This is a genomic window from Larkinella harenae (genome assembly GCF_054780515.1).
The window spans coordinates 115344-172025 of sequence record NZ_BAAGWE010000009.1 but is presented as its reverse complement, the minus strand read 5'-3'; the positions used below and the strand labels follow the sequence as shown (position 1 = coordinate 172025).

49 protein-coding genes are annotated in these 56682 nt (G+C 49.6%); 22 read left to right on the top strand and 27 right to left on the bottom strand.

Going from position 1 to position 56682, the window contains the following annotated elements; all coding sequences use genetic code 11:
• Nucleotides 1–119 precede the first annotated feature (119 nt).
• Complete coding sequence (locus ACYVH9_RS27550) at nt 120–494, top strand: hypothetical protein (RefSeq protein ID WP_460639654.1); 375 nt, start codon at nt 120–122, stop codon at nt 492–494.
• Nucleotides 495–984: 490 nt separating this feature from the next.
• On the opposite strand, the gene ACYVH9_RS27545 is transcribed toward ACYVH9_RS27550, so the two are convergent.
• From ACYVH9_RS27545 to ACYVH9_RS27530, 4 genes are all read right to left on the bottom strand, one after another.
• Complete coding sequence (locus ACYVH9_RS27545) at nt 985–2784, bottom strand: arylsulfatase (RefSeq protein WP_460639653.1); 1800 nt, start codon at nt 2782–2784, stop codon at nt 985–987.
• A 252-nt stretch (nt 2785–3036) separates the two neighbouring features.
• Nucleotides 3037–3570, bottom strand: a complete 534-nt coding sequence (locus tag ACYVH9_RS27540) for a hypothetical protein (protein WP_460639652.1) — start codon at nt 3568–3570, stop codon at nt 3037–3039.
• Nucleotides 3571–4369: 799 nt separating this feature from the next.
• On the bottom strand, nt 4370–4594 hold the full coding sequence (locus ACYVH9_RS27535; protein WP_460639651.1) for a (4Fe-4S)-binding protein: 225 nt from the start codon (nt 4592–4594) through the stop codon (nt 4370–4372).
• Nucleotides 4595–4768: 174 nt separating this feature from the next.
• Complete coding sequence (locus ACYVH9_RS27530) at nt 4769–5353, bottom strand: Crp/Fnr family transcriptional regulator (RefSeq protein WP_460639650.1); 585 nt, start codon at nt 5351–5353, stop codon at nt 4769–4771.
• A 220-nt stretch (nt 5354–5573) separates the two neighbouring features.
• Here ACYVH9_RS27530 and ACYVH9_RS27525 point away from each other — a divergent pair, with 220 nt between their 5' ends.
• From ACYVH9_RS27525 to ACYVH9_RS27515, 3 genes are all read left to right on the top strand, one after another.
• Nucleotides 5574–6611: an LLM class flavin-dependent oxidoreductase gene (locus tag ACYVH9_RS27525; RefSeq protein WP_460639649.1), complete on the top strand. Its 1038-nt coding sequence runs from the start codon at nt 5574–5576 to the stop codon at nt 6609–6611.
• Nucleotides 6612–6661: 50 nt separating this feature from the next.
• Nucleotides 6662–7528 (top strand): pirin family protein, encoded by an 867-nt coding sequence (locus ACYVH9_RS27520; RefSeq protein ID WP_460639648.1) that lies wholly within the window; start codon nt 6662–6664, stop codon nt 7526–7528.
• A gap of 632 nt (nt 7529–8160) precedes the next feature.
• Nucleotides 8161–9249, top strand: a complete 1089-nt coding sequence (locus ACYVH9_RS27515; RefSeq protein ID WP_460639647.1) for an SGNH/GDSL hydrolase family protein — start codon at nt 8161–8163, stop codon at nt 9247–9249.
• 226 nt (nt 9250–9475) lie between these two features.
• Here the strand turns inward: ACYVH9_RS27515 and ACYVH9_RS27510 are convergent, their stop codons facing one another.
• On the bottom strand, nt 9476–9880 hold the full coding sequence (locus ACYVH9_RS27510) for a VOC family protein (RefSeq protein WP_460639646.1): 405 nt from the start codon (nt 9878–9880) through the stop codon (nt 9476–9478).
• Between the two features lie 161 nt (nt 9881–10041).
• Here ACYVH9_RS27510 and ACYVH9_RS27505 point away from each other — a divergent pair, with 161 nt between their 5' ends.
• A complete protein-coding gene (locus tag ACYVH9_RS27505) occupies nt 10042–10167 on the top strand; it encodes a hypothetical protein (RefSeq protein WP_460639645.1) in 126 nt (41 codons plus the stop codon).
• Between the two features lie 113 nt (nt 10168–10280).
• Here ACYVH9_RS27505 and ACYVH9_RS27500 read toward each other — a convergent pair whose 3' ends face one another.
• Both ACYVH9_RS27500 and ACYVH9_RS27495 read right to left on the bottom strand, forming a co-directional pair.
• A complete protein-coding gene (locus ACYVH9_RS27500) occupies nt 10281–11213 on the bottom strand; it encodes an alpha/beta hydrolase (protein ID WP_460639644.1) in 933 nt (310 codons plus the stop codon).
• A complete protein-coding gene (locus ACYVH9_RS27495; RefSeq protein WP_460639643.1) occupies nt 11210–11791 on the bottom strand; it encodes a hypothetical protein in 582 nt (193 codons plus the stop codon). The genes ACYVH9_RS27500 and ACYVH9_RS27495 overlap by 4 nt, the downstream gene beginning before the upstream one ends.
• 510 nt (nt 11792–12301) lie before the next feature.
• Here ACYVH9_RS27495 and ACYVH9_RS27490 point away from each other — a divergent pair.
• Entirely contained in the window at nt 12302–12811 is a 510-nt protein-coding gene (locus tag ACYVH9_RS27490; protein WP_460639642.1) for a hypothetical protein, read from the top strand.
• A 198-nt stretch (nt 12812–13009) separates the two neighbouring features.
• Here ACYVH9_RS27490 and ACYVH9_RS27485 read toward each other — a convergent pair whose 3' ends face one another.
• Both ACYVH9_RS27485 and ACYVH9_RS27480 read right to left on the bottom strand, forming a co-directional pair.
• Nucleotides 13010–13654 (bottom strand): hypothetical protein, encoded by a 645-nt coding sequence (locus ACYVH9_RS27485; protein WP_460639641.1) that lies wholly within the window; start codon nt 13652–13654, stop codon nt 13010–13012.
• A 5-nt stretch (nt 13655–13659) separates the two neighbouring features.
• Nucleotides 13660–14169 (bottom strand): RNA polymerase sigma factor, encoded by a 510-nt coding sequence (locus ACYVH9_RS27480; protein ID WP_460639640.1) that lies wholly within the window; start codon nt 14167–14169, stop codon nt 13660–13662.
• Nucleotides 14170–14654: 485 nt separating this feature from the next.
• Between ACYVH9_RS27480 and ACYVH9_RS27475 the strand changes: the two genes are divergently transcribed.
• A complete protein-coding gene (locus ACYVH9_RS27475) occupies nt 14655–15077 on the top strand; it encodes a PLAT/LH2 domain-containing protein (protein WP_460639639.1) in 423 nt (140 codons plus the stop codon).
• Nucleotides 15078–15220: 143 nt separating this feature from the next.
• Here ACYVH9_RS27475 and ACYVH9_RS27470 read toward each other — a convergent pair whose 3' ends face one another.
• The 5 genes from ACYVH9_RS27470 to ACYVH9_RS27450 all read right to left on the bottom strand — a co-directional run bounded on the left by ACYVH9_RS27470 (nt 15221) and on the right by ACYVH9_RS27450 (nt 24847).
• Nucleotides 15221–16972, bottom strand: coding sequence for a SusD/RagB family nutrient-binding outer membrane lipoprotein (locus ACYVH9_RS27470; protein ID WP_460639638.1), 1752 nt, complete (start codon nt 16970–16972; stop codon nt 15221–15223).
• A gap of 12 nt (nt 16973–16984) precedes the next feature.
• On the bottom strand, nt 16985–20566 hold the full coding sequence (locus ACYVH9_RS27465; RefSeq protein WP_460639637.1) for a SusC/RagA family TonB-linked outer membrane protein: 3582 nt from the start codon (nt 20564–20566) through the stop codon (nt 16985–16987).
• A gap of 85 nt (nt 20567–20651) precedes the next feature.
• Entirely contained in the window at nt 20652–21695 is a 1044-nt protein-coding gene (locus ACYVH9_RS27460) for a FecR family protein (RefSeq protein ID WP_460639636.1), read from the bottom strand.
• Between the two features lie 347 nt (nt 21696–22042).
• Nucleotides 22043–22633: an RNA polymerase sigma-70 factor gene (locus ACYVH9_RS27455; protein ID WP_460639635.1), complete on the bottom strand. Its 591-nt coding sequence runs from the start codon at nt 22631–22633 to the stop codon at nt 22043–22045.
• Nucleotides 22634–22954: 321 nt separating this feature from the next.
• The gene (locus ACYVH9_RS27450; RefSeq protein WP_460639634.1) at nt 22955–24847 is read right to left on the bottom strand and encodes a glycoside hydrolase family 2 protein; all 1893 of its coding nucleotides are present in this window, start codon (nt 24845–24847) and stop codon (nt 22955–22957) included.
• Between the two features lie 519 nt (nt 24848–25366).
• Between ACYVH9_RS27450 and ACYVH9_RS27445 the strand changes: the two genes are divergently transcribed.
• Complete coding sequence (locus ACYVH9_RS27445) at nt 25367–25858, top strand: hypothetical protein (protein ID WP_460639633.1); 492 nt, start codon at nt 25367–25369, stop codon at nt 25856–25858.
• Between the two features lie 955 nt (nt 25859–26813).
• Here ACYVH9_RS27445 and ACYVH9_RS27440 read toward each other — a convergent pair.
• Entirely contained in the window at nt 26814–26981 is a 168-nt protein-coding gene (locus tag ACYVH9_RS27440) for a hypothetical protein (RefSeq protein ID WP_460639632.1), read from the bottom strand.
• A gap of 27 nt (nt 26982–27008) precedes the next feature.
• On the opposite strand from ACYVH9_RS27440, the gene ACYVH9_RS27435 reads away from it, so the two are divergent.
• From ACYVH9_RS27435 to ACYVH9_RS27410, 6 genes are all read left to right on the top strand, one after another.
• Nucleotides 27009–28298: a sensor histidine kinase gene (locus ACYVH9_RS27435; protein ID WP_460639631.1), complete on the top strand. Its 1290-nt coding sequence runs from the start codon at nt 27009–27011 to the stop codon at nt 28296–28298.
• Between the two features lie 466 nt (nt 28299–28764).
• Nucleotides 28765–30000, top strand: a complete 1236-nt coding sequence (locus tag ACYVH9_RS27430; RefSeq protein ID WP_460639630.1) for a glycosyltransferase family 1 protein — start codon at nt 28765–28767, stop codon at nt 29998–30000.
• Entirely contained in the window at nt 29997–31316 is a 1320-nt protein-coding gene (locus ACYVH9_RS27425; protein WP_460639629.1) for a family 1 glycosylhydrolase, read from the top strand. Before ACYVH9_RS27430 ends, ACYVH9_RS27425 begins: the two co-directional genes overlap by 4 nt.
• 77 nt (nt 31317–31393) lie before the next feature.
• Entirely contained in the window at nt 31394–32500 is a 1107-nt protein-coding gene (gene glf / locus ACYVH9_RS27420) for a UDP-galactopyranose mutase (RefSeq protein WP_460639628.1), read from the top strand.
• 184 nt (nt 32501–32684) lie between these two features.
• Entirely contained in the window at nt 32685–34535 is a 1851-nt protein-coding gene (gene treZ, locus ACYVH9_RS27415; protein WP_460639657.1) for a malto-oligosyltrehalose trehalohydrolase, read from the top strand.
• A 36-nt stretch (nt 34536–34571) separates the two neighbouring features.
• On the top strand, nt 34572–35255 hold the full coding sequence (locus tag ACYVH9_RS27410) for an NUDIX hydrolase (protein WP_460639627.1): 684 nt from the start codon (nt 34572–34574) through the stop codon (nt 35253–35255).
• Nucleotides 35256–35325: 70 nt separating this feature from the next.
• On the opposite strand, the gene ACYVH9_RS27405 is transcribed toward ACYVH9_RS27410, so the two are convergent.
• Nucleotides 35326–35715, bottom strand: a complete 390-nt coding sequence (locus tag ACYVH9_RS27405; RefSeq protein ID WP_460639626.1) for a hypothetical protein — start codon at nt 35713–35715, stop codon at nt 35326–35328.
• A 452-nt stretch (nt 35716–36167) separates the two neighbouring features.
• Here ACYVH9_RS27405 and ACYVH9_RS27400 point away from each other — a divergent pair, with 452 nt between their 5' ends.
• Entirely contained in the window at nt 36168–36659 is a 492-nt protein-coding gene (locus ACYVH9_RS27400) for a hypothetical protein (RefSeq protein WP_460639625.1), read from the top strand.
• Nucleotides 36660–36770: 111 nt separating this feature from the next.
• On the opposite strand, the gene ACYVH9_RS27395 is transcribed toward ACYVH9_RS27400, so the two are convergent.
• The 4 genes from ACYVH9_RS27395 to ACYVH9_RS27380 all read right to left on the bottom strand — a co-directional run bounded on the left by ACYVH9_RS27395 (nt 36771) and on the right by ACYVH9_RS27380 (nt 40863).
• Nucleotides 36771–39449, bottom strand: a complete 2679-nt coding sequence (locus ACYVH9_RS27395; protein ID WP_460639624.1) for an ABC transporter permease — start codon at nt 39447–39449, stop codon at nt 36771–36773.
• Nucleotides 39446–39772 carry a PadR family transcriptional regulator gene (locus tag ACYVH9_RS27390; protein ID WP_460639623.1) on the bottom strand — a complete coding sequence of 109 codons (327 nt, stop codon included), beginning with the start codon at nt 39770–39772 and terminating at the stop codon, nt 39446–39448. The genes ACYVH9_RS27395 and ACYVH9_RS27390 overlap by 4 nt, the downstream gene beginning before the upstream one ends.
• 264 nt (nt 39773–40036) lie before the next feature.
• Nucleotides 40037–40216, bottom strand: coding sequence for a hypothetical protein (locus tag ACYVH9_RS27385; RefSeq protein WP_460639622.1), 180 nt, complete (start codon nt 40214–40216; stop codon nt 40037–40039).
• Nucleotides 40217–40416: 200 nt separating this feature from the next.
• Nucleotides 40417–40863, bottom strand: a complete 447-nt coding sequence (locus ACYVH9_RS27380) for a hypothetical protein (protein ID WP_460639621.1) — start codon at nt 40861–40863, stop codon at nt 40417–40419.
• Nucleotides 40864–41309: 446 nt separating this feature from the next.
• On the opposite strand from ACYVH9_RS27380, the gene ACYVH9_RS27375 reads away from it, so the two are divergent.
• A complete protein-coding gene (locus tag ACYVH9_RS27375; RefSeq protein ID WP_460639620.1) occupies nt 41310–41657 on the top strand; it encodes an NmrA family NAD(P)-binding protein in 348 nt (115 codons plus the stop codon).
• On the opposite strand, the gene ACYVH9_RS27370 is transcribed toward ACYVH9_RS27375, so the two are convergent.
• On the bottom strand, nt 41574–41945 hold the full coding sequence (locus tag ACYVH9_RS27370) for a hypothetical protein (protein ID WP_460639658.1): 372 nt from the start codon (nt 41943–41945) through the stop codon (nt 41574–41576). The two genes, ACYVH9_RS27375 and ACYVH9_RS27370, sit on opposite strands and share 84 nt — an antisense overlap.
• A gap of 53 nt (nt 41946–41998) precedes the next feature.
• Nucleotides 41999–42433, bottom strand: a complete 435-nt coding sequence (locus tag ACYVH9_RS27365; RefSeq protein ID WP_460639619.1) for a response regulator — start codon at nt 42431–42433, stop codon at nt 41999–42001.
• A gap of 448 nt (nt 42434–42881) precedes the next feature.
• Here ACYVH9_RS27365 and ACYVH9_RS27360 point away from each other — a divergent pair, with 448 nt between their 5' ends.
• Nucleotides 42882–43142, top strand: coding sequence for a hypothetical protein (locus tag ACYVH9_RS27360; RefSeq protein ID WP_460639618.1), 261 nt, complete (start codon nt 42882–42884; stop codon nt 43140–43142).
• A gap of 214 nt (nt 43143–43356) precedes the next feature.
• On the opposite strand, the gene erm is transcribed toward ACYVH9_RS27360, so the two are convergent.
• Entirely contained in the window at nt 43357–44178 is an 822-nt protein-coding gene (gene erm, locus ACYVH9_RS27355) for a 23S ribosomal RNA methyltransferase Erm (protein ID WP_460639617.1), read from the bottom strand.
• An 841-nt stretch (nt 44179–45019) separates the two neighbouring features.
• Here erm and ACYVH9_RS27350 point away from each other — a divergent pair.
• Nucleotides 45020–47611: a sialate O-acetylesterase gene (locus tag ACYVH9_RS27350; protein WP_460639616.1), complete on the top strand. Its 2592-nt coding sequence runs from the start codon at nt 45020–45022 to the stop codon at nt 47609–47611.
• Nucleotides 47612–47752: 141 nt separating this feature from the next.
• Here ACYVH9_RS27350 and ACYVH9_RS27345 read toward each other — a convergent pair whose 3' ends face one another.
• A complete protein-coding gene (locus ACYVH9_RS27345) occupies nt 47753–47956 on the bottom strand; it encodes a hypothetical protein (RefSeq protein WP_460639615.1) in 204 nt (67 codons plus the stop codon).
• A gap of 160 nt (nt 47957–48116) precedes the next feature.
• Here ACYVH9_RS27345 and ACYVH9_RS27340 point away from each other — a divergent pair, with 160 nt between their 5' ends.
• The 3 genes from ACYVH9_RS27340 (at nt 48117) to ACYVH9_RS27330 (ending at nt 51096) form a co-directional block, all read left to right on the top strand.
• Entirely contained in the window at nt 48117–48422 is a 306-nt protein-coding gene (locus ACYVH9_RS27340) for a hypothetical protein (protein WP_460639614.1), read from the top strand.
• 243 nt (nt 48423–48665) lie between these two features.
• A complete protein-coding gene (locus tag ACYVH9_RS27335) occupies nt 48666–50192 on the top strand; it encodes an FAD/NAD(P)-binding protein (protein ID WP_460639613.1) in 1527 nt (508 codons plus the stop codon).
• On the top strand, nt 50176–51096 hold the full coding sequence (locus ACYVH9_RS27330; protein ID WP_460639612.1) for an AEC family transporter: 921 nt from the start codon (nt 50176–50178) through the stop codon (nt 51094–51096). Before ACYVH9_RS27335 ends, ACYVH9_RS27330 begins: the two co-directional genes overlap by 17 nt.
• Nucleotides 51097–51569: 473 nt before the next feature.
• Here the strand turns inward: ACYVH9_RS27330 and ACYVH9_RS27325 are convergent, their stop codons facing one another.
• Entirely contained in the window at nt 51570–53084 is a 1515-nt protein-coding gene (locus tag ACYVH9_RS27325) for a hypothetical protein (RefSeq protein WP_460639611.1), read from the bottom strand.
• Between the two features lie 324 nt (nt 53085–53408).
• Between ACYVH9_RS27325 and ACYVH9_RS27320 the strand changes: the two genes are divergently transcribed.
• Complete coding sequence (locus tag ACYVH9_RS27320) at nt 53409–53909, top strand: hypothetical protein (RefSeq protein WP_460639610.1); 501 nt, start codon at nt 53409–53411, stop codon at nt 53907–53909.
• A gap of 486 nt (nt 53910–54395) precedes the next feature.
• Here the strand turns inward: ACYVH9_RS27320 and ACYVH9_RS27315 are convergent, their stop codons facing one another.
• Both ACYVH9_RS27315 and ACYVH9_RS27310 read right to left on the bottom strand, forming a co-directional pair.
• On the bottom strand, nt 54396–54800 hold the full coding sequence (locus ACYVH9_RS27315; protein WP_460639609.1) for a VOC family protein: 405 nt from the start codon (nt 54798–54800) through the stop codon (nt 54396–54398).
• Nucleotides 54801–54918: 118 nt separating this feature from the next.
• Nucleotides 54919–56550 carry an FAD-dependent monooxygenase gene (locus ACYVH9_RS27310; RefSeq protein WP_460639608.1) on the bottom strand — a complete coding sequence of 544 codons (1632 nt, stop codon included), beginning with the start codon at nt 56548–56550 and terminating at the stop codon, nt 54919–54921.
• Nucleotides 56551–56682: the final 132 nt, after the last annotated feature.

Below are 56682 nucleotides of genomic sequence, written 5' to 3'. Positions count from 1 at the left end.
AATGGCAGGAGGGCATGAAATTACGATCAGAGCAACCACAGAATCAGCCGGATTGGGCTGCTACTGAAGCCGCCTGATGGACTAAACTATTTTAACAAAACTCTCCAACTTTATAGGGGTTGATACATCAGGATTGCAAAGGCCTCAAAAAGAAAACCCATAAAGATCGTGGCGCTACGGTATATTTAGCTATACCCAATTGGCGTCTGTTTAGATCTGATGACCCTAATGAGCTTGATGGTTTAATGGCTCGGAAGTTAGTCTCAAGTACGGATACCGTATATGATATTATCATTTATAGGGGACTCGATATAAAACCAAAGAAAGCAGAACTAAAAGGAGTCAGCTTAATCTTTGAGGATGGAAGCCAGATTGAGAGGCCTGACCAAGCTATTGAAACCACAAAATTAAGTAGAAACCTTACCTTAAAAGCTCAGTATCAGTTGAAGCCGGAGGAAGTTGTCCAGCTCTCCCAAAAACACTTGTCAAGGTAAAGCTGATCAAAAAGGAACTTAGCGTTTACCCTAAAATGGCCCAATCATTTCAGCAAAAGGCGGGGTGTTTACTACAATCATTTTAAGATGGTTCATGATACGATGTCGGGAGCAGCAGGTAGTCGTTCCACCGAGGATTGTTTTTTGTCGCTAATTGGCTCATCGTGCCGATGCTTGGGAAAGATGATTCACTTGTAAGGCCCCGTACCCCGAATCAATTTAGATTAATTTGCAGCGTGTGAATCGTTGGGATCAACTTCCTCGCGACACCGTTGGTGTTCTGGCGATAGACTTTAAAAGTGGGCTTCCAAGTAAAGGCTAAATAGCGGTAAAACTAGCTAGCTAAAAAAGATATCTGAACGGTTCATCTTCTAACATGAATTCTGGAATTATCAGAGGAGCAATCTGTCTGTTTATAAGTGCGTTAATGTCTCTGCAATCACATTGTCTTCCACTGAAATATAGACTGTACGTTCATAAACCAGGGAGTTTATTTGGGTTGTCCCCGCTTTGCGCGAGTTGACGGCCCCTGAGCTGTCAACTGCAGCGCCTTCAACTCGGCCCCATGTCCGTGGGGCACCGAGGGCGCCCGTACTACAATTCGCTGAATCCCCCTAGGCAACTCGAGCAGGCCAAGTGGCAGCCAGGCCCAGTCTTTCTCATACACTTCCTTACGGGGAATCCGGTCGGGACTGGGTTTGAGGGGTGGGTCAAAGCCGTTCGGTAGAACTTGTTGAAGTGTCTGATTGCCGGCTTTGACCGTCAGAATGGTGCCACGAGCTGCCTGAGGGGCGGTGTACTGCAAGCTCAATCGATAGACTCCCGCTCGCTCCACGACCACATCCCACCAAATCGAATCGGCGGGTGATTGCCAGTTTACCAGCCAGTCATTGGCCCAGCCGCTGCCCTGCTTGTAACGGACCGCTCCCGAAAAGCGGGCTTCCGGAGCCTGCAATAAGACCCGTCGACCCGCTATGGGTGCGGGTCGAAATAGGGAGATTGTCCGGGAAACGTCACTCAACCAGTTATTGTAAGCGGTTTGTAGCCTCTGCACTTCTTGGGGCTGTTCAACGGCTATGTCCTTCGTTTGCGCCGGATCGCCGAGCATATCGTACAGCTGGGTTTGCCCTTTTTGCTGCACCAGGCGGTAATGAGCCGTACGAACACCCCCAGGCTCGGCAGCAAGGCCGTTGCTGGTCATCCCCGCTGAGTGCGTAAAGAGCATTCGCTCGGGCAGCGAATCGGACTGTCCCCGCAACAGGCCTGCCAAGCTGCGACCATCCAGTAGATGGGGCCACTTGACCGATAGACCGCACAAGTCAGCCAAGGTGGGTAGCACATCGATGTGAGCCGCCTGGGTGTGGATCTGGGTGTGTGGGCGGATCTTTCCCGGCCAGCGCACGAACATGGGCACGCGTACGCCCCCTTCGTCCACCGACCCTTTTATGCCCTTCATGCCGCCATTGAATCGGTGGCCGTTGGGACCGTTATCAGTGGCAAATACCACAATCGTATTTGCCGCTAATCCCAGTTGATCTAGTCGGGTCAGCAGCCGCCCCACGTTATCGTCCACGTTTTCAACCATCCCGTAGATGCTGGATTGTTCATCGTTGAGTCCTTTAGCTTTGTACTTGTCAAAGTAGCGGTCCGGCACCTGGTGGGGGCTGTGAGGGGCGTTGAAGGGCACATAGCAGAAGAAAGGCCGGGATCGATGGTGCTCTATAAACTTCAAGGCTGCATCGGTCAATACATCGGTGATGAAGCCTTTGGTGGGCACCATCCGATCGTTGTGCTGAAGATCGGTGTTGAAATAATTGTTCCAGTGGCCGGCACAAAAGCCCAGAAACTCATCGAACCCCTGCCCGTTGGGATCCTCGGGAGCGTGTTCCCCATTGTGCCATTTGCCGAAACAGCCAGTAGCATAGCCGTTCTGGCCGAAGACTTCGGCCAGCGTCAGCTCTTCGCTCCGCATGCGTTCCCAGCCTTGAGTGACCGAAACGGTTCCCGTCCGCAAGTGGTAGCGGCCCGTCAGCAGGCTGGCTCGGGTGGGTGCGCAAAGCGGGCTGACGAAAAAACGCTCGAACTGGGCTCCACTGAGGGCCAGGCGGTCAAGGTAAGGCGTTTCCAGGAAGCGGTTGCCGTGCAGACTCAAATCGCCCCAGCCCTGGTCGTCGGTCAAAATCAGGACCACATTGGGGGGCGCTGCGACCCTCAGACTCGGCGTCTTTTGCCGGTTCACCCAGCCGCTGATGACCATCACAACTATTCCAATCCAGAAAGTAAAGTTCATGTTACAAAAGTGATTCATCCGACCCGGTGTACAAGGGTCTGCCTTCGTCCGGAAGATAGTAGTTATAAATCGTTCCTTGTCGGTCAGAGGGTTAAAGTCGTTCTACAACAGGCCAATAGGTCCGGTAGTAATGACCTTGACCTCAATTCCGGACAGTCGTTATTTTGCGGACCTGACGTTCTTTATATTAGCTAATGACCAAGTCTTACCAAACTGTAATTACGCCTATTGTTCTGACTTTTCGTTTACCTGCTACTTTCGATCCATTGTGTTGCCTATACGTAGAGACAGCAAAATCCCATAGCTTGTTTCAGTTGGGAGTTTTAATCGAGAAAATACTTCGTAACTTGCTTTCTGAGTTTGGTAGAGTTCCACGGTTTCTTTTGGACAATCGTAAGTATATCCAAACAGAAAAAAAGGGTAAATAAACCAGCAATGATCCGCTGGTTTTGTGTTGGATGGCAACTGCCATTTTCCTTCCGTGCTTTTGATGTTCTGGATGATTTGATTACTGTATGCTTCTCGAAGATTGCCTTCAACTCGAATGCTATCTACTTTTCCCTGACTATTGACTCGAAAATGAAACATGGCTGATTCGGCTCGACAATCATCCATTTTATCCCGTACGTTTTGACCTAGAAAATTCGATAAGTTACCAAACCCAGCGGTGAGTTTTTTCACATCCAATAAAATAAACTGGGGCTGCCAGGTTGCTTTTTGAGCAAGTACCTTTTGGTGGAAACAAAAAAAAGTGGCTATTGTGAGTATTCGGAGAGTGAATAGCATAAGGATCGGTAAGTAAGTGTGGTACTCAACTTATTATAAAATCTCAGGCACAATTCTGAGGCCAGAAATTAAATGGTATACTGGCTAACTATTAGTAAAAGTATATGAGGAATTACGGTTCTCATACTCCAGTTTTAGACGTGGGGCACTATCTTATATTAAAAGTAAAAAATCGGGGTTTGTAGCCCCGATTCTTCGTTTACACAGTTTTTGAGATAGCGTCTTGAGTAACGGTAAGCCACTCAACTAGTTGAGTGGCTTTTTTATAGATATAATACCAAAGGAAGTTAACAAACAATAAATTGTAGTCTCACAGATCCTTTCCCAATGGGAAACGAACCGGCTTCTGCAATTGGCTGCGATTCGCCACTACGGTAAAAAATCAGCTTGAAAGTCGTATGTCCTGGCTAATCGCACCGACACATCGGCTGACCGTTCGTGCCTTATTAGCAGATATACCCTATCTGAAATCATAGAACGACCAAGTTTCTTAAACGGACATTTTCTTTGCTAAATACCGTTGAGAAATGAATAAAAAAATGGCATTCCATCTACAGGAGTTTTAGAACTCAGATCATGGTAATAATTTAATATCAAATATTAAATTCAATGATGGGCTTGATATAAGAAAATTATATTCTCTTCATTGTTCTTACTGGTGTCTTATGTAAATCTCCTATAAAAATTATGTCCGACCGATACCACCGTTTCCCCGCTTTTGTATCGCCAGAAAATAAGCGTATCTCGCCAAAACCATTTTCCTTTACGATTACTTCCGTATTTTCCATTTCTTTGATTTTCAGTTATCTAATACCTTTTCCTGTATGCTCAACGCGCCCGATGGGCACCTTGCGACCTGTTCGATCAGCTCCTTCGTAGTCGCGTTCTGGGGCTTGATCCAGGGGCGCTCTCCGGGATTGTATACCGCAGGCAGCGTTTTTACACATACCCCGGAATGGATGCATAACTGGGGCTGCCAGAGAATCGTAATCTCTCCGTTAGAATAATTATGGGTTTCTGCCATGATTTTCTTTCCCGTGTGATCTTCGGATTAGCGCGGTACGCGGACTTCCCGTTGCATCATCACTTTTTTAAAGTTGAACATGCAAAGTTCTCCGAGCTGGTAGAGGTGAACGATGATCTATGTCTAGAAATGAAATAGACATTTGTCTACTTCTTAAGCAGGCCTGAACCTATCTTATTTTCGCAAAAGCTGGCGTTTGACGCGGCTGAGCGTATCTTTCGTGATTCCCAGGTAGGAAGCGATAATGTGCTGCGGAAAACGCGCCATTAGATCGGGATAGCATTCGACAAAATCGGCATACCGTTTTTCAGCCGGGAAACTGATAGAAGAGGTAATTCGTCGCTGATTGGCAATGTTATTCCGGTTGTCCATCTCCCGGGTCATCTCGCAGTAGGCGGGCACTTTCCGGATCAGTTCATCGGTCCCCGCCTTGTTGATGAGCAGCATTTCCGTATTTTCCCAGGCATCGATGTGATAGGGACTGGGCGTATTCATCAAAAAACTTTCGCGGTCGCCCATCCACCAGTTCTCGATACCCAGCCGGGCGACATGCTCCGTCCCATTATCATCAACCAGATATTGTCTCATGGCCCCTTTGGTGATAAAGGCGAAATTTTTGCAAATATCTCCCGCCTGTAATAAATACTGTCTCTTTCTTAATTTGAAAGGCGTGAAAGTCTGACGAATCAAGCTTTTTTCATCGTCGGAAAGCGGCTCAGAACTGTATTTCTTGAGATAGTCAAAAAAAGCGTCGTACATACAAAGTAGAGTAAGTCCAGCCACTGTCCGTTTAGAAATACAGTTTTCCTGGGCGCTCTGACTGGTTTGTGCCAAATATACGGTTTATTGCTGCTTGCGACTTCAGGTAGGCCAGCATAGACATTTGTCTACTCTTTTTTTCGACTTATGTCATCTTTTCGCGCTCGATTGATAACGCAATTTTGCTTCTGTTAATATTGAAAAACAAGTAGAGGATAAAATGGAAATAGGCGTAGATAGTTTTGCCTCGGCCATGTACGGGAGTACGGAGCTAAGGAGTCAGGATGCCATGGAGCAATTGCTGGACCGGATTGTCGCGGCAGATCGGGCAGGACTGGCTGTTTTTGGGATCGGCGAACACCACAAAAAGGAATTTCTGGACTCGGCTCCATCGGTCATATTGGCCGCGGCTGCGGCACTCACCAAAAACATCCGGCTGACGAGTGCCGTGACGGTACTCAGTACCTCCGATCCGGTTCGGGTATTCCAAAGTTTTGCCACGCTGGATATTATTTCAAAGGGGCGCGCCGAGATTGTCGCTGGCCGGGGGTCTGCCATTGAAGCGTATCCGTTATTTGGGTACAATCTGAATGACTACGATGCTTTATTCAAAGAGAAATTACAACTGCTGCTAAAAATCCGGGACCAGGAATTTGTCACGTGGTCGGGCAAATTCAGACCAGAACTGAACAACCAGCCGGTATACCCTCGTCCCGTTCAGGAGAAATTACCGGTCTGGATTGGTGTCGGCGGAACACCGGAATCCTTTGTGCGGGCGGGTACGCTGGGGCTTCCGTTGATGGTTGCGATCATTGGTGGGGAGACGGAGCGCTTTCGGCCGCTGATTGATTTGTACAGGAGATCAGGATTGGAAGCCGGTTTCAGCCCGGAGCAGCTCAAGGTCGGACTACATTCACCGGGTTATGTGGGCATCGACGATCAGGCAGCGATTACTGACTATTTCCCGGGCTATCAGGAGCAATGGACCAAAATAGGCCGCGAACGCGGCTGGCCGCCGGTTACAAAAAGTCAGTTCGATTATATGATCTCGGAAAGAGGGGCCCTCCTCGTCGGCGGTCCCCAAACGGTTGCGAAAAAGCTCATTCGCCATAGCGAAGTCCTTGGGGGAATCGACCGTTTTACGTTTCAGATGGATGTTGCCGGCTTGACGCACCAGCAGTTGATGCAGTCCATTGAGCTGATCGGCCATCAAGTAATTCCTCTGGTAAAGCAACATAAAGCAGGGCCGACAAACTGATCCTGTTTAGACATTGATCGTCATTAACTAGTCAACCGGCAACACACAACATGAAGAAGAAAAGCAGTTTTTCTAGCCAGGGCCAACGGGCGGATATAGGTGATCTGATCATTTATCGTCTATTGCCCAATCGATACGCTGATGCAGTCGGTCCGTTTGTTTTTTTGGATCACATCGCCCCAGCCGAACCAACAAAAATTGACAAAGAAGGCACAGGCGCGCATCCGCACCGGGGTATCGCTACGTTGACGTACCTAGTAAATGGTGAGGGCCAACATTTTGATAGCGCGGGAAACTATGCCTTGGTGCATTCGGGAGGGGTTCAATGGATGAACGCAGGAAACGGGATTATTCACGATGAAACGCTGAATGCGGATTCCAAAACAGACTCCAACTTAGTCCACGCCTTTCAGTTCTGGATCAATCTGCCCTCAGCAATTAAAGCCGGAGAACGCGCCTATCTAGCCATTGAAGGCCATGATGTCCCTTACAAGAAATTGCCGGATGAACGGGGATGGATTAAGGTCATTGTGGGTTCATTTGAGGAGCTTTCATCGGCGATACCGAACTATTCAGAACAGTTCTTATACCACATCCATTTGGAGCCCGGTGCCCGTTTCACAATCGATTTTGCCGATAAGATAGAAGTGGCCGCTTTCCTGCCTACTCTCCCGGCTTCCATCAATGATGAACTCTTTAATGCCGGGGATTTTATAGAATTTGGCCGGGAGGCAGGAAGTCTGGAATTGCAGAATGAAAACGAGGAGGCTTGCGACTTCTTGCTCTTTGGGGGTGAGCCCTATACGGAGCCAATCGCTGCCGAAGGGCCATTCGTGATGAACTCCAAGCTGGAAATTGCGGATGCTTACCGCGATTTCTATAATGGCAAATACGGTAATCTCAATGAGAATCGCTAGAATTTCCGATTCGGTGAACCTCCGGGACACCTGAGCGTTTTGTTTTCATTTCGCTTTTCAACCGGATTTGGCATCAACACAATCCGCTTATCCCACTACTAAACGTGATTATCGCCAAGCCGGGCGAAGGTATGCTGACCAACAACCAGATTTTACCTTACTTGATGAAAATAACGATGCCCACCAAGCGTACGATGTCCAGGGAGATACGCTTTTCGTCATCAGGCCAGATGGCTACATTGGCCTGATGACTCAACGACTACTTTACCACTCAACTTTTCTGGATAGCATAAAGTAAGGATTTAATACCCCCTTGCTGGTTACTTGCCTACCTTCCTCTACGTTGGGTGCTGGCGTCTGCCCCTCAATATTGTTGGGGTCAATAAGGGCTCCTTTTTTGACCATAATAAAGAGTTGGACTTGGCTTATCCTAGCTCTTATTTCCCGATACATGCCTATAAAAGCATTTTCGTCTTCCGTTAAGGTGGCATTAGTGAGAGTCCGGAATTTACTCTAATTTCCCCCGAATTTCTCAGATTGATTATCATAACGTTTGATTCTACAATTGAAAAATTACTGTATTCAAACCCTTCCTGGTTGGTCAGTTTCAACTCGGTTCAGTCACCAAAGCTATGATTTCGTTTATTCTTCGCCTGTTCCTCACCTGTTTCGTTCTTGGTCTTGTAGGTGAAATATGGGCTCAGCAGCCGCCTGTTACCTTCACTGATGCCCGTAGGCTTACCTTGATTGGCAAGGCCGGCAACAGCGAACCGTTCTTCCACCGGCTGGATACGGCTGCCTTTCCGACCCTTCCAGCCAATGTCAAGCGCTTAGCGACGCATTCGGCCGGATTGGCCATCAGTTTTCAGACCAATAGCACCACCCTTACAGCCAAGTGGTGTACCAGCTCCCGTACGCCAAGTGCCAACATGACCGCCATCGCCTATCGAGGAATGGATTTGTACATCAAACGCGATAATCGCTGGCAGTACGCCGGCGTGGCGGTGCCCAAAGCCCAGCCTTGTTCGCAAGCTAGTATCGTGGAACATATGGCACCGGGCAATAAAACCTGTCTACTCTTTTTACCCACCTATGATGAGACTCTTTCCCTTGAAATCGGCACTGATTCGGGCGCAACCATAACGCCTGGAGGCAACCCTTTTCGAAAGAATATCCTGATTTATGGGTCCAGTATCACCCAGGGAGCGTCGGCTAGCCGACCGGGGCTGGCCTATCCGGCCCGGCTTTCCCGGGAAACGGGCTATCATTTTATCAATCTGGGTTTCAGCGGTAGCGGTAAAATGGAACCGGCGGTTGCCGACCTGATCGCCCCTTTACCCATGGATGCGTATATTTTAGATTGCCTTCCCAATCCCTCTCCGGAGGAAATTTTAGCCCGCACGAGCCATTTGGTTCATACCATTCGCAAGTTCCACCCAGCGGTACCGATCATTATCATCCAAACGGTGGCGCGTGAAAAAGGTAATTTTGACCAGCAAGTGGCGGCTATCGTCGCGCTAAAAGATCGGTACATCAACCAAGAAGTTGAGAAATTGCAACAGCAGGACAAACACTTATATCTAATCAGTGCGGATGGTCTTTTGGGGGCTGACCAGGAAGGTACTACCGATGGCATCCACCCCAACGACTTGGGGTTCGACCGAATGCTCCAAACGATTCGGCCAGCAATCTTGAAAATTCTGAGTCGCTATGGAATCTAATGATACCTAAAAGCCACCAGGAGACGAACGCTCTACAAGTTATTTTAGCCTGTTGCCAATGCAGTTAAATACAACCCCAGTACGTGCACCAAAGGCTTACCACAGCTGATCGCATAGGACCTGTACCCCAAGCTTACATGATAATGTTCCTCAGCGAAACGGAAGAATGTTCACCTAGCACCTGCCTAAAAGGTAGTTAGCATACAACTAAATTAGAAACTAGCCCCTAGCTATCAAACTTTTTAAGTGCCTCTGGGGTCACCGGCGTAAAGAAATTTACCAGATTACCATCCGGATCTCGGAACAGCAATGATCGGTTTCCCCAAGGCATGGTAGTCGGTTTCTGAACAATCATCTCCCCAAGAAATTCCGCTAATCGTTGGTACGCACTGTCAACATCATCCACCCGGAATTCAATAATGGCGGAGTGATTACTGGCGGCCTTAGCTACATCATCTCCACCAAATAGTTGCAAAGTACGTGTGCTCCCAATGGCTAACGTGGCCGAAGAGGTATGTAATTCGGCAAAATCATCCGTATACTGGGTCAATGGCTTACCAATTACCTGCTCGTAGAAGCGAACCAGGGGCTGAATGTCGGTGGTAATAATGCGAACGGAGACAAAATTCATAACCTATGTAAGTTTGTGTTGAATCATACAAAGTAAACTACGCCCATTGACAGCCGTATGTCAGTAGTGATTCACCTTTATTTTCAGTGTAACTGAGAAGGGAATGAAAGCCGCTGCAACGACGGAACGCACTAAGAATAGAAACCGAGTAGCCGGACCCATTGAAGATTCTTATTCTGGATCGCCTGACGGACGAAGCGGTAGATATTGATTGGCTGGCGGTGAAACTGGGCATGAGTCGTACCCAGCTTCACCGGAACTTTCGAAGGAAGGCTTTTTCAGTGTAATGCAGCAGGTATATACCGTGTGATTGAATGAGGGTTATGGCTCATTAACGAATTGCAAAACCTGTTTCATTCTTTGATTGTTGGAGCCGAAAGAAGCCCGCAAGCTGCAATCTTTACCGGAGAGCTTGGTTGGCCAGGTCCATAAAGGTAGTGGTTTGATTGGTTCGATCTTTGGCTGTAAGCCCTTCCCGCAGATTCAGACGTGTATAGACGTGCAAGTCCGAATCAATTATCTCAACGGCAATAGGACTACCATCAGCTTGTTTTGTGCCTCGAAAGATCAGCACCGCACTCACCGGATCAGCCGTCGGATCTTTCTTCGATTTGTAAACTTTTAACTGGCAGTTCGTCGGTAAGGTGATGCCCTGCTCTAGGTCTTTTCGAACTACAGTCAAGACTTTTTGCAATTGCTGCAAGGTTTCCTGAGGACGGAAGTGGTAGTAAACCTTATCCTCCGCTGCGGGTTGATCCGCTTCAATATAGCCCAGCATTGGCCCTACCACACCAACCAGTGACAAGGTCTTATCCGACGGAATCACAATTGGATCCACTAGCAACAGGTTACGCGGAGTAGGGCGCTTTGCAAAATATCCGGAAGCGACCATTTCCAGCAGCAGGGCCCCGCTCGTAGACGATCCTACCAGGCTAATGTTCTGGTAGCCAGCTTCGACTAGGGAGTCATACTCGGCCATAATGGCCAATTGCCAATCCTGCCAGCTGGCTTTTTTGAAGTCTTCATAGCTGCGGCCATGCCCGCCCAAAAGCACCTGCGAGAGATACACATCCGTTCGGTTACCCAGAAATGCCCGAAACTCATCCCATTCGAAGGTCGTGGCTGAATAGCCGTGGCAAGCGATAATGACCGGTTTTCGGGCCTGCTCGGGTGTGGGATTGGGAATGGCTTTTGAGATGAGGTACTTTTCCGGATTATAGATCGATGGATCGAACAGGGTGCCGCTATCCAGCATCGCAGGGGTAATAGCAGGCTCTTTGCCGCAGGCCAGCACCAACAAGCTCAGTAGTAAAAAGCAAAGCCACGTTTTCATGGTCGGGTTGTCGATTGATTCAAGAGGTTCCAAAAAATACTCATTTGCACAAAAACGGGATACAGGGTTCCGGGACCCGTTACGCCATTGCCTGTGATGAGGTTATAGCCAAGCGAGGCACCGATCTTTAGGGGAAAAGCCGGGCTGTAACAGAGTCCAGCTTCAGGTGAGACCAGGGGCGAGCTTTGGGGTAAATCCTTGAATATATCCTCCTCGTAGTGGGCTTTAAAGTAACCCGCATTCATTTTGACAAAGGGCTGAACTGTACGGGTTGGCCGAAAATGGTAGCTTGTGGAAAGAAGCAGGTTATCCTGTTTGATGGCATTCGAAAACAAAGCGGTTCCCAGCCGAGAGGTCACATAACTAGCCCCCAAGTAGAGACGGCTATGAACTAATTTCGGATGCGTGTACTGGAGGGTTAATCCGTTTTCGGTGTACAAATTGACGCTTTTTTGCAGCCGGATTCCTATATCTAATACCGAGCCGCTCCGGGCCGGTTGCAGGCGCTGTCCGAAAGCCGAGTGAACGATCAGCCAGCCACCATAAAGTGCAAGGTAAAAGAGTTGCCTGCGGGTCATACCTGAGGATTGAAAAGTGAAGGGAGGCAGCGATAGCCTATGGTGATACAACTACTGGTACTCGACAGAAATCTGGGTATGCCTCTTCATCCCGAGGGGTAAGGGGAGCCCCACATAGTTTGGTGACAATGCTATGAAATTTTCGCTACTTATGCTAACACGTTGGCTACCGACAGGGCGTGATTTACCGACTGCTGCTCACGTATTTTATCGGTTGTCTTATGCATAGAGGATCAGACTGAGCGAAATAATCACAAAAGAACCATTCTCCATGAGAAGAAGAGAACGAACTATAACGACGTAGCCTGCCATCAGATTCTACAAGTAATTTGTTGATTTGGCTACTTCGTTTTCTATACGCTAGTGATGGAAAGTGCTCCAAGCGTATTTTTTACGCAAAAAGGTACGCTTGGAGCGTTACTTACCACATCCTTATTCGTCTAAGTTTAAAGAGCATTACCTGTTTTCCTACTATATCCACCCATGATTTTTTTACGCGGAACATTTTTAATGATACTCGGATGGCTGCTGATTTCCAATCCTCTTCAAGCGCAGGACAACAGCTGGGCGGTTGGTTTTCGATTGGGCGAGCCAACCGGTGTAAACATCCGCAAATACTTCAGTAACGGTAACGGATTTGATTTCAACATTGGTACGTATGGTGGCCTCTACGGCAAGGTAAGAAAGTACCGCCAAGGCCGCTTTAACAATGTTGGACTGGCTTTTCAGGGGCACTACATTCGGCACGGGGAAGTCGGTCGATCCCAAACATTGCATTATTATTACGGCCTGGGGGCTCAAGTTTCGTCCAGACGGTATTTCCCAAATGATAAAATCAATCAGCCTACAAACTTCGAGAAAAACATTGGTTTAGGCGGTTCCGGAATTGTTGGGCTGGAATACTTTTTACCCCAAAAACCGTCCTCGATCTTTGTTGAAACGGGGTTATATGCGGAAGTTGTACCGGGGTTTCTTTTTTTTAATTTACAATCCGCCATTGGTGTGCGGTACAATTTCTAGTCTTTCGTGAAATGAAGCCAGGGGAGGCTTCATCGTTGCCACAACTGGGGAGCCACTATTGCTCCTTTACTACAGGTCGCTTCTTCGAAGAAACGGAACATGGAGTAAAAACCTATTGACACCGCAAACGCTTGACCGCTGTTTTCCCCAAGCCAAACAACTACCTGAAAAGTAGCTAACAGAACCCGTAGTGAGGGGCTACTTGGCAGTGCTGTATCCTTCAATTTCCTTGAGCATTTCCATCGATTTAATAACAGGATCCCATTCTTTCCCGTTAAAAATAAACCGAAACCAACGCTTCTGACGGTTTTCGTACGTAATATTGAAGAAGAGCCATAAGGCTATTCCTGAAAAAACGAGTGTTACGGCCCCTTGGGAAATTAACCAAGTGGGATGTTCAACCATGTTTTCCTGAATGCTAAACGTTGTCCAGACCGGAGCGTGCAAAAACATCAACCGGGAAATCAGTAGCGTCGAACTCTTTAACGAAGCCAGTCGGTGTTGCGTTTTAACCAAAGCTTCACTTAGATCGGTCTGAAAAATCAGCACGACCTGATACACATAAATTCCGATCACGATCGTAAGCAACACGACATGGATGGCGATCGAAAACCAGAAAAACGGACTTGCGTAAGCATACGTACGATAAAGGACAACGCTCAGAAACGTAAGCCAAATTATCCCAGCGATAATAGTGAAAATTTTCAGGGGTGCCATGGCACCCACCAGCGACTTGATTTTGATGAGCGTGATGGCTGCGGCATTTTGCCGGTTCAAAACAAGGTTTTCCTCCAGCTTTTGGTCATAGGACCGCCACAATGCGATTAAGTCTGATTCTTGCATGGTTGTTACGAATTTAATGTTGCAAATTTTTGCCTTAGTTGCTCTTTGATCCTGGCCACCTTCGTCGAAACATTAGAAGGCGTAATGCCAAGAATGTCCGCAATTTCGTGCTGACTCCGCTCTTCCAGGTAGAGCAGAATGAGTGCCCGATCCAACTCTTTCAATTCGCGAATGAAGCCGTGAAGCATTGCCAGATCGGAATCAATGTCCAATCGTTCCTCGTCGGTAATCAGACGGAGGATTTCAGTCGTTAGCGGTTGATTGAACTTGTCTCGGCTCGTCTGTTTGCGGTAAAAGGAAATGGAAACGTTCAAGGCGATACGATATAACCAGGTCGTCACCATGAATTTTTCATCGTAGTTGGGAAATGCCAGCCAGAGTTGTGCGGTAATCTCCTGAATGAGGTCTTTTCGGTTTTCTTTGTCCTGGCAATACGCGTTTGCCACTTTGTAGATTATGCCCTTGTTTGCCTCGATAACATGCAAGAAGTGGGTGGTATCTCGTGGAAGCGGCATAGGACATGCTGGTTGGCAACAGGGAAAAATAATGCTTACCTACAATTATTCGTAGCCCTCCAAAGAATGTCACAGAAATACCAGGTATTTTTTTGTAGCAAGGGTAAACTGATGACCAGCTACGGCAACTTTTTCCGCAGATCGCCCGATGGTTTGTGCGGGGGTAAAGCGCCAGGTTTTTTCAGGGCTGTAGACGGACGTATTATTTTTGATTTAGTTGTCCGGCTGAATTGATCAGGTTTAAAATGGCTTGCTATTCAGTACGCTAAGCCGCTTTTTCCTGTTCGCGAGCCCTACGTTGTCCGACCAAGGGAACGCTTTTTTGTGTTTCAGTCAAAAAGTTAACCGTTTGCTAAAACGTCTTCTTGTCAGGTTAATCAAACCCATATATTCGGTACGATACAATTCAATGGCAGGAAGCTTTTTAGCAGGAAGATTGCTCAAACGTTTTGAGCCTCAAAAATTTAACAACCTTATCCCTTACCATGATTACAATTCGAATTCTTCTCAAAACACCTCGTAAAAAAAAGGCAGGCACCGATGCTGATGTCCAGGCTGCGATCACCGCTTCGAAAGGAGGGATGGATTGGACCACACTGGACCAAAAATATGTCGATGATCGGGAACAGGGGAGCTATGACTACTACTCGTTTTCGCTGCCCCAGGATATTGGCATCGTTCAAGAATTAAGACTGCGGGTAAAAAGAGCGAATGAAGATGGCCCTGAATGGCTGTTGGAGTCCGCCTACGTTCACATAGTCAACAATTCTAATCTGTACAAATTCTACTATAATCAGTGGATCAATCCTACCTCCTATACGGAGTGGGTGGTTGTTAAGCTGACCAATCCCAAAATTTTGAATGTCCACAATACCGAATTTGGTCAACCCAGGCCCTATACCTTGTAATAGGAACTTGATTTGCCAAATTGGTTCGCAAGGCCAAATTCGACCCAGCACTCCCGACCATCGGATGCCCCAGGAAGATTGGTCTTTTCTTTTTCAGAACGAATAAGTGAAGGGAGTTGATCAACTCCCTTCCTTCGAGCGATCTACCAGGGCTTTCCTGTGCCCTGAATTAACCACATTTTAGCCCACTGATCATTGGTGGCCGGGCTTAACCGTTCAATGGCTGCCCGGGTGTTTTCCGGGTTGTAATTTTGATCACTTTCTCCGTAGATGTACCGTACAGGAATTTTGTTGCCCTGCGATCCATTGATAATATTGCCGCTGATCGTAGGGTAGCCTGTCCGGCGCCAGTCAAACCAGCTTTCCAGGGTGGAAAAGGTAGCCAGCCATTTCTGTTCCAGAATGGTTTGAAGCGGATTGGATGCGGCATTGAGTTCGACGGTCACCGCATTAAGATAGGCGGTTTTGTCAAAGGCGTTTAGCGCGTGCGTGTTGGGGTTATACACCTTTACATCGCCACTCGCAATTTTATATTGATCAAATGAAGCCGAAACCCCCTGTCGGAAATACTCCTGCGACGAACCCGAAATCCAGCCTTTTGTGGCGGCTTCCGCCAGGATGAAATGGACTTCGGCTGCCGAGATAAAAACGGTTTTCACCAGCGGATCGGTATTGGATCGGAAAATGGACCCCAGGTAAGAAACGAATGGGTTGGCCGCGCCACTGTTGTAAATGCTGCTCGAAAGGGCCACTGCCTGGGTACGATGACTGGCCTGGTTATTATTGTAACTGTCGGGCAATTCCATCGCAATTTTAAGGCCTACATAGAGCGAAGTATCAATACCGGTTTGGTAAGCTTTTAGGTAGCGTTTTACCTGCCCTTTTTCATCCTTACCAATCACCACGTCGGCTCCTTTATCGCGCACCAGCGTCTGAACCTCTACTGGTCTGAACCATACGGTTAGCCGGGGGTCTTTGCGGGATTTTAAATAATCCACCACCGTTGAAGCCGCTTTTACGCGGTAAAATTCCGAAAGATTGGTCATCACCAATGGTCCCATGGGCCAAGAGTCATTGACATTGGTTCCCGGAAATGATCCAGCGGCATTATCGGTGCTTTGCGTGAGGAGGGGGTAGGTAGCCGGGTCGGCAACCATGGCCCTGAATAAGCCGGGAACGTCAACGCCTACTTCCTTCATGGCCCCACTTTTTTCCGACAACCGCATCAAATACCGCAAGCGTAGCGAGTTTGCAAATTGCCGCCATTTCAGGGTGTTACCACCGAAGAGGATGTCGGCCGAGGTCATTACGGAAGATTTGACTGCCCCCGCCCTTTTTAAACAATCGTTGGCAACGTCGAGCTCTTTTAGCAAGCCGGCGAAAATATCGATCTGGCGATCAAAAACGGGTTGTAGATTGTTGGTGCCTTGGTTGGCCTGACTATACGGAATATCGCCCCAGGCCGAGGTCAGCGTGCCATACCAGTAGGCTTGCATGATTTTAGCGGTTCCCCGGATGAACAGGGAGTCCACATTTCCCGCAGCCCGCTGTTCCAAATAACTCGCATTGGCCAGCGGAACGTGCAAATTGCGGTAATCAAAAGAAGACGAAAGCCAGGAAAACTGGTTCGTGATGGCATACTCCAAAAAGTCCCGTTGGGTATATTGCATGGCTTCCGGGATTACCCGCTGCGTAATGTTGCCGGAAAAGGCCATATCGGCCATTTTGCGGGTCGATTCAGCCAGGACTGATGTCAACACATACGCGGGGTTCACTTTATCACCCGTCAGTTCATTGGGGTTGACATTGATTTCGGTAAGGTTTTGACAACCTGCCAGCAGAAACGTCAGGATTCCAAAGGCAAATCCGTTGGAAAATTTAATGCGCAGTTCCATCGATGGTTACGGTTAGAATTGAATGGAAAGTTTCAGGCCGCTTGAGAGCGTCCAGGGGTAGAAAGAAGCGCGGTCGTAACCGAGATGGTACTTGGCTGTTGCCGTGAACTGATCGTTGGTATTCATCATGGTTGATTCCGGATCGATGAAATTTTTGGCTTTCGTCCACAAAATCAGGTTGCGGACAAAGAATGACAGGGATAGCCCGCCCGCTCCAATACGGCGCGCAACGGTTTCCGGCAGCCGGTAGGCAACAGCCAACTCCCGGAGTTTGATAAAGGAGGCATCATAAATCCAACTCTGAACGCCACGGCTCCAGTACCCTGCACCGGGGTCGGCGATCAGGTCACTGCGGAAATACTTGGTGCCCGCTTCGCCAAAATTCTCGATGTACTCGCCATTACCGCCGGCCATAACACCCGGGAAAAAGGCTCCATTGGCAATGGCTCCGCCATACGCAAATCCGCCCAGTTCAGCATTTCGCCCCCCCACATACGTTAAACCGTTCATCCCGTTATACTTGTCCGGGTTGTTACGAATTTCTTCGGCGAGTAAAGCGTTGTTGCCGTTGAAAGAATTGTTGCTCAGGATTCCCGTGAAGGTGCTGGAGCCGTCACCTTTGTACCAACTGTCCTGCCTGCCGTCGCGGGTCAGGCGTTTCATGCTTTCCGAGTAATAGTCACCGCCCTGGCGCCAGTCGAAACTGGCTGAAAGGGTCCATCGTTTCACGGAAAGATTGGTTTGCAAACCCAGCATAAAATCAGGCATAACGTTGCCGAGCTTCGTGTTGGTGGGACTGAGTTGCACATAGCCGTTCCGATCCAGCAGAGGCCAGCCGGCGTATTTCCCTTCCTTTACCCGGACAACGTCGGGGCCCCATAAATCGCCTACCGTGCCGTTGAGGTCGGTTTGGCTGTAGATGTTATTTCTCGACCAGAACTGGAAGTTGCTTACCCCCACGGGCAGGGCCGTCAACTTGCTTCGTTCCCGGGTGAAATTGAACGTGACATCCCAGTTGACAGCGCGGGTTTGCACCGGAACTACCCGAAACGAAAGTTCAAGACCCCGATTCTGCACGATACCTGCATTGACGTTGGCCGAGGTAAAACCCGTCAGACCAGTGGCCGACATTTTCGTGATCTGATTTTTATTTTCAACCTCGTAATACGTGAAATTCAGCCCTACTCGTTTCTTAAAGAATGCCAGGTCGAAGCCGAGTTCCGACGAGGTAATGCTTTGGGGGAGGAGATTCGCAGTTGGGGTCGTTTGGGGGAGGGAATACAGGGTACTGGAGCCCCAGGTTGATTGGGTCAGTGTCGTGGCTAACTGGTACGGATCGGTATCTTTCCCCACCTTTGCCCATCCTCCGCGTAGTTTCAGCAGGGAAATGGAAGTAGGAAGTTTCAGCAGGTCCGAAACCACTACACTAAGCGACGCCGATGGATAAAAGTAAGACCGATTGGCCGCCGGAAGCGTACTGGACCAATCGTTCCGGCTCGTTACTTCCAAAAATACCGCATCTTTATAGCCGATGGAAGCCATACCGTACAAACTATTAATGCGTTTGTTGAATTTCTGAGCGGTGTAGGCAACGGAAGCCCGGTCAATATTGCTGGCCGTGTACAAGCCCGGCAATACATAACTCTGCCCGGTGATGGTGGCTAATGCATTGTTTTGAAAGAGCAGGTTGCCACCAACGGAAGCATCAAACGAGAATTGATTGATGGTTTTCTTGTAGTTGAGCAAAAAGTCGGTGTTGATTTCCTGGTAACTCCGGGAAATATGAGAATAGCCTCCTTTAGGAACCGCTTTTTCGGACAAAGCGGTTCGATTATCCGTGACATACGATTCATTAAAACCCCCGATCCGGGTCATCAGGCTTAATCCCTCCACGATATCCCAATCCAGTTTGATGTTGCCGTACGGGCGGATTTTTCGGAAGGTGTTAATATTTTCGTGAACTGTAAACCAGGGATTATTAAAGCCGTTCGACCAAACGTTTTGTTGAACGGTTGGCTCCTTCCAGTAGTCTTTTAATGCATGAATGTCCAGCCAGTTCGGGGTGAAATACAAGTCTTCATACGGATAGTTGTCATAAGAGAGCCCCCGAAAATTATCCGAACCCGAATTCAGGTAATTGAAATTGGCTCCGATGCGTAGACGATTGGTAAAGTTGTAGGTAGCCGAAAGGGCAATGGCATTCTTCCGTAGGTTGCTTTCCGGATAGATTCCGGTACTCCGTGTGTCGGAAAGAGAAAGGGAAAAGCTCAGCTTTTCATTGGTATTCGATAGGGTAATGTCGTTCACCCAGCCGTTCCCTTGCCTGGCAAAATCCCGAACGTTATCGGGATGCGGCTCGAGGGGCAATGCCTGCCCATTGGTGCCAAACCGGGCCACGGAAGTACCCATTTCGGGTCCCCACCACAAATTACTGGTCTGATCAAAGTTGCCATTGGCACCCGTGGCAAAGCGTTGCTGGAGGGGAACAAACCGGTAGGGAACGGTTGCTGTGAACGCAGAATTAACACTGACACCTAATCCTTTTTTCCCTTTGTTGCCACTTTTTGTGGTGATAAGCAGAACCCCGCTGCCGGCCCGGGAGCCGTACAGAGCGGCTGCACTGGGGCCTTTCAATATGTTTACACTTTCAATGTTATCGGCGCTCAGGTCGGAAAGCACACTGACATCGGTACCCGTCGGCAGGCCGTCCACCACAATCAAAGGGGAATTATTACCGGATAGGGAAGTGTAGCCCCGGATCAAAATCATGGGATCGCTGTTGACGTCCGGGGTGGTATTGATCACCCGCACACCCGAAACTTTTCCCGTGAGGGCGTTGACGACGTTTTCTTGCGGCACCCGGGTTAGTTCCTCACTTTTTATTTCCCCAACGGCATACCCCAGGGCTTTGGTTTTTCGCTGCACCCCCAGGGCTGTTACGACCACTTCGTCCAGGGCTTGATTGGATTGAAGTAATTTCACCGCAATCGCCGACTGGTTTGTAATCACCAATTCCTGGGATTGATAACCCACAAAAGAAAAAATCAACGTAGTGGATTGGTCCGGAATCGTCAGGCTAAACCTACCGCTTTCATCGGTAGTGGTCCCCCGCTGCTGTCCTTTCACCAGGATGCTCACACCGGGTAAAGGCTCCTCTTTTTCATCTTTTACCACCCCCGTCACCTGCCGTTCGGCAATCCGTTCTACGGCTACTGCGGGCTGCAGAAGGGTTTCGGACGCGGGTTCAATGGGTAAGCTCAATATAATGCGGTTCCGGATCATTTTGTAATTGATTCTATCCGGTAGAAATAGCTCTTCGAGGAGCTGAGCCAGGGTCTTTTCTGTTGCATCAATGGTAACTTTTCGGTTGAGTGGGAGGGAACGGGAGCTATATACGAAACTCACACGTACCCGCTTTTCCAATTGGCTCAATACCGTTCTGATTTCTGCTTCTTTTACCTGCAGATGTACTTTGCTATGCAAGACGTCCTGGGCATAAGGGGCGGCCAAGGTTCGATACCACGACAACGACGGGAGCAACATCAGGGCAATGAGCATCACCCGATAAGACGTTGTAAGTCTTATTTCGTTCATATAAATTATGTTAGGGGTTAATTGATGCGAACTACAAGGTTAGTATGGGTGTGTATAGTCGGAAACAAAGTTTGTGCATAGAAAACTAGGGGCGAGCGGAAGAGCGGCAGCTCCCTCCCTTTATCATAACCCCGTCCTGACTCACGAAATACCGGGCGCTCAGGGCTGTTACAATCATTTCCAATTGAACCGGTAGCGGTTCGTTCGATAAATCAGCCGTAATAGGGCAATTGAGCATGTCCGGTTCATCAACTTGAATAGGAACTCCATAGGTTTCTTCCAGGCGCTTCAGGACGCCCCGCAATGGGCTGTCATTGAATACAAACGTTGCCGCAGTCACTGCCTGTGGGCCGATGGGTTTTGAATCGGTTGCCAGACTCGTTACCAACTCTTTTTTTAAAGGCTGGAAGGTCGCTTTCAGGTTTGCCGTTAGGAAAACGCTTTGATGGGGGAGCGGAGGGGCGGTTGAGGTTGTGGTAACGACATTAACCTGCACCTTACCGGTATGGACCTCTACTTCCGTTTCGCCGGAAACTGGATCCGATGTAATGGTAAATTCCGTACCCAGTACCCGGGTAGTGATGACATCCGTTTTTACCATAAACGGAACCGCAGGATTTTTGGTGACGGAAAAAGAAGCGTTTCCTGTCAAATCCACGGTTCGTAGTGTTGTGTTGAAACTCGCTGGGTAGCGCAGGGTTGCTGCGGGTTCCAGAACCACCCGACTCCCATCGGGCAAGGTAATGGAGCGAGGCTTGTCCGAACGATTGATTTCCAAGACGTCGGAGGAAATGCTGCGGTTGGAGACCGGAGTGGTCCCGGATGGCCACTCCATCAGATAGACCGTCAAGCCCATCATAAGCAACAGCACTGCGGCTGCGGCATACACGAAGGTTTTTCGGAAGCGAAACACGGAAGGTTGCGTAACTGGATCCACCTTATCGATTCGGTCAATGATTCGCTTCCAGACTTGTTCCTGACTGTTTTCCCGGCGAGGAAGGGTGTCGGTTTCGGGGTCGTCCAGTGAGTCATACCAGATATCAATCATGGACTGTTCCTGAGAGGTTGACTTACCCGTACGAAAGCGGGTAAGCAGTGCCAGAAAACCTTTCGTAAAGAAATGCCGCATGGTTGAGACCGGGTTTATAAGCAAGACGTTTTAGAACCGGATCACCGCAACTTTTACGAAAAATTTTATCGCAGCCTGTTTTTGGCTACCCAAACGGGAAGGTATGTAAAGAACCGGGTTGGTCAGAATAGGAAGATATAATCGTGGGCAATGCGTTGGTTGTTAGAAGGGTAGGTTTTTGGCTTCACCGTTTCCTTGATGCTGACCTGCACCAAGGAAACGGTACGATTTGATGAGGTGCCTGGCTTCAGCGATCTTCCTGTCCTCCGGTTTTCCTGGTAGCAAACGGTTGCCGTATGAACGAAATGGTAGAAAGTCGGCATCCCTAAAAACCGTCTTTTGTTAACTTAAAGCCAATACAAAATTAACCAGAAAGGCAGAAAGTCTTTCAACGCCACCCGCATACTACGCAGGGCTGCGGTTATGTGGTACTCGACGGTTCGTTTCGGAAGGATGAGCAGCGAGGCTATTTCCTCGGCAGATCGATTTTCCAGACGATTGAGAATAAAAATAGTCCGGGTCTTTTCGGGCAGGTTATCAATTCCACGTTCGATGGCTTGCTTTAAGTCATTGAACGTAAGAATATCGTCAGTGAAATTGGTGAATGGCTCCCCCAGACGGGATGCTTCATGGATAAAATTCTGCCGTACCAGCTGGGCTCGAAAGTAATCCAGCACTCCATTCCGGACGGCACGAAACAAATAACTTCGGAGATCTTCAATGGCCAGTTTATGACGTTTTTCCCACAAATTGACAAACACCTCCTGAACAATTTCTTCCGCTATTTCTTCGGAATGGATTTTTCGAAAAGCCATTCGGTATAACCCCTCCTGGTAGCGGTCATAGATGTGCCGAAACGCTTTTTTATCGTCCCGTTGAATACCCGAGACCAAGTCTGCATCAGTTCGCTGGAAATGAGTCATTTCATGATTCCGCATTTAGCTTCCAAACAGTTGGGAGTAAGAACTAATTACGAGTTTTGGTGTCGAGGTAAGCAAATTTCCTTGTACTACAAGTACGGAAAAAAAGATAAAAGTACCCTGCTCGCCCGTTATTTTGACGCAATAATTTCCATCGGCTTTGGTTGATGAAAACCTGTAGAGATGAAATTTCTGTGCTTGGAGCGGCCCCTTAGGCCGCAGTCATGTCAATTATCCCCTTTCCGGTTGCTGGCAGGAATTATGCTGGTCGAAAGGATGGTTTGGGCACAGAATGAGATTGAAGGGGATTGAAGTGAGTGAGAAATAGCTTGGTTTGGCTTACCTGCCAGGGTCAGAATCGGGTGCCGGGGCTACCGTACTTGAAGCCCTTCCCTCATGATGCACGACGAAAGGGTTGCTGGTTCGGGAGTTGAGCAATCCGGGTGGTACGGTCAATTCGCCCGTTTTGGGATCAACCAGACCATTTTTTTCGTCTTCGATGTTGGTGGCCTGGGTGTAAATATCACCCGCAATGTCGTGTTGCCGCACGGCCTGTTTAAAAAGTCGAATCCGGTTGGCCCGTTCTGAAGAATCCGCGGGACCGCCGTAATCGGCAAATCCAAAACCACCCCATTCGCTAATGACAAAGGGAACCTGTCGTCGGTAGAAAAAGGGGTCACCTACCACCAGCGGAAAAGCCGCTACGCCCGAGAGTTCACCCGACGACAGCCGGTGGAGTAGCTCATTCCAGCGCTCCAGGTCGGGCGTGTAAAGGTGGGCTGTCAGCAAATCCGATTTCAACCGGCCTTCAAACGAAACATGCTGCCAGCCATCATTATCCACCACCAGAAACTGCGGATAAGCGAGTTGCATGTAATGATACATATCCATTATGTATTGGCGCGTCTCCGGATTGGTCGCCACATCCTGTGCTCCCCAGTCCTCATTATAAAGGCTCCAGATTACCACCGAAGGATGCGTGCCGATCAGGGCAACCATGCGAAGGAGTTCAGCGCGGTGATTTTCCCGACTGCGAGGAGTTGAAATGTGCGTGCTGGGGACTTCTACCCATAACAGCAACCCCAGTTCATCGGCCAAATTATAAATGCGGGGATCAACACCTGCAATGTGTACACGTATCAGGTTACAACCCAATTCTTTCATCGCCCGCATATGCTGCTGCATTTCCTCAAAGGTCGCCGTACCGGGTTGATATAGAATACCGTCCAGGTAAACAGGTTCGTTGTTCAGGTAGATATAGCGGCCACGGGCTTCTATTTTTCGCAGGCCAAAATGGGTCTCAATCTGGGCTGCGTACCCTTCCTGGTCAATCAGTTGTGCGACGAGTTTATAGCGAACGGGATTTTCCGGCGACCAGAGCTGGGCCTGGTCCAGATCCAGCACGACGCGTTGTTGCTTTTGGCCGGTTTCCAGGCGTAGTGGATAATCGGAAGCCCCTAACAGCGTGTTGGTGTCCGGCGTAAACGCTTGCAGCCGCAGGGTATAATCGCCCGGATCATGAATCCGGGTAGTCACGCTAAACCGAACAAGCCGGTCTTCTACAATGCTCACGACCCCCACACGTGACCGTAGCCGGTTCCGTTCGACGGTTTCCAGCCACACACTGCGGACGGCACCCGTGTAGGTTTGGTACCATATGCCACCCCGTTTGTACACGTGCGACTCTTGTTTTCCCCGCGGAATTTCGGCGTCCATCGTGTCGGCAATACGCACCGTAAGCCGGTTGGCTGGACGCAGGTATTCTTCCGGTAATTCGTAGGAAAATGACGTATATTCCCCCAGGTGTGCTTCTTCGTTTTCGATCGTACGGAGAGGATGGCCATTGAGCCAAACCCGGGTTTCGTAGCCACAGGCTCCAAAAGTTAACTGAATCATCGAACGGGCGGGTGATTCGCTGCGCGGAGGTAAGGCAAACTCCCGTTCATACCAGGCCACCACCTTGTCCTGCCAGCTACCTGGCCTAAGTTGATCGTGTGCCTGAGCAAGATGCTCCTCCACGGATCCGGGCCAGTGGGCCGTAATAGAATAGGCGTGGCCCAGGTACCAATGATCCACCAGGCCCCGGTCGTCAGGGTCAAGGGCGAAACGCCACTCACCATCCAGGAGCAAATAATCGTTAGGCCGTAAAACGGCTCTGGGAAGCAGATTGATGGCTTCGGTGGTCTCAGAGCGGCTGGCCGAAAAACTCGTATTCGGTTTCTTTACCTCCATATTTTCAATGTATTGCAAAATCGTCGTTGAAGAACATTTTTCGGGCTTCCTTAAAAGGTTCATTCAATGACTAGCGTGCAGAAGCACGGATGACCGAGCTGTGGATACCCTCCTTCGATCAGCCAATTTTTCGTTGAGCATGAAGCGCCTAAGTAGGGCTGCAACCCTCGGGCAAGCGCCTGGTTGAGCGAAGGTTTCCGTTTTCCACCAAAGATGTCTTCGCGGTTTACCTGAACATTCATTCAAAGGGCGTTATCCATAGCAAATCGATCTTGAAAGAACCGTTGCACCTTCAAAAGAGCAGTTGACACCGGGAATGGATACAACAGCAAGCGGGCTGGTGGGATTGATTAGGGATCAAAAAATGAGAATTTGGCCCAAACCGTTTTCCCGGATGGTGAGGTCAATCGTGTTTAAACATACCAGGCCGAATCCTCACTCTTTGGCAGGTTGCCCACCATCTCGCCATGCTTACCGGTTGTTTAATTTTCAATAACGATTTAACGTCAAAACGAAGCAATGAAAAAGCTAATCATAGCGGCAGCGATACTGATTGCGTCGACCACACTGCCCACACGTGCGCAATCAACATCGGCCCAGAGTTCATCCGGCCAGCAACGGACGGGAGCGAGCGGGAGTGGCCAGGCCAGTGGATCGACCGGCTTGAATCCGGGCGCCACCCAACAAACCACTGGCTCGGACAAGAAAGTCCCCGGTGCATCCGGACAAACCTCCGGAACAAGCGGGCGAACGGGCGCAGGCACTCGGCTGGGAAGCCAGCATACATCCGGGGCCGCCAGCACGATTGAGCCATCCAATACGGGTTCGGCTTCTGGGCAGCAGGGGCGGAACCGACGCTCAGGAACCCCCTCATCTTCAGCCGGGAATTCGGGGACGGGAAGTGAAGAAACGGGTTCGCGCACGAACAAGAAGCCGAAGCGATCTCAGCCGAACAGCAGCTCATCCGAAACCCGTTCGGGCGAATCGTCCCGAAATGGCTCCCAACGATAAGAGAAGGTTTCCGATTTGATGTCGGTAGTGACCGTGGCCAGCGTGATGAACACGGTTTTTTTACGCAATCCGAAAAATTTGACGCTCGACAACGTATGAATTGATTTATGGGGGCTTTGGCTGGAAAGCCCGGGTCATCGCACTATCCCACTAGTTAGTCCCCATTTTACCGATTGGATCTTGGCCTATAGATTCATCGTGATCAGATTCGAACGGCTGCCCCTGCTTCGCCAACGCCGGGCTTCTTGTACACCCCAATGCCGGCGGGTGGGAGTGTTGATGATGGGGTTCGTCAGTGGTTGAAGAAGGAAAAACGATCATCAAAAAGCAAGAGTGAGTAACGTGAGATGACCAGTTCAAAGTTTATTTTAAGAAATAACCAGGAGCGATTGATGGTTTTTCAAAAAGACGCCCGTTGCCTTAGGTGTTTTTCGCGGCAAATTTGTCTATAGGATAGGGCCTGAATGGGCTGTTAATAGAGTTGGTAGGTAAACAGGCCCAGCCGTAGCTGGGCTTTGTTTTTGCCCGCTGATGCAGGCTTGACGATTCGGTTTGTACATGCTATCGCTTAGACTTGGAGTGACCTGTTTGCATCGCTTTAGGATGGCCTCCTTGCTCGAAACTCCTTAATCAGAACTCTTGATGAGCCTCTATCGGCCCCACTACGTGCCGCCTGCCACCATTCAGTGCCTGTAGTTTGTAAAAACCTTGCTGACTTTTCCGGATAGCAAGCCGCTTATTCGAACGTATATGCTGGTAAATACATATCTTGCCCCTGGTTTCAGTCCCAAGTTGGGTATCCGCTGCCTCTGTTGGTGCTGACCGGATTTAACCCTTGTCACCTTAACCCGTATCCCTGGCAGGAGCCTCGCAGATGCATACGCCCGATTCAGTCGCCGATAACCTGGCTTTTTATCCGCTCTTGATCAATGCCATGCCCGGCAAGGTGCTCGTGTTACAGCCGGATGCCCCCAAGTTTACCATCGTTGCTGTTTCGGATGAATACCTGCTCGCCCTGGGCCTGCAACGCCAGGCCCAGGTGGGGAGTGGCGTCTTTGAGCTCTTTTTCCAGGACGAGCGGAACCAGGCTGTCGCCCAACACCTCCGCCAGTCGCTGACTCAAGTACTTCAAAGCAAACAAATCCAGCTCATGCCTACGCTGCGCCATTGGTGGCCTAATCCCCAAACCGGGGTTTCAGAATGGCGCACCTGGCGATCAGTCAATAAGCCTGTCCTGGGACCAGGTGATGAATTACTTGGGATCATTCATTCCGTCGAGGACATCACGAACACTGTGCAGCAGATTGAGCTGGCCGAGGCCAACCGGTATTTACAAACCATCATCAATGGTTTTAAGGAACCTCTGCAAGTCCTCACGCCTATTTTTGAGAACGGCGAAATTATCGACTTTTACTTTACATTAACCAATCAGGCCTATGCCTCTTATGCAAACACGACACCCGAACAATTGCAGGGCAAGCGGGTGGGTGAGGTGTTTCCCGGTTATCTCCAAACAGAGAGCTTTACCAACCCGGTGATTACCTTTACTACGGGACAGTCGATGACTTTTGAGATCCACTACGATCAAGATGGGCTGGATCTGTATAACTTAATGAGTACCAGCAAACTTGGCGAGCAGGTTGTCATTCATTTCACTGATTTTACCCGCTTGAGACACTTGCAGCTTCAGTTGGAAAACAAGATCGAGGAATTGAAGCGTTCCAATGACAATCTGCAGCAGTTTGCCTATGTAGCTTCTCATGATTTGCAGGAGCCTTTGCGCAAGATCCAGCAGTTTGGTGATCTGCTTAAAAATAGTTTTGGAGAACAGCAAATCACAGGCATTGCCCATTTGGAGCGGATGCAATTGGCCGCCGGGCGCATGTCGGTACTCATTCGGGATCTGTTAACCTTTTCACGCATTGACACTTTGCCTGTTGCCCCGCAATGGGTTTCTCTCTCTACGGTAGTCGCTCAAAGTTTGACGGATTTGGAACTGATCGTGGAGGAAACCGGAGCAGAGGTAGAGATCGGTAGGCTTCCCACGGTGTTGGGAGATCCCGTGCAACTGGGGCAGCTATTTAGCAATTTGCTCTCGAATGCACTAAAGTTTCGACGGCAAAGCCAGGTGCCGGTCATCACCATAAATACCCGGCTGGTAGGGGTCCAGGAGTTGCCGCCCAGCCTGGAAGTAATGGGAGGAACATTAACGTATCATCTCATTGAGGTAAAAGATAATGGCATCGGTTTCAATGAGAAATACACAGACCGTATTTTCCAGGTTTTCCAGCGTCTGCATAGCAAGCAGGAGTTTGCCGGGACGGGGATTGGTTTGGCTATTTGCCAGAAAGTAGTGGCTAATCACGGGGGGGCGATCACGGCCCACAGCTCCCCGGGGGACGGGGCTACTTTCCTGGTTTTCCTGCCGGTTAAAGCGTAAGGAGTTACCAGGCGCTGCTGGTCGTTCTGGGAACGTGATGATTAGCGTGCGATGACCGCATCCAGCCGGTTTTTGAACTCCATAATCTACAATCAGACTGCTAACCAAGATTGCCGTGCCAAAGAAACCGTGGCATTTCAAAGGCGCGGTATAGTACGTTTGGTTTACCCTCGCTCACCCGGTATAGCTACTCACCCGTCCTTACTTCAAGGCCGTTGTGTTACGTCCGTAGGTCTCTTACGGCCAAAAAAGATGCAAATGGGCCGACGATCAAAGCGCCAGAGCCTTTGTTTTTCATTAAAGCCGTCCGGCATAATGTGGCCGTTTTATGGGCCGCTTCCTCACTAAAAATGATCCCTTATCTACTATTGCCATCCGCTCTGGTTTAACGGATACACACAACGCCCCATGACCCTCTGAACAGGGGTTGGAAGAGCCGGAATGCGAACCCATTAACACAAACAGCATGTCTAATCATCAAACTAGAACGGGCACCCAAGCCGGTCCTCCGCAATTAGTTAATCTTTACGTATCGGAGCTCGAAACACCAACTTCATCACCATCAGAAATCAACGATCTACTTTGTTTCTCTCACTTGCGCTGGAACTTTGTTTACCAGCGACCTCAACACCTGCTCAGTTGTGCCAGTCACCATTACCGGGTCTGGTTTTGGGAAGAACCCGTGGAGGATGATCGTGCCTGGCTGGAAGTTCGTCAAATTCAGACTCAGATGAACGTGTTGGTACCGCATATACCCGCCAATACCGATGCCGATATGCGAGCCATCCTGCAACGGCGGTGGTTGGATGATTTTTTAGCTCAGCAACAAATTTCGGAATTTATCGCCTGGTATTACACCCCCATGGCCCTTGAGTTTTCCGGACACCTCCAACCGCGACTAACGCTTTACGATTGCATGGATGAGCTATCGGCTTTTCACGGTGCACCACCGCAATTACGGGAGTGCGAAAAGCAGTTAATGCAGCGGGCCAAGCTCGTTTTTACCGGTGGAATAAGTCTCTTTGAAGCCAAGCAGAACCTGCATCCATCCGTGCACGCCTTTCCCAGCAGTATCGACAATCAGCATTTTGGGCAGGCGCGGCAGGGGCTCGTCGATCCCGCTGATCAGCAAGCGTTTCCCTATCCGCGCATTGGCTTTAGTGGCGTCATTGATGAGCGACTGGATGTAGGCTTGCTGCGCGAATTGGCCCAGAAACGACCCGACTGGCACTTTGTCTTATTGGGGCCTGTTGTCAAGATCAATCCCGAAACCTTACCGCAGGGCCCTAACCTACACTATTTAGGCATGAAGCCCTACGAAGAATTACCGGCCTATTTCAGCAACTGGCAGGTAGCGCTGTTACCCTTTGCACTCAACGAAGCAACCCGGTTTATCAGTCCGACCAAAACGCCGGAATACCTGGCCGCCGGCCTTCCAGTTGTGTCAACACCGATTCGCGATGTGGTTACTACCTATGGCGGGTATGCCCCGGTCTGGATCGCTGGTACCGTTTCGGCCTTTGAAAAGGCAATTGAAGAAGCACTCCAAAGCCATACTGCCAAGGATTGGTCCGAAACAGATGCCTTGTTACAGCAGCAATCCTGGAAACAAACCTGGAAAGCGATGCACGAGCTCATGGAAAGCCAGTTGCTTACTCCCCGTGGTGCTGCAATAGCCGCCCCAAAAGCAATTGTTCTATGATGGGGCAAACGGAGTCTGCAACACCCCAAAAAAAGGTGTTGCAACCGTTAGCGCTATGGGGTGGCATTGAGTGTACCGTCAACCGGGTAGGGGATACGTATCAGGATCAACTCAGGCGCAACGGGCATCATCATCGCTGTGAAGATTTAGATCAACTTGCAGAGCTGGGAATAAAAACGCTCCGGTATCCCCTACTTTGGGAGCGAACGGCGCGGTGTCATATCGACCAACCCGACTGGCAGTGGGGCGATGAGCGTTTAAACCGACTGCGGCAAGTAGGCATTCGGCCCATTGTGGGGCTGGTGCACCACGGTTGTGGTCCTGATTATGCTACCTTTGCCGGAACGGGATTTGAGCAGCAGCTGCCCCAATATGCCCGCCAGGTTGCCGAGCGGTATCCCTGGGTAGACGCTTATACGCCCGTCAACGAACCCCTGACAACAGCCCGGTTTTCAGGTTTATACGGGCATTGGTACCCACATGCTCATTGTCCAAAGGAGTTTATTATCCTTTTGCTTCGCCAATGCAAGGCGACCGTACTGGCTATGCAACAGATCCGTGAGGTAAGGCCCGATGCGCAGCTGATTCAAACCGAGGATCTGGGCCAGACGCACAGTACGCCAACGCTGGCTTACCAGGCCGAGTGGGAAAATCACCGCCGTTGGCTAACCTGGGATTTGTTATGTGGTCAGATGACGGTGGATCACCCGCTCTGGGATTACCTGAGTTGGATTGGAATTCCGAGCCGTGATTTGCTTTTTTTTAGGGATAATCCGTGTCCACCATCCGTCATTGGCGTTAACCACTACATTACCAGTGAACGGTATCTGGATCAGGAGACCTGGCAATACCCGGAACACCTCCGGGGCGGCAATGGGCAACATAGTTACGTGGATACCGAAGTGGTGCGGGCATCTCCTGACCAGCGTATCGGATTGGCGGGTCTGCTGCAGCAAACCTGGGAACGCTATCGTTTACCCATTGTCGTTACCGAAGCCCACCTGGGCTGTACGGTTGATGAGCAAATGCGCTGGCTGATGGATATTTGGCAGCAGGTAGAGCAGGTCCGGAAAATCGGTGTCGATGTGCAGGCCGTCACGGCCTGGGCCTTGCTGGGTTCTTACGACTGGCATTGCCTGCTCACTCGCCAGGAGGGCTTTTACGAGCCGGGGGCTTTTGATGTCAGTACGGGCCAGCCGCAAAAAACGTTGTTGGGGGAGCTCATACAGCGACTCGCTACGGGCCAGGGACCCGGAAATATAGTCCCCGCCGGATTGGGATGGTGGCAGACCATCCCCCAAACAAGCTGGGTTTGAACGTCAACCCGGTACCTTGATGAGGTACCATTACCCTGTTTTTACAAGTTCTTTTCACACACTACTTGACCGTTTACATGCATTACGATTATGTTATTGTTGGAGCTGGCTTTGCTGGTAGCGTATTGGCTGAACGTTTGGCAACGCAGGCTGATAAACAAATTTTACTCATCGACAAACGTCCCCACATCGGAGGAAACGCTTACGACTGCCTGAATGAGGACGGAATTCTGATCCACCAATATGGCCCGCATATCTTCCATACCAATTCACCTGAAGTGATGGCTTACTTATCGCAGTTTACGGAATGGCGACCCTACGAACACCGGGTGCTGGCCTCGGTCGAGGGCCAGTTACTGCCAATTCCCATCAACCTCGATACCGTCAACCGCTTGTATGGCTACAATTTTACATCCGATCAGTTGGAGGAGTATTTTAAAACCGTTGGCGAACCGATTGATGACATCCGAACGTCCGAAGATGTGGTCGTGAGTCAGGTGGGGCGGGATCTGTACGAAAAATTCTTTCGCGGGTACACCCGAAAACAATGGGGCGTTGATCCTTCAGAGCTTGATAAGATGGTCACCGCCCGTATTCCAACCCGTACCAACCGGGACGACCGTTATTTTACCGACCAATTTCAATGTATGCCGCTGCTGGGTTACACGAAAATGTTTGAAAAGATGGTTGATCATCCCAACATTCACCTGATGCTCAACACCGACTTTAAAGCGGTAAAATCGAACCTGTCTTATGAGCAGTTAATTTACACCGGTCCCGTCGACGAGTATTTTGATTACTGTTTCGGTAAACTTCCGTATCGCTCGTTGCGGTTCGATCACCAGACGCTCGAGGTGAGTGATTTCCAGCCGGTTTCGGTGGTTAACTACCCCAATGATCACGCGTATACCCGTATTACAGAGTATAAGAAGTTAACCGGGCAGATCCATCCCAAAACGAGTATCACATTTGAATACCCCCAGGACGAAGGAGATCCGTATTACCCCGTACCGCGGCCCGAAAATGCCGCGCTTTACCGGCAATACAAACAATTGGCGGACGAGCAATCGTCGGTTCATTTTGTCGGACGGTTGTATAATATGGACCAGGTCGTCGCGCAGGCCCTGACCTTGTACAAGAAGCTTGCCGGTTTAGCCTCGTTTCACGAAACGGTGGCCAGTTAGATGCAGGGTCTTTCACCGATACACCCCATGAAGGGGGTGTGGTGGATCCATCTGGTCAAACCCAAGCGCCAGCAGGTCCGCTGTCGGATTATCAATTAATCTGGTTTGGCCCGATTGATAATCAAACAAAAAGACGGTTATATGGATCATTTATAGTGTATACTGATTCTGCTAAATGGATATGATGACCTATCAAGCGGTGAGCCAACGTTCGCTCGGTGTTACTTTTCAGGAGTCCGGAGAAGCTGAAATGCTTCTGTGGGCTCCCGTGGCTGATGAAATCGAGCTGGTTGTAGAGAACCGGGACTTAGCTATTCCCCTACAAAAACGAGAGACCGGCTATTGGCAAGTAATTACAGACCAACTCAAACCCGGTGATTATTACCAGCTCCGGCTGAATGGTGATACCCTGCGGGCCGACCCGGTTTCCCTTTCTCAGCCAAAAGGCGTGCACGGACCTTCGGAAGCGATTGATACAAACCAGTTCACCTGGACCGATCCGGATTGGAAAAATATCCCGTTGGACGCGTACATTCTTTACGAGCTTCACACGGGTGCGTTCACCCCGGATGGAACGTTTGCCGCCATTGAGCAAAAGCTGGATTATCTGAAAACGCTGGGCATCAATGCCATTGAAATTATGCCTATTGCGCAGTTTCCCGACGGCCGGAACTGGGGGTACGACGGGGTGTTTCCGTACGCGGCCGAAAATGCCTACGGTGGGCCTTTTAGTTTGCAGCGGCTAGTCGATACCTGCCATCAGAAAGGCATCGCCGTGGTGCTCGATGTGGTTTACAATCACTTTGGGCCGGAAGGAAATTACTTTTCCGATTTCGGACCCTATCTGACGAAGAAATACTGCACCCCCTGGGGAGACGCGATCAATTTTGATGATGCCTGGTGCGACGGTGTCCGGCGTTACTTCGTTGAAAACGTTTTGATGTGGTTTCAGGAGTTTCACATCGATGCCCTGCGGCTCGATGCGGTTCACGCCATCAAAGATTTTAGCCCGGTCCACATTTTACAAGAAATCCGTCAACAGGTGGATCTGCTCATGAAAACTACGGGTAGAACGCATTACCTGATTGTTGAAAACGATCTGAACGATCCTCGGTTTATCAATCCGCTGAACCAGCAGGGCTTCGGGATGGATGCCCAATGGATCGACGAGTTTCACCATGCGCTTCGGGTGGCATCCGGGGAAGAACGGAAGGGGTATTATTCCGATTTTAACGGCATTGCCCATTTGGTAAAATCGTATCAGGATGCCTATGTGTATGATGGCCAGTTTTCCGCGCACCGGAAAAAAGCCTTTGGTAGCAAAGCGGAAACGAATCCCGGTCGCCAGTTTGTGGTGTTTTCCCAAAATCATGATCAGGTAGGCAACCGAATGCGGGGTGAGCGGACGGGCCAGTTGGTAAGCTTTGAGATGCAGAAACTTCTGGCGGGTGCCGTCATGGTGAGTCCTTTTCTCCCTATGCTCTTTATGGGGGAGGAGTACGGTGAGACAAATCCGTTTCTTTATTTTGTCAGTCATACTGACCCCGATCTGGCCGAAGCTGTTCGTCAGGGGCGGAAGCAGGAATTTGCCGATTTTCACGATCAGGGCGAAGTGCCTGACCCGCTGTCAGAAGAAACCTTCACACAGTCCAAATTACAATGGGAATTGGTGGAGAAAGAACCGCATCAAACCCTTTTTCGTTACTACCAGGCCCTCATTGCTCTTCGGAAGCAGCACCCCGCTCTGCGCCATCTTAATCGGCAACACCTAGCGGTCAGTCTGTATGAGGAGCAGCAAACGATGCTCCTACACCGCTGGCATACCGATCAGCACGTTTACTGTTTTTTGAATTTTGCGAAAGAGCACCAGTTGATTTCGCTGCCCGGACAAAAAGCCAGGTGGCAGAAACTGTTCGACTCGGCGGATCCACAGTGGCAACAATCGCTCAGAGACGGTATTCCGACTGCGCTCGAAAAGGGGCCGGATTCAGATGCCATTCGGCTAGCGCCCGAATCGATTGTAATTTACTCGTAAGGCCTTATTACCCGGGCCCAGTATTTTTTTTATTCAATGGAACAACAAGAACCTTTTCAAAACTCATTCAAGTTTAAAGCCTGGCAGCACGCATTGCAGGCCCAGGAAGTACAGCTTCGGGAGGTCCAGGAGATTTATACCCGGCGAGGCAAGGAGGGAAACGTGCTCCATGCATTGGTAAAGATTGATACTCAGGCTCCTGATGGTGGCCAGCTGGCTCCCCTGTGCTTTATCAAAGGCCACGCCATTTCGATTGTGGTCGTCTTAATTGATGAAAAAAGCGGTGATAAGTTTGTGCTGCTGGTTCGGCAACGGCGGGTTTGCAACGGTTCCCGCACCTATGAACACCCCGCCGGCATGGTCGAGGATGACGAGGAACCCCTGGCGGTAGCCGTGCGTGAGCTCGAAGAAGAAACCGGCTTGCAAGCTACTCCGGACGAAATCATTCCGCTGGGTTCAAAACCTTGGTTTTCGGCAACCTCTACCAGCGATGAAGCTCTATTTTTTTTCTACTGCGAACGTTCAATGCCTGGGTCGGCGATTCAGGCTTTGCACGGAAAACAAATGGGCAAAGCATCCGAAAATGAACAGACTGAGCTTCATATTGCCACCTTTCCGGAAGCCCACCAGGTAGTCAGCAATATACACGGTATTATGGGCCATTTTTTATACCTACAAACCGTGGGAGATTACGAAACAATGAAGATGCTCTCATGTTGACTACGAATTTTGTCAATCAAAAAAGCTGGTCCTAACAGGGTCAGCTTTTTTGATTGACAAAATTAATTTTTTATTGAACTGCCACCTGTCGGGCAGCTATCACTGGTTGTTGGGTTTCCAGCGTTATTTCCTTAGTGGTTGTTTCCACGCCGTTGCTCACAGCGAGGTGGTACACCCCGTCGGGCAGGTTGCTCATATCCAGCCGGTAACGCACTGCTCCTTGATTCTTGCCGATGCGCTGGGCAAAGACGGGCTCACCTTTCGCATTGCGCAGCTGTACCAGAACCGGGCTGGTGGTCTCTTTCTGAACGGCCACCTGCAACTTGCCCTCGGTGGTGGTGTAGATGCCGGTCTGGAAAGCGGCCGCTTTTTTGGGTTCTTTCGGGTTCGCATTAACGGCGTTGAAGGAAGCAGCGGTTAAGGCAAAGGCAACGAGCAGGGTGCTGATCAGGGCTTTCATGGCGTCTATTGTTTTAAAGATTGTTGTTCTGTTTGATTGAGTCAAAGGTCGGCAGGTTGGCTAGCAAAGCCTGTCACAAATGAGTCAACTCCTGGTACTTTTGGGAAATGCAGTTGGAATCCTTTTTCGAGTGATGAATTTCAACGGGTAGCAACTCGTGATTCGGTAGGAGAGGTAACTTATAATGAGTATATCTATGATTTGGCTATGGGTCAAATCACGGGTTGTGGAAGCGAACCAAGGGAGTTTTTGAGTGTAGAAGTTTACTCTTTGTGGCTTTGCAGCCAGAGTCCTAATTTCTTTTGTTTCTAACAGTTCGTCGTGAGTTGGTCGCACAAGGCCAGCCCGAAATTAAAGCAAAATGGGCGACGGCACGGCCCCTTATTTGATCCCCCCGTTAAACTTTTCCTAAAATCCACGTCTAAAGTGTACCATTCCGATTTCACTTTTGTATGAGAAAATCACTTGTCCTTGCCTTTTTTCTACTAAGTACGCTGGTTATTGGCACCAGCATGGCGGTTCAGAAACAACCGGTTCGCATTCAGATCGTCATCGTTCAGAAAACCGGTCAACTCTGGGCGAACATGACTTTTACGAACCAATCGGCGCTGCCTATTTATTTAAACAAACTCGATATTGGCATGAGCCAACGGTTGATGAATAACCTATTTGTTGTGAAGCAGAAGGGACAGGAAGTATCTTACACCGGTGTGATGGCGAAACGACGCCCGCCGACGCTGGAGGATTTTGTGCTTCTGGAGCCGGGAAAGAGTGTAAGGACGACCATTCGACTGGATCCATCGTATGCCTTTAAACCCGGTAAAAATCGGTATTCGATCCAGTATCGGCATTACCACGGGTCACCGAAAGATTCCTCAGTTTTGCATGAATTAGTATCGAAGCTTTACTACTTCGACTACGCAAAACCGGTCATCGAACCTTGATGTAGCCGTATCAGCCGGTCAACAATCCCAATCGAGTTTGATGACCGGCTAATACGGGCTTCTGTAGCGAGGCTTTATTAATCGTTAAGTTTGTTCTGGTAACCCAGCCGTCTATTCACTTCTTAAACTTTTGACCGGATTCATCAAGGCGGCTTTGATGGACTGAAAGCTAATTGTCAGAAAGGTAATCAACAACGCCCCCAGGCCAGAAGCCGCTACGATCCACCACGATAGTTCGGTCCGATATTCGTATTGCTCCAGCCACTTGGGCAGCGCGTAGTAGGCCACTAGCGCAGCGATTCCAATGGCAATGACGACCAGAAGGATAAAATCTTTTGAAAGCAACATCCAGAGGTTGGTTACCGACGCTCCCAACACTTTCCGTACCCCAATTTCCTTGGTTCGTTGTTCGGCCATGAACGAAGCCAGACCGAACAGTCCCAGACAGCTGATGAAAATAGCCAGACCCGCAAACAGGCTGGCTAAGACCCCAATGCGTTCTTCGGTACGGAATTTCTGATCGTACTCCTCATCGACAAACGTATAGTTAAATGGCGCTTCGGGCAAGTGTTTCTTTAACACTGTGCCAATGGTAGCCAGAGCCGCCTGAGGGCTCTGACTCGGGTTGAGCCGCATGGTCAGGAATTGGCCAGGTTTGGGACTGATAAAAAAGACGGATGGCCTAGCGGGCTCATAGGGTGAATCCATAACCATATCCTTAACCACGCCAATGATGTGAAACCGGACGTCAAAATCACCACCCCTCCAGGTGATGGTTTGCCCCAGTGCATTCCGTAATCCCATAAACGCCAGAGCCGATTCGTTCAACACGATTCCCGTGGAATCCGAGGCCAGTTGTCGGGAAAAATCACGGCCTTGCTTAAAGTGCCAGCCGACGGTTTTGCCAAACTCGTGTGAGATACCCACTGTTCCAAAATTGACCTGTAACGTCGGATCTTTACCGGCCCACTCAAAACCGCCATTGGTGGAGCGAACTTCGGTTAAGGGACTGGCGGATTCCCCGACTTCTAGTACCGCACCTGATTTAAGTAACTCATTGCGAACCGTCTCGCGGTGCTGCTCGTAATGGGGTACATTCAATAGCAATGAAATTAAGCCCTGTCGGCTATACCCGATGGGACGGTTTTTAGCGTGCTGAATTTGCTGATAAACCACGATGGTGCCAATAATTAGGGTAATGGAGACGGTAAATTGCACCACTACCAGCATCCGACGGGGCGTAGCGATGCTATTGAGCGAGGGCAGTGATCCCTTTAGAACCGCAATGGGCTGAAACGACGACAGATAAAGGGCCGGGTAACTACCGGCAATTAGCCCTGTCAACCCGATAAAACCCAGTCCCAGCACCCAAAATTGGGGAGATAGGAGGGGCAGAACCATGTGTTTGTCGGCGATTTGATTAAACAACGGCAGCGCCAGGTATACCAGGAGCAGAGACACGACAAAAGCCAAAGAAGCTACCAGCACGGATTCACCAAAAAACTGAGCCATCAACTCCTGCCGCCGTGAGCCGATGGCTTTTCGAATTCCTACTTCTTTGGCCCGATTGACCGAGCGGGCCGTCGACAGGTTCATGAAGTTGATGCAGGCAAGCAATAAGACGAAGACCCCAATACTACCGAACAACCAGACAAACTGAATCCGGCCTCCGTCATTCACGCCATTTTTCCAGTCCGAGTACAGATGCCAGCGGGACATAGGGTAGAGGACTACTTCGGGGTTGGAGCGGTCATTCTGAGTTTTTCCTACCAACATCCTTTTGATTTTGGCCGATACATCGTCGAAAGTAGCTCCGGGAGCCAACTGGACATAAATCTCAAACGAGGTATTGGTCCAATCGTCTTTGGCCTGGCTTACCCAAGGGGTCGAAGCGGCATACAAATCCCAGGGGGCAATAAATTCTACATCTGCAAAGCTGCTGCCGTAGGGCAGGTCCTGGTAAATACCGGTCACCCGAACGGTCATGGAGTTATCGATTGACAGGGTCTTCTGTAGCGGATTGGCATCACCGAATAAGGTTCGTGCCAGAGACTCGGAGAGCAGAATGGATGCGGGATCTTTTAAACCATCCTGACTGCCTTTGAGCATCTTCAGCGATAGCATCTGGGGCGCTTCAGGAGTCATGAATTTACCACTCTTTGAAAACACCTGATTCGCTACCTTCAGGGAATGCCAACTTGTCCACCAAGCCAGAACAACATGCGTGAATGGTTGCGTTTCGGTGAGCCGGTCGTTGCCAGTCTTTCCGTAGTTGATTAGGAGGCTTTGGGCTAAGGGAATGGGAAGACCGGCTTTGGTATCTGTTTGTCCATTAACCGTTCGGTTTCGCATAAGCTGGGCAATGCGATCGTAATTAGCAAACGATCGATTAACCGAGAGTTCATCCTTCAGCCAAAGCCCAATGAGTATCGCAACTGCCATACCCACGGCCAACCCACTCAGGTTGATGAATGAGTATCCTTTGTTTTTAACCAGCTGTCGAAGAGCGATGAGGAGATAATTTCGTAGCATTGTCATCAGGGCAGGTTTAAGATGATTCGTTTCTTGTCGTTTCAGTAAGGAAGGACGCAGCAGACTCACCACATCACGCACATAACGCCACCGCGCCCGGGGCTGCCTCATTGTCTGCACCCGCAGTTGGAAAAGCTCTTCCAGGTCTCCCTCCATTTCCTCGAGCCGCTGGGAAGGGCAAAGCCAGTGTAGCAGCCGGGTTGCCCAGCTCGGTGGCCGGGACTGTTGGTTTGGCTCAACGTCGTCAAACGGGTTCATGACCAGGCGGTGGGAGGAATTATGTTCCACATCTGGTTGCGTAGCTGCCGGATCGCTTCCAACGTCTGGCGACCGTACGCCGTCACCGAATACAGGCGCTTTCGCCGGCCACCGCGTTCTGCGCTCATTCCTCCCATTTCCGATTTGACCATTCCTTTTTCCTGAAGCCGGTTGAGCGCGGAGTGCACCGCACCCAGATTGACCGAGCGGCCCATCTGCCGCTCAATCTCACTAACAATAGCTGCTCCGTAGGCATCGCCCGCCCGGATGGCCACGGCTAGCAAAACAACTTCTTCAAACTCACCCAGGTGCGTTCCTTTCATGTATCCGATTAATACTGTATATGTATAACAAATGACTTGCCAGAATCCTTAAAAAGAGTTTCCCAGGGTCTACATAGGCCTTTTGCCGGGACTGTGATGAAGGAAGGTGTCCAAAATCGGACAGAGCTGCGTACGATGATGGACACCCGTAGCCGGAGCAACTACAGGGTGTTGGTTCATCAGTCTGACCCGGTCGCAGCCCCTTGACTTTCCACTCTGCCCCATCCGTGTAGAGATGAACTTTTTAGTGTCAACCCAGTGCCGTTACTCCGTGGCCGAGGACGGTTTTGGGAGGGGAGTGCCCACCGCGATGGGAACACCAAAATCCGGGCTGCCCTCTTTTTTCCAGTTAAATTGCTGGGCGCGGGGCGTTCGATCCTTGCAGGCCTTATTGGCATGGGTCTTCGCATGATAGACAATCCAGTCTTCTTTACCATCGGCCAATTATGCGCCAAATATTGATATAGTGATTCAAAACGCCAAGTGAATTTAGTCTTCATGGGCCGACATGACTATGTCGGCTCGGTTGTGCGGAGGGGTTTCCGGTTTTTATCGAAGTCGACGAAAACTAGAGCAATGCGCTGACTTTTTGAGAAATCGACGGATCAATTCGGGGTTGGGGGCAAACTGCCGCCCCCAGTGTTTCAATACACTTGCCTAAAGCAAGGAAAAAAGGAAAAAGCGGCAAGACTTCCCACGATGACGGGGAGTCCCCACATGGCATGCAACCCGTGAAAGGCCTGGAGAATAATGATTTCAACCAGAAACCAGATAGCAAGGCCACCTAAAGCGAATCCTGCCAAGATCCAGTCGGTTTTTTTTCGACGAAGTACCGCCCAAAAGGCTGCCGTATTCAATACACCCAACCCGAGAAGGATCAGGCCGGGTACGAGAAAATCGCGGAAGACGCCCCGCATCATCCCAACCGGCATTTGCATCAGGCTCCCGTCTGGAGCGGCAACAAGCAGGCTTCCGCCGAGCAGGGCACCTGCTGCCTCGTAGGCTAGAACGCTAAGCAAGATGATCCGTTCACGCTTTGGTTGAATTCCCTGATATTGGGTATGCTGGTGGGTTTGTTCAGGGTATTTCATGGTTAGTTGTTGGTCTTTGAACCCTGTGAACTTCGCAAAATTCCGATGATGGAGCGATGACCTGGAACGCCTTCTCGTCTGATTCTGATCATTGCGTTTTTGCAAGGGTGACCTGTCCGGGAGTTCCTCACTCCCTAGCCTTGTCAGGTAAAGAAAGTGTAGAACGGGGAAGAGCGACAGTGGACGCGCCAAATAACGGGTTCCGACCGCCTTAAAAAGAAATCATTGCCTCTTGAATCCCGTTCAGGGCTGCAATCTGCGTATTGAGTTGGATAGCTACGGTTCCAAACCTGGGGAAATACCAACGTCTAGGCATACTTTCAAGCCCTAAAATTCACTTGAGCTTTTGAACAAATGAGAAAGAGCTTTACGGAAAACCGTCAAAAAACCGCTACGTGTACTTTTGTCTGGTCAAAAACAGGAGTAGAAATCAGTAAGACCTTAAAGTGATAAATTCAAACACAACACCTTTTATACTGGTGATCGGTGGAACAGGTACACAGGGCGGAAACGTTGCCCGGGAGCTCCTCAGGCATGGTCACCGAGTCCGTGTCCTTACCCGCAATCCAACTTCTACTGAGGCCCAGCAAATAGCCGCGCAGGGGGCTGATGTGGTCAAAGGCGATCTGGGCAATCTGGCTTCACTCTTACCAGCGATGAAAACTATTACCGGTATTTTTTCAGTACCCTATGCGGATCCGTACGATAGGTCAGTGGAACTTCGGTATGCAAGAAATATGGTGCAGGCGGCCCAGGAAATGAGAATCGGGCAAATTGATCCTACTTCGTCCTGATGCCAGAGCGTTTTCAATACCGTTTTTCGTATCCGGAAATACCCAGTCAAGTACCTGGGTGGCAGCTGGGTTTTGAATTGGTGCGATAACAGGAATTGCCGCTTTTCGCAGCGTAAAAGCAATGTCCGCCCCGCTGTCAGCATAGCCGCCCGGTTTCATGGGTTTGATGATGCCATCTTTAACGGGTGGAGGTTCGGCCTGGTACAGGACAGCCACGGGTTTTTCTGAGGAAACAAGCATACTGAAAAATGAATTGATCAGCGCCAAAACAGACCCTTTAATAAGCATGGCTCTTCCTGGCCAGTTCCCAGAAAGGTACCGACTGTGTGGAGGTCGCTGACTCAGTTGTAACCAGATTTACTAAGTAAATTCCCCTCCTCGCAAATTTCCTTGGCAAAATGGCGCCATTCCTGAAAGTCAAAGGGCTTCCGTTGAATTCTATAAATGCCTAATGCATCCGGGTCGATACCGGATTGCAGTGTTTGGCTTACAATATAATCGGCGCTCATCTGGCTGAATAAAATAATTTTGGGTGCTTCCTGATCCAGATTACTCCGAAGCCACCGAATGAATTCAATACCGTCCATTTCTGGCATCTGATAGTCGACCAGCATCAGGGTAGGCTGGTTGGAAAGTAGATTTGACTTTACCAGGCTCACATCATGAAAGGTGGTGATATCGCACTCGATTTGTTCTTTATGGAATGCTCTCGAAATGATATCAGCGACGTTTTCATCATCATCGATCAGCCAAATGGACGGTTTTGATTGCATCATGATTCTGGTTGATTGCGGTTTGTCAGTCAGATTACTACTTGTAACCTTATTCCATCACCAACGGTTTGATCGAATTTTGGATGGGGTGTATCCCAAAGCTGTAAACTGCTCATTATGAAATGGCTTGGTTTCAGTGCATCGGATGAACCACTAAATCCGCTGCGTTGAAAAGTATGGATAGTAGAAAAAACAAAGCAGGGAGGAGAATACTTAGCGCTTGAAAAAAGGATTGCCTCCTGGTAGCTATTCCGTAAAATTTATGGGTGTACCGGTGTTCCTTCTAAATGGGATTGAGTAAGGTATATGCGCCCTTTACATGCCTGTAAGAAACCGAAAATAAGGGTGTTTCAAAAGGCCAAACATATAGCCCCAAAAACAGAAAATTCTTGGAGTTACTGAAATGGATTTTTAGTAATATTGAAACTGCCATCTCTAACGTGTACAGGAAATGTTTGAATCCATTCGGGCTTATTTTAAAGGCAATCGCCTTGAAAAAGCCGTTCATGAAGCTCAGTTGCTGGAGTTTACTAATTTTTACGATGCCGCCCGGGTATGCAATCGATTATTCAGCAGCGGTAAAGATTATTCCGTCGTCAAGCACAAAAATGAAGAGCTGTTCTGGGCGGTAAAAACCAAACTGGTAAAAGCGCTGGTTGACGATGGACATGTCCTCATCAAACCCAAAGACCTCAAGTCTTCCCGAAAGTAATAGCCAGGGGTGATTTTAAGGCCTACCCATAAGCCCAAAGGCTCGACCGGGCTTTTTGGCTTATGAGTTGTGAAGTGCGTGGGACCGTACCCTTACCATCGGCAACCATAATTCAGCCGCGTGGTCTTTAGAGTAATTTAGTGTGAAAATGTGTTTAGAGAAAATAGCCGGAGGTGGCTGCTTCCGGCTATTTTATGAACCTGTACACCCAGCGTTAAAAACCGTTGGGAAGCCTGTCTCCAGGATGAAACTTTTGGGGTACTTTTTCAATCATGGTCAGGAAACAGCCTTCCCATTGCGGGATTGAGAGGGCGACTACCGGACTCTCAAGCTTTAATCCGTACTTGTTAGCTAGGTCCCGAACCTGGCTTTTCCTGAAAATCCGTTTTAGCGCAGTGTGGATGGCCAGCTCAGGTTCCCGCAATAAGCTGGACAAGAATGTCAGGTACTTTTCCTTATGTTGAAACCCAATGGGTGACTCTCTCTTTTTTATGGCCAAGAGGGCTGATTTTACGGTGGGCGGTGGCATGAAACATTGGGGTGGCAGTTCACACATCAGTTTTATATCGAAAAAGGTGCGGTAAAAAACCGTGTAAGGGTTGTAGACTTTTTCAGCAACCAACTTTTTCGCCGGTTCCAGTTGAATCACCAAAGACCCTCCCATAAAACACATGACCCGATCAAACAGGAGAGCTTTAAGAATATCCGCCGTGAGGCCGTAAGGGATATTGGAGACAACTTTGAAGCGCGTACTGGGATATGCGTAATGTCGAATATCAGCGTCAACGATGTGTACACTGGAATAACGGGCAAATTTCTTGCGTAAAATCCCGACCAGTGCTTTGTCATTCTCAATGGCGATGATGCTTTTGCAGCAATGAATCAAATGCGTCGTTACATTGCCAGTACCGGCGCCAATATCCAACACGGTATCCGTCTGTTGGAGGTTGGCAATTGTTATCGCATCGGCAATCAGGAGGTTGTCAACGGTGAAGTGCTGCCCCGTAAACCGTACGGGCAGTTTATTTTTTCTCATTACTTAAGTTGTAGCGATGAATACTGGGTTCAGATCACAGAAAAGTGATGAGCCAGCATGCACACCGCAGAAACTAAGCTTTGAGGTAAGGACTTACCTAGTGGGCATAGACCACCATTATGTAGCCATTAAAAGCTGCACATGAATGGTTTGAGAGGAGTATCGTCGGCTGACCATCACTTGGATCGTAGCCATGGCCGCATAAAGCCCGCACAACAATAAAAGCCCATGTTGAAGGATGTTAAAGTACTTATTGAATGCAAAGTTGGGGAAAAAGAATGAATAGTGGTTCATTTCAACCTGACTTTCTTAGACTGACTCTCCAGACGTAATTTCTTTTCCGGCAGCCTGGTGTCAAGCCATCCCGCTACCCAACCAGGCTATAATCCACGAATACAACCGATCCCGTGTAGGGTTTTATCAATAAATGCTGTTTTACTGTTTGATAAATTGAAGCCGATGTTGTAGTGAGTTACTAGTGAAACTTGCCGCTTTTCTAAAATGCAGCTTGGATGGGCGATTGCCTAAAAGCAGGTATATTCTAAAAAAGTTTTGATTTTATGTTAATATTTTGATTTTAAATTGTTTTTGGTTAAGATTTTTTACGGATATTAGCGGGTCGCTTAGCAATTCTTCTCCCAACTTAAAACAAACCAATGCTATGGTAATCGTTTCAGTCCGCCCTCCTCCGGGTTTAAGGAAAGTTGAAATTAATGTCTGATAATTATTTATCCGTGTTACGGTTCCCTCGCATGCGGAGGAGAAAAGCTCGGCTTCGTTGTAAACCGACCGCTTCATTTTTAACGAAATCATCCTTGTTATTTTAGTTCACAAATCGCATATGAAAAATAGTCTACTACTATTCACCTTTCTTATTACTTGCGTTTTCCCGGGCTTTGGGCAGGCCATTACCCTGCCAGGTTCGGACGGTGCCGTCTTTCAGCGGTGCGGAGTAGGTCAGGGAGCTGGACTCGAGATTGGGATCAATTTTAACGACGCTTCTTTATCCCAGGTGCAAGTGCTAGCTGAACGATTCACCAATACGGCTTTAACCACCACTACTGTTGTTCAAAACTGGGTATCTTACACCTGCGACGCGTATCCGGGCGTTGGTGGAGTCTATAAGCGCGTAGTCATTAACCTGGGAGACGGCATGTTTCGCATCAAAGTCCGGCGGCAGGACAATAATTCGATTCAAACGGATTACCGGCGGTTAGGGGTTGGCGAAGTCTTTTATGTGGCTGGGCAGTCCAACACAACGGGGAAAGGTGACGTTCCAACACCGGCGGTTTTGGATGCTGCGCTAGGAAACTGGATACGGTTTGAAAACAGCAAAAACTTTACCACGGTCAACCTCACGGCACCGTATCCAGCCTGCATTGCCAATCCGAATAGTACCACCCAATTCCCGGCGGGAGCGGACGGTTCTGACCCCAATGCCTCGTACATGGCACATTGGTACCGATTGGCGGAAAAGTTGGTACAGACCTGGAACGTCCCCGTGGCTATTTACCAAGCCGGGTGGGCGGGTTCTTCTATTGATGATTGGTCGACGGCGGCTGATGGAAATAAAGTTTGCCGCTTATGGCAGAATTCGGTAGGGTCCGTCCAAACCTATCCGTATCATAATTTAAAAACGTTATTTGCCGACCGGAAATACAACGGGGCGCGGGCCGTCTTATGGCATCAGGGGGAATTCGATGGCCTTCTTAATACCGCTCAAAGTGTTTATGAAACCAAATTGAGAAATCTGATTGCTAAGTCAAGAACGCATTCCCAAACGGATATGGGGGTCTCGATTAACTTACCCTGGGTCATTTCGCAAGCCAGCAAGAGCAACGGAGTTGCTTCCAAATCCGCCATTACGAATGCGCAGAATGCCGTGGCTGGTGATGCCAACAACTGGCTGGGACCCAATACGGACCTGTTGGATAACCGGGTGGATGGCACTCATTTCAATCAGGCGGGGTTGGTTCAACTAGCTGATGCCTGGTTCAGTAAACTAACGACGGGAGGTTTTTTGACGAGCCGCACCCCGATCCCTGCCTTTGGGCGCACGGTTTGTTGCACGACTTTACCGGCAGCACCGACCCTTTCTCCGATTTCCAGTACCATTTCATCCGGGCAATCCCAAGTGCTGACCGCTTCGGGTTGTTCGGGGGGCGTGATCACCTGGTCAACGGGTGCTACTGGCCCGGGTATAACGGTGAGTCCAGCCACGACCACCACCTACAGCGCCCGGTGTACCATCAACAATTGCACAAGCCTAATCAGTGGCGAAGCAACCGTCATCGTGAGCGGGATAAATCCGCCCTGTAGTTGTGGATACACGCTCATGTCAGCTAGCCAGGTTAGTGGCCAGATGAAGGGACAATACACGTTTAGCTCCTGCAGCGTCTCGTCGATGACCTGGCAGCTTAAAAACGGGGGGACGGTTTTGGCTTCGGGAACTGTCACGCCCAGCAGTGCCACAGTTACCTTCGATATTCCCAGCACGGTAGCCTCCGGCAACTATACGTTGCGGGTGGTGCCAAACAATTGCAGCGGAGATGGTAGTAGCGTGTATGAACGGGCCTTTGCCTACACCAAGCCAGGTGGGGGGCTATCCATCAATCCAACCACCTGGTCTACGGATGCGTATACCAATTCTCAAACGATTTCTGTTTCCAGTAACGTATCCTGGTCGGTTAGTAGCAATGCATCCTGGCTAACGGTAAGCCCTTCTACCGGCATCAACAACGGAACCTTTACGCTGAGTGTATCGTCCAATACAACCGGTAGTTCACGAACCGCAACTGCGACCGTGACGGGTTCTGGGGGCGGGGCAACGCCGAGTGTAACGGTTATTCAGGCCGCAGCGCCGGCTCAGTGCAGTTGTGGGTATACGCTCATGTCAGCTAGCCAGGTTAGTGGCCAAATGAAGGGACAGTTTATATTCAGTTCCTGCAGTGTATCATCTCTGACCTGGCAGCTCAAAAACGGAGGGACGGTTTTGGCCTCGGGAACCGTTACGCCCAGCAGTGCCACAGTTACCTTCGATATTCCCAGCACGGTAGCCTCTGGCAACTATACGCTGCGGGTGGTACCAAACAATTGCAGCGGTGACGGCAGTAGTGTGTATTCTACATCGTTTACCTACGCCAAACCAGGAGGGGGGCGCATCGGCGCTGAATTGGTCCATTTGGAGGACCTGGTGGTTTCGCCCAACCCGAGCACGCGGGATCTTAACGTAAGTTATTACGTTGAGCCGGGCCAACCCGCTACCCTATCCGTTGTGGATTTACAAGGAAAAAGCTGGCATGAGAAAGCATTCGTGGGTGATGGATACCGCACGCAGGTTATTCATTTGAGTAACCAGGCCCAGGGAGTGTTCATGCTTCAACTGAAAACGACGGGCAAACTGCAGGCGAAGAAAGTCATTGTTCTGCCCTGACCGAGCCTGTCATGCCATACCTAATGGCAGCAGAGCTACCTTGATCGCGCTGCCGAACCAAGTTAGTTGATTGAAAGTCGAAAAGGCTGACCAGATTAAGGTCAGCCTTTTGATTTAAACAAAGCCTCCCTCGCCTGCTGGTTACGGAATGACGACCAATCGAGCCGGATGGCTGGGTTGATGCGTGGTGAGGGGAACGTGTTGGACGGTTTCTTCGATGCCGTTGCTGATCACTACCTGGTAAACCCCATCGGGAAGGTTGCTGACATCGAGCCGTAACCGGGCACCCGGCTGTCGTTTGCCGATTTGTTGCGCAAAGACAGCTGTTCCTGCCCTATTTTTCAAAAAAACCTTCATCTCATGCCCATGCGTTGACGGTCAATTGCTTGGCCCGAAAGCAAAGGCAATCCTTGTTTACTGGATCGAGGCCCTGAGCGCTTTACAAAAAGATAACATACCGTTTCCGGGCCAATGCTGAACTTTAGGTTCACCAAGCTGATAACCCATGACGTACGAACCACTACCCCCACCCGGCCGAAAGCGCCTGACCGATCATTCTGTTCACCTAACCTGGCATTCGTTATCGTTTGAACAAACCTGCTGGTTAATCAAACAGACTTACTTTCTTAAAAAAGCTGTTTTTGCTGACTTCTATTTTTATGAACAGCTGTGTTCCATCCACGTTAAAATTGGCCCCAGCGATACCACCACCCTCATTTTTCCACAATCCCGTGTAGGAACTATTACGGAGGAAATCATTAATCTGGTCATTCTTGAATTGACAACCTCGCCCGAGGAACTGGATTCGTAAGCCGCCTTTGAACACGTATAGGCTTTCGACAGGGCTGGCTTGAAGTTCCATTCGTTCGTAAGGCGCGGGCTATGACGGGTAAAAGGGCGTTTGGCCCCGAAAAGCTTACCGGGCCAGTTTTTTCCAACATAAAGTCATTCCGCTTGCTCGATCCTTATCCACGCCCAGACAAACATTATACGGTTTGCCCCGTTTCAAAAAAGGAAGGCTAGTGGAATGCTGAGGACGTGCTACTATTTTAGAATGAAAAAAAACACAATTGCCATTATTGGCGGAGGGGCTTGTGGCGTTGCAACCTTTATTCACCTGGTTTTAAAGATTGTTATTGAGCCCTTACCGGCCCCGGTTTCGCTCCACATCATTGAAAAAAACGACGAATTTGGACCCGGACTGGCTTACGGGACGGGTCAGCAGGCGCACCTGCTGAATACGCCGGCCTACCTGATGGGCATCTTTGCCGAAGAAAACCTGCACTTTGTCGAGTGGATGGAGCAAAACCGAAATTGGATAGAAGAAAATTATCCCGGGACAGAGATTCATCCGCAGTCCTATCCACCCCGAAACTTATACGGTCGTTACTTAACCGAAACGTTCGAAGAATATGCCCGGCTTGCCCGTAAACAGGGCGTGGAGGTGGTCCTGCATCGGGATGAAGCCATTGATGCCACTGTCAATAAAAAAAGCGTTAGGCTCAAACTGGCTTCCGGAAAATCCCTGCGGGCTACGGTAGCCGTGCTGGCAACGGGGACTCCCCGGTCCAATAATTTTACCCACCTGGAAGCGTCTGCTCATTACCTGGATTCTCCCTGGCCCGTGGAACGCGTTCACCAAACGGTTACCAATCCGCAGGCAACCGTCGGTATTCTGGGTGCCAGTCTGACTGCCATCGACGCGGCCATGACCTTGACCGACAACGGACATACTGGTCCGATTCGGTTTTTTTCCAAAGATGGGTTATTGCCCCGGGTTCAGCCGCCCAAGGAGGTGCCTTTTGATCGGCAGCTACTTACCCTTGCTGCCATCCGGAAGCTCGTCCGGCAACAGCAACAGCCCCTTCGCATCAAAGAGTTGTTTCGGTTATTTCTGGCCGAAGCGGAGCGGGTGCTTGGTCCGCAGGATAGCTGGAAACACGTCGATCGGATTGGACAACCGCCATTGGCCCTGCTGGAGGAAGACATTCACCTGGCTTTAAAAGGCGAAAATCAATTTCAGAATATCCTTTATTCGACTCGCTACGAATCTTTTCCTATTTGGCAACTTTTACCGGCCGACCAAAAACTTATGTTCATTAAATGGCTGAAGTCACTCTCCGACATTAATCGACACGCCATCCCCCTGATCAACGCAATGAAAGTTCGGGACCTGCTGAAATCAGGTCAACTCACCGTGAGTCCCCATTTGAAGGATGTCAACTGGGATTCGGCAAAAAAACAATTTGTGGTCACCACGGAAGATGAGGAACCTTTTTGGGCTGATTATATGATCAATGCCACTGGTCCGGCCACTGCATTGGAAAAAATGGACATTCCCCTTCTTCAACAATTAGCAAAAAAGAAGCAGCTAATTCCGTACGAACCCGGGGGAGTGCAAGCTGACGTTCAGACCATGCAAATTGTAGTGCCGGGCGTGCCCGATGCGCCCCTGTACGGCATTGGTCACTTATTGGTCGGTGAGCTGTTCGACACCAACTCTGTATGGTTTAATGTCGCCCGAATTGATCAACTGACCAATGACATCCTTAAACGCCTGAAGCATGGAAGTTCTCACTAAGCTCCTGACAAATGTCGTACCCCTGTACCTTTTCATTGGCGCAGGGTACGCTGCCAGCCGATGGTGGGGTCTTAAGAGCAAACCCATCTCCAAACTGTTGCTGTATGTTCTGATTCCACTCGTTATTTTCGACAATTTGCTCAAAGCCGAATTATCGCAGGTGGCCATTGTGGCAGGCATCGTCTTTTTGCTGGCCGCTTTCATGAACGGTCCGGCCTGGTGGGCCCGCCGGTATGCCGGTCAGGATATGGATCCGAATTTACTACGGTGTTCCTACTCCTATTTTAATGTGGGTTGGTTTGGTATTCCGGTGGTCATGGCCTTATTCGGGGAAGAAAAAATGCCACTTATCATTTCGGCTTACATGGGAAATGTTCTCTACGGGGATACCGTTGGCTATTATTTGGTTTCACGTAGCAAGGATTTACCAATCGGTGAGTCGGTGAAAAACGTGCTGAAAATTCCGGCCATTTATGCCGGAGCCGCTGCGCTGATTGCTAATGCATCGGGTGTTGACCTGCCCTCTGCTCTCGAACCCGTTGCCCAAGGAGCCAGTTGGACGCTTTCGGCCCTGGGTATGCTGATCATCGGGGTGACCCTGACCGAAATTGATTTTAAAAATGTAGCCTACGGCCGTTTTGGCAAGTTACTGGGCATCCGCTACGGGGCTGCGGCCTTGTTAATGGCGCTCTTGGTGCTAGCGGAGAAAACGATTGTTGGGCAACTGGAAGGGGATGAGCAAAAGCTATTGCTGCTGATTGCTTCGTTCCCTATTGCGGCCAATTTGGTCGTTTTTGCCACGTACCTAGAGACCGAAACCTCAACGGCTTCGCTGTTGGTCGCCCTATCGTCTTTGATTTCACTGGTATTGGTGCCGACAGCTTGCCTGTTGTTGTTTCAATAGCCCCTATTGTCTTCTGAACAGTGTGTCAACGACGGTTTTTGTAGTATCCTATTTCTTTTTGATCGGAGTAAGGCAGTGATTCATGCAAGAGTGGGTCCAACGAAAAATAAGGTATTTTATGGTTGGGAATAGTATTTTTAAGGACAAGTTAAGTATACTAACAAACCCTCATTGGGCTTCTAATAGAGATTGGTAAGTAGACAGAACCCGGTTTGTAGCCGGGTTCTGTCTTTTAAAAAGAAAGTAACCTGGCTGCCTTTCAATGCCAAAGGCGTCATCACCAACTACTTTCATGGTTTTGCCCAGGTGGTTGCTGGACATCATCTTGCTGCACTTCGAATCAGACTGATCTTAACCCTGACAACTGGCTAATAAATGAGTAGAGAAATCAGGTACGAAACCACCTGGTTAAGACAGGAAGCCTTCATTACTTCTGAAGATCTCCTGCGATCGGACGGAAAATATCCACTCTCTTACTGATAAGGCACGTTTGAGCAACCTCCCATTGCGGAAATTTTTGAATCCATCCGGCCCCACAGGTTCTGAGCTTCCAGATGCTGGAGAGTGTAAGTCTTGGAGAGCGTTTCAAATACCTTCCCATTCGCGTGGGTTTTGCCCATCCTCTGATCTTCGCAATATAAATGGAGCAAATACTTCGGCAGATATTTTATGGCTAACTCCCGGTTTCGCCGACCGACATTTTTTAGCCGGGTGTCTTCCGGAAGCGATTGGTCAAACCAGGCCTTGTAAGTAGCCTCTGTAATCAGCAGCTCCCCGGCCCCAATGACGGGATCTTTGGCTAACGAACTGTAGGGGGTATCGCCATGATCCAGGTAATAGCCTTCGGTCATAAAATGGACCTGACTATGCCCCACGCTTCCAGCCATGCCTACTGGAATGTTTACTGTCCGCAGCAGCATGCGTAAAAAAGCGGCCGTTCCCCCACATCCTGGCGTCCAATGCCGTAGGCCCAAACCGGGATCAAGGCTATAAACCGATCCACTCAGTATCCGGGTCATGGGGGGCCGGCCCCAGTATTGATAATGCAGGTTCATGGTCGAGTCACTCCAGGTTCCATAGGTATGGGATAGGTTGTACCGACACCAGTCCAGGGTGCGCCCGATGGTCGCCAGTCGGGTGGTGCCGATCATCCCCTGGTTCTTCAGGAACTGATAACTGGCTAAAGGAGGCCCCGGAGTGACGGATTGAAATAACACATACCCCTGCACCGAACCGTAGTCCTTCCAGGTAAACATGCCGTTGCTGCTAAAGATCCAGAAGAGCTGCATCGTTGAGTAGTTACGGACCGACCAGTGGACGCGTTTGCCCAATTCCAGGGCCAGGGAATGGGCCACGCTACTCCGATAATATGCCCAGGCATCATCTACCGATAACAGCGTTCCCTGCCGGTCGGAATGGGCATTGCGGTTGAGGGGAATTTCGGGCACAAAAATGGAGTTTCCCTGCCAGGCTTTACAGAAGGCCACCCAGAGCTGGGTTTTCTCCGTAGCACTCCACTCTGGCCAGCGATGAGGGCCCTGTGCATCGTTCCAAGTGACGTATTCAGCGACACTAGGGTTATTTTGTAACCATTCAAACAGATCCGGCCGGGTTGGATCGATAACGACGGGTGTACCATTGTTTTTGGCGATCACGGGCCGGTTTGCTTCATAATCCTTGGGTAAATCAACCCGCAGCAGGTCATTTAGGGAAGCGGCCTCCCGCAGACTGATGCCCGTCACGGCCTCGGAAGTATTGCGATCGTACTGGAAGACGATGTCAAAGGTACCCTCCCGATTTTTAGTAATAGTATAGCGGGTCAGGGGCGCTTTTTTGCCGATCAGCAGTTTCGATGACTCCCCTGTACGATCATCCGTTGTTTGGCGGGCGCCGTTGGGGCTGAGAAATTCCGATTGGGGTGAAAGCCCCGCTTTCTCGCAGGCAATTAAAAGCCAGATCAGGCTGCAGACGAAAACGATTCGTTTCATGGTGTGAATGCGTAGGTATTGGTAAATAATGGATGGCAAAAGTAGAGAGAAAGGGGTGTGGGGGAGGGTTATCCGGAATGGGATAGGATATAAGCCTCGACTCAGCAGCTGAAAGCAGGCGTTGCGAGGCTCAATGAGGGAGCGGTTGACCATGTTGATGCGCTATTTAACGTCGCTTCGGTGACCACTTCCTCATTCGGCCGGTGGAGGCCGGGTTTGATCGTTTTATTTCCTCTTTTCAGCCGCTTCATCGATGACTTGTCCTTCCATTGCCCCTGACTCCCCTTTCTTTGCGGGCAGTATCACCATTCACATCATACCAGTATGAAACCATTCATTTTAGCCCTTTTGCTGCTGGGGGCATGTACAGCCTGCCAACCAGATGAACACCAAATTACGCCTACGGCCGCCCACTCTTCGGTCCGGTTGGAGGTCAAACCCATTTCCAGTCCGCCGATTCTGGTCGACTATTTGTTCTGGCCGCCCCAGTCCCCCAACTATTCGGTGGTGTGCTTCTATGCTAAAGCGGTGAGCGGGAGCATGCCAGTCGTGTTTCCACTGAAGGTTTACCTAAACGGGGTCTACCTGGGCCAAATTCAGGAGCAATACGGTGGCCATGCCAAAGGTCCGTTGTATGACACCCAGCCGATCAAACCCCACCAACGGCTCATCACCACCTTGTCTACGCCGGTGGGGCCAGTACATTACCGGGTATCGATCACTGATAACACGGGTAAAAACGTAGAATATAATCCATCAGTGACAGCCTATCCCTCCGATCGGAGCAACTTCAATATCTACCCCCACGTCACAGGATGGCAATAGGGAAGGACTAAGTAGTGTTAACTCCCCCTCCTGGCCTGTTCAGGCTAAGGGGGCTTTGATGGATCGCCATCCAAATCAAATAGTATGGTGTCATAGCGTTCTGCCTTTCGAAAGGCAGAACCATCCACCCTTACCCGCTTGGGCAAATATTGAGTTGGGGAAAACCGTTTTATGAGTGATCCTCAATAAGGAAGAGTAACTGGTTGGCTATCAGCTTACAGAGGCAATCCGCTGGTCAACCAGCGGATTGTAAGGCGATGGCCTGCAAAGTTGCTAAGCTCGATTTAATCGTCATGCTTAGGGAGAGGAGTAGTCCGGTGCGTTCTGAGCGAATATTTTACGGGCGCATTGGACATTGCGATAGAAGAATTTTTGCTGATGAATCTGGAGAGTATTTCACCCTGTTAGGATCCCTTTAAAAACAGCCAACTGTCATGCATTGATAATTTGTGATCGATACTATCCCCGAAATGAGGTAAAATCCACTTAAGATTCGGAGTCAAATTGGTTAAAGTCATCGGCTTTTAAATCATCCTGCTTTTGAGCTATATCCCATAATTCCTTGATTGTTAAGTCCGTTTCTATAAGTTCAATGGGCATACCGACATCATCAATGATGGCCACTTTGTAGCCGGGAATGGGTTCGTAAGGGTTCACCAATACCCGTTTCCCCTCAATGGCTTCCAGGACATTGTCAACCTGAAAGGCAATATGAGGGCGTTTCTGCAGAAGTGGGTGTAAGGGACTATCTTCTTCAAAGCGATGGAACTGAATGCGAAAATCACCCTGATGATCAGTGGTATACATTTTAAAGAATTTGCTATAGCGTTCATTTGGCATTACCTCATTAGTAGGTATGCCGAGATGATGAAAGCGATAATTTTGAGCCATATTGGATCATGTTTGATATGAATTAGTCCTTAATTGGTTGTAAGACAGCAGGGGTGAATCAAGTGCATCAGCCCATTCGGGAAAGGACACTAGCTGAATGGCCTTGATTATCAGCCTGCTAAGAGGCTGGTTTAAAAAGCAAGCCTAGGTACGAAAAAAGGTCTGGATTTGTAATGCCTACGCCACACCAGCTAAGATATCCATCAGGTCGAATGAGCCAACAAACTTCGTGCTGTAGGGAATAGGTATGCGTTAACGATCCATGAGTATCCTGTACCCAAGCAATATCAGGAACGATTCTGGCATTTTCTGGATGGGAACCAACGGCTACAATTAGCAGGTATGAATTGATGTCGTCCCCAAATTCAACGCGAAGGCGTAACCTCAATGCGCACAAGTCCACCAACTTTCGTTGTGAATCGGTTTGCAAATCAACCAATAAAACATGATCGATACCTGTTAGGATATCGAACAATCGGATGGGGTAACCAATTCCCTGCCGTCGTAAACCCAGGCAATCAGGAGCCCGATCCCCCGGCCGTAAATCTGTTATCCACTGCTCATCCGGCAATGGGGCAATCCAGGGGCTGTTGCGGTACGATACGGTAAGTTGGGTATCATGCAGCCGGTCGGTTTTAAACCCCTGAACTCCTGTATTCATAGAAGCCCGAAGCGATCGTTCGATGACCTTTTCGCCTTCTTCCCGTCGTTCAGCCGTATAACTCCCAAGCAGAGTCTCTGGAGATCTTCCCTTCAGGACAAGGGCCATCTTCCAGGCCAAATTAAAGGCATCCTGAATACCCGTATTCATGCCCTGGCCGCCCGTTGGTGGGTGAATGTGTGCCGAATCACCGGCCAGGAATACCTTACCCGCCTGGTACGAACTGGCCAGCCGCATGCTAATTCGAAAAATGGAAGACCAGCGAAGGTCACGCAAGCGGGTGGGTTCACCCACCAGTTGATCGGCTTTGGCCTGGAGCTGTTCTAACCCCGGAGCTAGTCGCTCAGGCTGTAACCCATGATCTGTACCCGCTTCGTCTGAAATTAATTCAGGGGTAGCCAGCATCGATACCCGGTATCGATGTGGTTCGGGTAAAGGAATGGCCACAAAAAATTCGGGCGCGGCCTGGTCGCCGGGATAAATGGACTGATACGAATAGCCGCTGGGTAATTGCCAGTCGATCTGCACATCCCCCAGCATAAATGCATAGGGGAATGTTTCTCCTTCAAAGTCAATCCCGGCAGCCCGCCGAACGAAGCTATGGGCTCCGTCACAGCCCACTACGTAGCGAAACTGCGTTTCTTCGGTTTGCCCGTCAGTTGATGTTAACTGGACCGTTACCGTTTCATCATCCTGCGTCAAGGCGGTAAGGCTAACGCCCCGCTCCGGAAACACACCCAAAAACGATAAATGGCTGGTCAGAATCCTTTCAGTCATCGGCTGTGGTAGGCTCAGGGAAGCGTGTGCATAAGGAAACCCGTTTAAATCTTCCTGATAATCCTGAGCAGGTTTACCGGCAATGGTTATACGTCTCCCCTTAATCCAAATTCCGGCATCAATGGCCTCTCGCAGAATTCCGATCTTCTCCCATACCTCCAGGGTCCGGCTTGTTACGCTTAGCGCCCGACAGAAAGGGGAGGGTTGAGGAAGGGCATCAATAAGCCGGCAACGAATACCATGCCGGGCTAGCTCGGCAGCCATCACTAAGCCCACGGGGCCAGCGCCTACGACAAGAACAGTATGTTTCATTGGGGATCATGTATACTTTTTTTTACAAGATGCTTAAAAAGGGCAGCCTGTAACGGTTTTAACCGTATAGCCTGGGGTCTTAAACGTTCAATGCTCCCACAACCAAGGGAGTACAATATTGATTTACTCGCA

Coding starts and splice junctions, on each gene's coding strand:
- ACYVH9_RS27545 (WP_460639653.1), bottom strand. CDS start 2,784: ATGAACTTTACTTTCTGGATTGGAATAGTTGTGATGGTCATCAGCGGC.
- ACYVH9_RS27540 (WP_460639652.1), bottom strand. CDS start 3,570: ATGCTATTCACTCTCCGAATACTCACAATAGCCACTTTTTTTTGTTTC.
- ACYVH9_RS27535 (WP_460639651.1), bottom strand. CDS start 4,594: ATGGCAGAAACCCATAATTATTCTAACGGAGAGATTACGATTCTCTGG.
- ACYVH9_RS27530 (WP_460639650.1), bottom strand. CDS start 5,353: ATGTACGACGCTTTTTTTGACTATCTCAAGAAATACAGTTCTGAGCCG.
- ACYVH9_RS27525 (WP_460639649.1), top strand. CDS start 5,574: ATGGAAATAGGCGTAGATAGTTTTGCCTCGGCCATGTACGGGAGTACG.
- ACYVH9_RS27520 (WP_460639648.1), top strand. CDS start 6,662: ATGAAGAAGAAAAGCAGTTTTTCTAGCCAGGGCCAACGGGCGGATATA.
- ACYVH9_RS27515 (WP_460639647.1), top strand. CDS start 8,161: ATGATTTCGTTTATTCTTCGCCTGTTCCTCACCTGTTTCGTTCTTGGT.
- ACYVH9_RS27510 (WP_460639646.1), bottom strand. CDS start 9,880: ATGAATTTTGTCTCCGTTCGCATTATTACCACCGACATTCAGCCCCTG.
- ACYVH9_RS27500 (WP_460639644.1), bottom strand. CDS start 11,213: ATGAAAACGTGGCTTTGCTTTTTACTACTGAGCTTGTTGGTGCTGGCC.
- ACYVH9_RS27495 (WP_460639643.1), bottom strand. CDS start 11,791: ATGACCCGCAGGCAACTCTTTTACCTTGCACTTTATGGTGGCTGGCTG.
- ACYVH9_RS27490 (WP_460639642.1), top strand. CDS start 12,302: ATGATACTCGGATGGCTGCTGATTTCCAATCCTCTTCAAGCGCAGGAC.
- ACYVH9_RS27485 (WP_460639641.1), bottom strand. CDS start 13,654: ATGCAAGAATCAGACTTAATCGCATTGTGGCGGTCCTATGACCAAAAG.
- ACYVH9_RS27480 (WP_460639640.1), bottom strand. CDS start 14,169: ATGCCGCTTCCACGAGATACCACCCACTTCTTGCATGTTATCGAGGCA.
- ACYVH9_RS27475 (WP_460639639.1), top strand. CDS start 14,655: ATGATTACAATTCGAATTCTTCTCAAAACACCTCGTAAAAAAAAGGCA.
- ACYVH9_RS27470 (WP_460639638.1), bottom strand. CDS start 16,972: ATGGAACTGCGCATTAAATTTTCCAACGGATTTGCCTTTGGAATCCTG.
- ACYVH9_RS27465 (WP_460639637.1), bottom strand. CDS start 20,566: ATGAACGAAATAAGACTTACAACGTCTTATCGGGTGATGCTCATTGCC.
- ACYVH9_RS27460 (WP_460639636.1), bottom strand. CDS start 21,695: ATGCGGCATTTCTTTACGAAAGGTTTTCTGGCACTGCTTACCCGCTTT.
- ACYVH9_RS27455 (WP_460639635.1), bottom strand. CDS start 22,633: ATGCGGAATCATGAAATGACTCATTTCCAGCGAACTGATGCAGACTTG.
- ACYVH9_RS27450 (WP_460639634.1), bottom strand. CDS start 24,847: ATGGAGGTAAAGAAACCGAATACGAGTTTTTCGGCCAGCCGCTCTGAG.
- ACYVH9_RS27445 (WP_460639633.1), top strand. CDS start 25,367: ATGAAAAAGCTAATCATAGCGGCAGCGATACTGATTGCGTCGACCACA.
- ACYVH9_RS27435 (WP_460639631.1), top strand. CDS start 27,009: ATGCCTACGCTGCGCCATTGGTGGCCTAATCCCCAAACCGGGGTTTCA.
- ACYVH9_RS27430 (WP_460639630.1), top strand. CDS start 28,765: ATGTCTAATCATCAAACTAGAACGGGCACCCAAGCCGGTCCTCCGCAA.
- ACYVH9_RS27425 (WP_460639629.1), top strand. CDS start 29,997: ATGATGGGGCAAACGGAGTCTGCAACACCCCAAAAAAAGGTGTTGCAA.
- glf (WP_460639628.1), top strand. CDS start 31,394: ATGCATTACGATTATGTTATTGTTGGAGCTGGCTTTGCTGGTAGCGTA.
- treZ (WP_460639657.1), top strand. CDS start 32,685: ATGACCTATCAAGCGGTGAGCCAACGTTCGCTCGGTGTTACTTTTCAG.
- ACYVH9_RS27410 (WP_460639627.1), top strand. CDS start 34,572: ATGGAACAACAAGAACCTTTTCAAAACTCATTCAAGTTTAAAGCCTGG.
- ACYVH9_RS27405 (WP_460639626.1), bottom strand. CDS start 35,715: ATGAAAGCCCTGATCAGCACCCTGCTCGTTGCCTTTGCCTTAACCGCT.
- ACYVH9_RS27400 (WP_460639625.1), top strand. CDS start 36,168: ATGAGAAAATCACTTGTCCTTGCCTTTTTTCTACTAAGTACGCTGGTT.
- ACYVH9_RS27395 (WP_460639624.1), bottom strand. CDS start 39,449: ATGAACCCGTTTGACGACGTTGAGCCAAACCAACAGTCCCGGCCACCG.
- ACYVH9_RS27390 (WP_460639623.1), bottom strand. CDS start 39,772: ATGAAAGGAACGCACCTGGGTGAGTTTGAAGAAGTTGTTTTGCTAGCC.
- ACYVH9_RS27380 (WP_460639621.1), bottom strand. CDS start 40,863: ATGAAATACCCTGAACAAACCCACCAGCATACCCAATATCAGGGAATT.
- ACYVH9_RS27370 (WP_460639658.1), bottom strand. CDS start 41,945: ATGCTTATTAAAGGGTCTGTTTTGGCGCTGATCAATTCATTTTTCAGT.
- ACYVH9_RS27365 (WP_460639619.1), bottom strand. CDS start 42,433: ATGATGCAATCAAAACCGTCCATTTGGCTGATCGATGATGATGAAAAC.
- ACYVH9_RS27360 (WP_460639618.1), top strand. CDS start 42,882: ATGTTTGAATCCATTCGGGCTTATTTTAAAGGCAATCGCCTTGAAAAA.
- erm (WP_460639617.1), bottom strand. CDS start 44,178: ATGAGAAAAAATAAACTGCCCGTACGGTTTACGGGGCAGCACTTCACC.
- ACYVH9_RS27350 (WP_460639616.1), top strand. CDS start 45,020: ATGAAAAATAGTCTACTACTATTCACCTTTCTTATTACTTGCGTTTTC.
- ACYVH9_RS27340 (WP_460639614.1), top strand. CDS start 48,117: ATGACGTACGAACCACTACCCCCACCCGGCCGAAAGCGCCTGACCGAT.
- ACYVH9_RS27335 (WP_460639613.1), top strand. CDS start 48,666: ATGAAAAAAAACACAATTGCCATTATTGGCGGAGGGGCTTGTGGCGTT.
- ACYVH9_RS27330 (WP_460639612.1), top strand. CDS start 50,176: ATGGAAGTTCTCACTAAGCTCCTGACAAATGTCGTACCCCTGTACCTT.
- ACYVH9_RS27325 (WP_460639611.1), bottom strand. CDS start 53,084: ATGAAACGAATCGTTTTCGTCTGCAGCCTGATCTGGCTTTTAATTGCC.
- ACYVH9_RS27320 (WP_460639610.1), top strand. CDS start 53,409: ATGAAACCATTCATTTTAGCCCTTTTGCTGCTGGGGGCATGTACAGCC.
- ACYVH9_RS27315 (WP_460639609.1), bottom strand. CDS start 54,800: ATGGCTCAAAATTATCGCTTTCATCATCTCGGCATACCTACTAATGAG.
- ACYVH9_RS27310 (WP_460639608.1), bottom strand. CDS start 56,550: ATGAAACATACTGTTCTTGTCGTAGGCGCTGGCCCCGTGGGCTTAGTG.